63 protein-coding genes, 3 other RNA genes and 1 riboswitch (1 of these 67 running past the window's edge) are annotated in these 57,478 nt (G+C 36.2%); of the genes, 55 read left to right on the top strand and 11 right to left on the bottom strand.

What is annotated here, in order from left to right; translation table 11 throughout:
* The 9 genes from Y7E_RS0117180 to Y7E_RS0117140 all read left to right on the top strand — a co-directional run.
* Positions 1-285, top strand: partial view of a YpiF family protein gene (locus Y7E_RS0117180; RefSeq protein WP_017152507.1) — the 3' portion only. 180 nt of this gene lie to the left of the window's left edge; 285 of the gene's 465 nt are visible here — the last part of the coding sequence; its start codon lies beyond the left edge, outside the window; it ends in the stop codon at positions 283-285.
* Between the two features lie 139 nt (positions 286-424).
* A complete protein-coding gene (locus Y7E_RS0117175) occupies positions 425-937 on the top strand; it encodes a QcrA and Rieske domain-containing protein (RefSeq protein ID WP_017152506.1) in 513 nt (170 codons plus the stop codon).
* Positions 938-1,612, top strand: coding sequence for a menaquinol-cytochrome c reductase cytochrome b subunit (gene qcrB / locus Y7E_RS0117170; protein WP_000932700.1), 675 nt, complete (start codon positions 938-940; stop codon positions 1,610-1,612).
* A 53-nt stretch (positions 1,613-1,665) separates the two neighbouring features.
* Positions 1,666-2,433 (top strand): menaquinol-cytochrome c reductase cytochrome b/c subunit, encoded by a 768-nt coding sequence (gene qcrC, locus Y7E_RS0117165; protein WP_017152505.1) that lies wholly within the window; start codon positions 1,666-1,668, stop codon positions 2,431-2,433.
* Positions 2,434-2,667: 234 nt separating this feature from the next.
* Positions 2,668-3,258, top strand: coding sequence for a lipoprotein heptaprenylglyceryl N-acetyltransferase LhaT (lhaT, locus tag Y7E_RS0117160; protein ID WP_017152504.1), 591 nt, complete (start codon positions 2,668-2,670; stop codon positions 3,256-3,258).
* A gap of 27 nt (positions 3,259-3,285) precedes the next feature.
* Entirely contained in the window at positions 3,286-3,972 is a 687-nt protein-coding gene (gene lit / locus Y7E_RS0117155; RefSeq protein ID WP_017152503.1) for a lipoprotein intramolecular transacylase Lit, read from the top strand.
* A 227-nt stretch (positions 3,973-4,199) separates the two neighbouring features.
* Positions 4,200-4,988, top strand: a complete 789-nt coding sequence (ypjB, locus tag Y7E_RS0117150; RefSeq protein WP_017152502.1) for a sporulation protein YpjB — start codon at positions 4,200-4,202, stop codon at positions 4,986-4,988.
* Positions 4,989-5,092: 104 nt separating this feature from the next.
* A complete protein-coding gene (locus Y7E_RS0117145) occupies positions 5,093-5,776 on the top strand; it encodes a zinc metallopeptidase (RefSeq protein WP_017152501.1) in 684 nt (227 codons plus the stop codon).
* A 185-nt stretch (positions 5,777-5,961) separates the two neighbouring features.
* On the top strand, positions 5,962-6,615 hold the full coding sequence (locus tag Y7E_RS0117140) for a uracil-DNA glycosylase (protein WP_017152500.1): 654 nt from the start codon (positions 5,962-5,964) through the stop codon (positions 6,613-6,615).
* Between the two features lie 335 nt (positions 6,616-6,950).
* On the opposite strand, the gene Y7E_RS0117135 is transcribed toward Y7E_RS0117140, so the two are convergent.
* Complete coding sequence (locus Y7E_RS0117135) at positions 6,951-7,832, bottom strand: YitT family protein (RefSeq protein WP_017152499.1); 882 nt, start codon at positions 7,830-7,832, stop codon at positions 6,951-6,953.
* Between the two features lie 383 nt (positions 7,833-8,215).
* Between Y7E_RS0117135 and Y7E_RS0117130 the strand changes: the two genes are divergently transcribed.
* The 17 genes from Y7E_RS0117130 (at position 8,216) to Y7E_RS0117050 (ending at position 23,344) form a co-directional block, all read left to right on the top strand.
* The gene (locus tag Y7E_RS0117130; protein WP_051128673.1) at positions 8,216-8,557 is read left to right on the top strand and encodes a nucleotide pyrophosphohydrolase; all 342 of its coding nucleotides are present in this window, start codon (positions 8,216-8,218) and stop codon (positions 8,555-8,557) included.
* Positions 8,557-9,357: a 4-hydroxy-tetrahydrodipicolinate reductase gene (gene dapB, locus Y7E_RS0117125; RefSeq protein WP_017152497.1), complete on the top strand. Its 801-nt coding sequence runs from the start codon at positions 8,557-8,559 to the stop codon at positions 9,355-9,357. Before Y7E_RS0117130 ends, dapB begins: the two co-directional genes overlap by 1 nt.
* Before the next feature lie 14 nt (positions 9,358-9,371).
* Entirely contained in the window at positions 9,372-9,767 is a 396-nt protein-coding gene (mgsA, locus tag Y7E_RS0117120) for a methylglyoxal synthase (protein WP_017152496.1), read from the top strand.
* A gap of 11 nt (positions 9,768-9,778) precedes the next feature.
* Entirely contained in the window at positions 9,779-10,483 is a 705-nt protein-coding gene (gene bshB1, locus Y7E_RS0117115; RefSeq protein ID WP_017152495.1) for a bacillithiol biosynthesis deacetylase BshB1, read from the top strand.
* The gene (bshA, locus tag Y7E_RS0117110) at positions 10,480-11,625 is read left to right on the top strand and encodes an N-acetyl-alpha-D-glucosaminyl L-malate synthase BshA (RefSeq protein ID WP_017152494.1); all 1,146 of its coding nucleotides are present in this window, start codon (positions 10,480-10,482) and stop codon (positions 11,623-11,625) included. Before bshB1 ends, bshA begins: the two co-directional genes overlap by 4 nt.
* Positions 11,612-12,805: a CCA tRNA nucleotidyltransferase gene (locus Y7E_RS0117105; protein ID WP_017152493.1), complete on the top strand. Its 1,194-nt coding sequence runs from the start codon at positions 11,612-11,614 to the stop codon at positions 12,803-12,805. The genes bshA and Y7E_RS0117105 overlap by 14 nt, the downstream gene beginning before the upstream one ends.
* Positions 12,790-13,770: a biotin--[acetyl-CoA-carboxylase] ligase gene (locus tag Y7E_RS0117100; protein WP_017152492.1), complete on the top strand. Its 981-nt coding sequence runs from the start codon at positions 12,790-12,792 to the stop codon at positions 13,768-13,770. Before Y7E_RS0117105 ends, Y7E_RS0117100 begins: the two co-directional genes overlap by 16 nt.
* 389 nt (positions 13,771-14,159) lie before the next feature.
* Positions 14,160-14,996 carry a 3-methyl-2-oxobutanoate hydroxymethyltransferase gene (gene panB / locus Y7E_RS0117095; RefSeq protein ID WP_017152491.1) on the top strand — a complete coding sequence of 279 codons (837 nt, stop codon included), beginning with the start codon at positions 14,160-14,162 and terminating at the stop codon, positions 14,994-14,996.
* On the top strand, positions 14,996-15,844 hold the full coding sequence (gene panC / locus Y7E_RS0117090) for a pantoate--beta-alanine ligase (protein ID WP_017152490.1): 849 nt from the start codon (positions 14,996-14,998) through the stop codon (positions 15,842-15,844). The genes panB and panC overlap by 1 nt, the downstream gene beginning before the upstream one ends.
* A 13-nt stretch (positions 15,845-15,857) precedes the next feature.
* Positions 15,858-16,241 (top strand): aspartate 1-decarboxylase, encoded by a 384-nt coding sequence (gene panD, locus Y7E_RS0117085; protein WP_017152489.1) that lies wholly within the window; start codon positions 15,858-15,860, stop codon positions 16,239-16,241.
* Between the two features lie 153 nt (positions 16,242-16,394).
* Positions 16,395-19,187 (top strand): ATP-dependent DNA helicase DinG, encoded by a 2,793-nt coding sequence (dinG, locus tag Y7E_RS0117080; RefSeq protein WP_017152488.1) that lies wholly within the window; start codon positions 16,395-16,397, stop codon positions 19,185-19,187.
* A 256-nt stretch (positions 19,188-19,443) separates the two neighbouring features.
* On the top strand, positions 19,444-19,614 hold the full coding sequence (locus tag Y7E_RS31000; protein WP_000412180.1) for a YpmA family protein: 171 nt from the start codon (positions 19,444-19,446) through the stop codon (positions 19,612-19,614).
* A gap of 7 nt (positions 19,615-19,621) precedes the next feature.
* Positions 19,622-20,098, top strand: a complete 477-nt coding sequence (locus tag Y7E_RS0117070) for a cell wall elongation regulator TseB-like domain-containing protein (protein ID WP_017152487.1) — start codon at positions 19,622-19,624, stop codon at positions 20,096-20,098.
* Positions 20,099-20,117: 19 nt separating this feature from the next.
* Complete coding sequence (aspB, locus tag Y7E_RS0117065) at positions 20,118-21,305, top strand: aspartate transaminase AspB (protein ID WP_017152486.1); 1,188 nt, start codon at positions 20,118-20,120, stop codon at positions 21,303-21,305.
* A 144-nt stretch (positions 21,306-21,449) separates the two neighbouring features.
* Complete coding sequence (gene dnaD / locus Y7E_RS0117060; protein WP_017152485.1) at positions 21,450-22,157, top strand: DNA replication protein DnaD; 708 nt, start codon at positions 21,450-21,452, stop codon at positions 22,155-22,157.
* Between the two features lie 15 nt (positions 22,158-22,172).
* Positions 22,173-22,820, top strand: coding sequence for an endonuclease III (nth, locus tag Y7E_RS0117055; protein ID WP_017152484.1), 648 nt, complete (start codon positions 22,173-22,175; stop codon positions 22,818-22,820).
* Between the two features lie 5 nt (positions 22,821-22,825).
* Positions 22,826-23,344 (top strand): YpoC family protein, encoded by a 519-nt coding sequence (locus Y7E_RS0117050; protein ID WP_017152483.1) that lies wholly within the window; start codon positions 22,826-22,828, stop codon positions 23,342-23,344.
* Between the two features lie 23 nt (positions 23,345-23,367).
* Here the strand turns inward: Y7E_RS0117050 and Y7E_RS0117045 are convergent, their stop codons facing one another.
* Positions 23,368-26,064: a PBP1A family penicillin-binding protein gene (locus Y7E_RS0117045; RefSeq protein WP_017152482.1), complete on the bottom strand. Its 2,697-nt coding sequence runs from the start codon at positions 26,062-26,064 to the stop codon at positions 23,368-23,370.
* A gap of 65 nt (positions 26,065-26,129) precedes the next feature.
* Positions 26,130-26,732, bottom strand: coding sequence for a Holliday junction resolvase RecU (gene recU / locus Y7E_RS0117040; protein ID WP_017152481.1), 603 nt, complete (start codon positions 26,730-26,732; stop codon positions 26,130-26,132).
* Positions 26,733-26,835: 103 nt separating this feature from the next.
* Here recU and Y7E_RS0117035 point away from each other — a divergent pair, with 103 nt between their 5' ends.
* The 3 genes from Y7E_RS0117035 to Y7E_RS0117020 all read left to right on the top strand — a co-directional run bounded on the left by Y7E_RS0117035 (position 26,836) and on the right by Y7E_RS0117020 (position 28,876).
* Entirely contained in the window at positions 26,836-27,861 is a 1,026-nt protein-coding gene (locus Y7E_RS0117035; protein WP_017152480.1) for a DUF2515 domain-containing protein, read from the top strand.
* A gap of 412 nt (positions 27,862-28,273) precedes the next feature.
* Positions 28,274-28,516, top strand: a complete 243-nt coding sequence (locus Y7E_RS0117025) for a hypothetical protein (RefSeq protein ID WP_017152479.1) — start codon at positions 28,274-28,276, stop codon at positions 28,514-28,516.
* Positions 28,517-28,549: 33 nt separating this feature from the next.
* The gene (locus Y7E_RS0117020; protein WP_371388868.1) at positions 28,550-28,876 is read left to right on the top strand and encodes a YppE family protein; all 327 of its coding nucleotides are present in this window, start codon (positions 28,550-28,552) and stop codon (positions 28,874-28,876) included.
* A gap of 23 nt (positions 28,877-28,899) precedes the next feature.
* Here the strand turns inward: Y7E_RS0117020 and Y7E_RS0117015 are convergent, their stop codons facing one another.
* Complete coding sequence (locus Y7E_RS0117015; RefSeq protein ID WP_017152477.1) at positions 28,900-29,091, bottom strand: YppF family protein; 192 nt, start codon at positions 29,089-29,091, stop codon at positions 28,900-28,902.
* 176 nt (positions 29,092-29,267) lie between these two features.
* Between Y7E_RS0117015 and Y7E_RS0117010 the strand changes: the two genes are divergently transcribed.
* The 11 genes from Y7E_RS0117010 to Y7E_RS0116965 all read left to right on the top strand — a co-directional run bounded on the left by Y7E_RS0117010 (position 29,268) and on the right by Y7E_RS0116965 (position 38,699).
* Positions 29,268-29,768: a YppG family protein gene (locus tag Y7E_RS0117010; protein WP_017152476.1), complete on the top strand. Its 501-nt coding sequence runs from the start codon at positions 29,268-29,270 to the stop codon at positions 29,766-29,768.
* 152 nt (positions 29,769-29,920) lie between these two features.
* On the top strand, positions 29,921-30,400 hold the full coding sequence (locus Y7E_RS0117005; RefSeq protein WP_017152475.1) for a CotD family spore coat protein: 480 nt from the start codon (positions 29,921-29,923) through the stop codon (positions 30,398-30,400).
* A 61-nt stretch (positions 30,401-30,461) separates the two neighbouring features.
* A complete protein-coding gene (locus Y7E_RS0117000; RefSeq protein WP_017152474.1) occupies positions 30,462-31,016 on the top strand; it encodes an SLOG family protein in 555 nt (184 codons plus the stop codon).
* A 97-nt stretch (positions 31,017-31,113) separates the two neighbouring features.
* Positions 31,114-31,449 carry a cell division regulator GpsB gene (gene gpsB, locus Y7E_RS0116995; RefSeq protein ID WP_017152473.1) on the top strand — a complete coding sequence of 112 codons (336 nt, stop codon included), beginning with the start codon at positions 31,114-31,116 and terminating at the stop codon, positions 31,447-31,449.
* Between the two features lie 87 nt (positions 31,450-31,536).
* Positions 31,537-31,927: RNase P RNA component class B (rnpB, locus tag Y7E_RS30995), an RNA gene on the top strand.
* Between the two features lie 180 nt (positions 31,928-32,107).
* Positions 32,108-33,247: a THUMP domain-containing class I SAM-dependent RNA methyltransferase gene (locus Y7E_RS0116990; RefSeq protein WP_017152472.1), complete on the top strand. Its 1,140-nt coding sequence runs from the start codon at positions 32,108-32,110 to the stop codon at positions 33,245-33,247.
* 62 nt (positions 33,248-33,309) lie between these two features.
* Positions 33,310-33,495, top strand: coding sequence for a DUF3921 family protein (locus tag Y7E_RS0116985; protein ID WP_017152471.1), 186 nt, complete (start codon positions 33,310-33,312; stop codon positions 33,493-33,495).
* A gap of 134 nt (positions 33,496-33,629) precedes the next feature.
* Positions 33,630-35,567 (top strand): ATP-dependent DNA helicase, encoded by a 1,938-nt coding sequence (locus tag Y7E_RS0116980; protein ID WP_017152470.1) that lies wholly within the window; start codon positions 33,630-33,632, stop codon positions 35,565-35,567.
* 100 nt (positions 35,568-35,667) lie between these two features.
* A complete protein-coding gene (locus Y7E_RS0116975) occupies positions 35,668-37,185 on the top strand; it encodes a carboxypeptidase M32 (protein ID WP_017152469.1) in 1,518 nt (505 codons plus the stop codon).
* A gap of 85 nt (positions 37,186-37,270) precedes the next feature.
* A complete protein-coding gene (locus Y7E_RS0116970) occupies positions 37,271-37,747 on the top strand; it encodes a GNAT family N-acetyltransferase (protein ID WP_017152468.1) in 477 nt (158 codons plus the stop codon).
* Positions 37,748-37,886: 139 nt separating this feature from the next.
* Positions 37,887-38,699 (top strand): DUF2262 domain-containing protein, encoded by an 813-nt coding sequence (locus tag Y7E_RS0116965; protein ID WP_017152467.1) that lies wholly within the window; start codon positions 37,887-37,889, stop codon positions 38,697-38,699.
* A 73-nt stretch (positions 38,700-38,772) separates the two neighbouring features.
* Here the strand turns inward: Y7E_RS0116965 and Y7E_RS0116960 are convergent, their stop codons facing one another.
* From Y7E_RS0116960 to Y7E_RS32760, 3 genes are read right to left on the bottom strand one after another with little or no spacing between them, the layout of a single operon-like run.
* The gene (locus tag Y7E_RS0116960) at positions 38,773-40,422 is read right to left on the bottom strand and encodes a b(o/a)3-type cytochrome-c oxidase subunit 1 (protein ID WP_017152466.1); all 1,650 of its coding nucleotides are present in this window, start codon (positions 40,420-40,422) and stop codon (positions 38,773-38,775) included.
* On the bottom strand, positions 40,419-40,892 hold the full coding sequence (locus Y7E_RS0116955; protein WP_017152465.1) for a cytochrome c oxidase subunit II: 474 nt from the start codon (positions 40,890-40,892) through the stop codon (positions 40,419-40,421). Before Y7E_RS0116955 ends, Y7E_RS0116960 begins: the two co-directional genes overlap by 4 nt.
* A gap of 29 nt (positions 40,893-40,921) precedes the next feature.
* On the bottom strand, positions 40,922-41,068 hold the full coding sequence (locus Y7E_RS32760) for a hypothetical protein (protein WP_017152464.1): 147 nt from the start codon (positions 41,066-41,068) through the stop codon (positions 40,922-40,924).
* Positions 41,069-41,326: 258 nt separating this feature from the next.
* Here Y7E_RS32760 and Y7E_RS0116945 point away from each other — a divergent pair, with 258 nt between their 5' ends.
* The 3 genes from Y7E_RS0116945 (at position 41,327) to pbuX (ending at position 44,324) form a co-directional block, all read left to right on the top strand.
* The gene (locus Y7E_RS0116945; protein ID WP_017152463.1) at positions 41,327-42,073 is read left to right on the top strand and encodes a type I methionyl aminopeptidase; all 747 of its coding nucleotides are present in this window, start codon (positions 41,327-41,329) and stop codon (positions 42,071-42,073) included.
* Positions 42,074-42,197: 124 nt separating this feature from the next.
* A riboswitch (purine riboswitch) is annotated at positions 42,198-42,299 on the top strand.
* Between the two features lie 106 nt (positions 42,300-42,405).
* Positions 42,406-42,999, top strand: a complete 594-nt coding sequence (locus Y7E_RS0116940) for a xanthine phosphoribosyltransferase (RefSeq protein WP_017152462.1) — start codon at positions 42,406-42,408, stop codon at positions 42,997-42,999.
* Between the two features lie 2 nt (positions 43,000-43,001).
* On the top strand, positions 43,002-44,324 hold the full coding sequence (pbuX, locus tag Y7E_RS0116935) for a xanthine permease PbuX (RefSeq protein ID WP_017152461.1): 1,323 nt from the start codon (positions 43,002-43,004) through the stop codon (positions 44,322-44,324).
* A gap of 17 nt (positions 44,325-44,341) precedes the next feature.
* On the opposite strand, the gene Y7E_RS0116930 is transcribed toward pbuX, so the two are convergent.
* Complete coding sequence (locus Y7E_RS0116930; RefSeq protein WP_017152460.1) at positions 44,342-45,508, bottom strand: DUF418 domain-containing protein; 1,167 nt, start codon at positions 45,506-45,508, stop codon at positions 44,342-44,344.
* Between the two features lie 237 nt (positions 45,509-45,745).
* Here Y7E_RS0116930 and Y7E_RS34790 point away from each other — a divergent pair, with 237 nt between their 5' ends.
* Together Y7E_RS34790 and Y7E_RS0116915 are read left to right on the top strand one after the other, a co-directional pair.
* Positions 45,746-45,868 carry a hypothetical protein gene (locus Y7E_RS34790; RefSeq protein ID WP_272942958.1) on the top strand — a complete coding sequence of 41 codons (123 nt, stop codon included), beginning with the start codon at positions 45,746-45,748 and terminating at the stop codon, positions 45,866-45,868.
* A 129-nt stretch (positions 45,869-45,997) separates the two neighbouring features.
* Positions 45,998-49,654 (top strand): dynamin family protein, encoded by a 3,657-nt coding sequence (locus Y7E_RS0116915; protein ID WP_017152457.1) that lies wholly within the window; start codon positions 45,998-46,000, stop codon positions 49,652-49,654.
* A 6-nt stretch (positions 49,655-49,660) separates the two neighbouring features.
* Here Y7E_RS0116915 and Y7E_RS0116910 read toward each other — a convergent pair whose 3' ends face one another.
* The gene (locus Y7E_RS0116910) at positions 49,661-49,915 is read right to left on the bottom strand and encodes a DUF3931 domain-containing protein (RefSeq protein ID WP_017152456.1); all 255 of its coding nucleotides are present in this window, start codon (positions 49,913-49,915) and stop codon (positions 49,661-49,663) included.
* 71 nt (positions 49,916-49,986) lie between these two features.
* Between Y7E_RS0116910 and Y7E_RS0116905 the strand changes: the two genes are divergently transcribed.
* The 5 genes from Y7E_RS0116905 to ssrS (Y7E_RS30985) all read left to right on the top strand — a co-directional run bounded on the left by Y7E_RS0116905 (position 49,987) and on the right by ssrS (Y7E_RS30985) (position 52,112).
* Positions 49,987-50,442: a GNAT family N-acetyltransferase gene (locus Y7E_RS0116905; RefSeq protein ID WP_017152455.1), complete on the top strand. Its 456-nt coding sequence runs from the start codon at positions 49,987-49,989 to the stop codon at positions 50,440-50,442.
* Positions 50,443-50,500: 58 nt separating this feature from the next.
* Entirely contained in the window at positions 50,501-50,773 is a 273-nt protein-coding gene (locus Y7E_RS0116900; protein ID WP_017152454.1) for a DUF2533 family protein, read from the top strand.
* A 2-nt stretch (positions 50,774-50,775) separates the two neighbouring features.
* Positions 50,776-51,609: a sulfurtransferase gene (locus Y7E_RS0116895; RefSeq protein WP_017152453.1), complete on the top strand. Its 834-nt coding sequence runs from the start codon at positions 50,776-50,778 to the stop codon at positions 51,607-51,609.
* 115 nt (positions 51,610-51,724) lie between these two features.
* Positions 51,725-51,907: non-coding RNA, 6S RNA (gene ssrS, locus Y7E_RS30990), on the top strand.
* A gap of 21 nt (positions 51,908-51,928) precedes the next feature.
* Positions 51,929-52,112, top strand: a non-coding RNA gene (gene ssrS / locus Y7E_RS30985) — 6S RNA.
* Positions 52,113-52,413: 301 nt separating this feature from the next.
* Here the strand turns inward: ssrS (Y7E_RS30985) and Y7E_RS0116890 are convergent.
* Entirely contained in the window at positions 52,414-52,863 is a 450-nt protein-coding gene (locus tag Y7E_RS0116890; RefSeq protein WP_017152452.1) for a hypothetical protein, read from the bottom strand.
* 82 nt (positions 52,864-52,945) lie between these two features.
* On the opposite strand from Y7E_RS0116890, the gene Y7E_RS0116885 reads away from it, so the two are divergent.
* From Y7E_RS0116885 to Y7E_RS0116875, 3 genes are read left to right on the top strand one after another with little or no spacing between them, the layout of a single operon-like run.
* Positions 52,946-53,257 carry a hypothetical protein gene (locus Y7E_RS0116885; protein WP_017152451.1) on the top strand — a complete coding sequence of 104 codons (312 nt, stop codon included), beginning with the start codon at positions 52,946-52,948 and terminating at the stop codon, positions 53,255-53,257.
* Positions 53,258-53,260: 3 nt separating this feature from the next.
* Entirely contained in the window at positions 53,261-54,487 is a 1,227-nt protein-coding gene (locus Y7E_RS0116880) for a glutathionylspermidine synthase family protein (protein ID WP_017152450.1), read from the top strand.
* A 2-nt stretch (positions 54,488-54,489) separates the two neighbouring features.
* On the top strand, positions 54,490-54,876 hold the full coding sequence (locus Y7E_RS0116875) for a DUF350 domain-containing protein (protein ID WP_017152449.1): 387 nt from the start codon (positions 54,490-54,492) through the stop codon (positions 54,874-54,876).
* A 28-nt stretch (positions 54,877-54,904) separates the two neighbouring features.
* Here the strand turns inward: Y7E_RS0116875 and Y7E_RS0116870 are convergent, their stop codons facing one another.
* A complete protein-coding gene (locus Y7E_RS0116870) occupies positions 54,905-55,501 on the bottom strand; it encodes a TetR/AcrR family transcriptional regulator (protein ID WP_017152448.1) in 597 nt (198 codons plus the stop codon).
* A gap of 327 nt (positions 55,502-55,828) precedes the next feature.
* Between Y7E_RS0116870 and Y7E_RS30800 the strand changes: the two genes are divergently transcribed.
* Entirely contained in the window at positions 55,829-56,626 is a 798-nt protein-coding gene (locus Y7E_RS30800) for an alpha/beta fold hydrolase (RefSeq protein WP_017152447.1), read from the top strand.
* A gap of 16 nt (positions 56,627-56,642) precedes the next feature.
* A complete protein-coding gene (locus tag Y7E_RS0116860) occupies positions 56,643-57,434 on the top strand; it encodes a tyrosine-protein phosphatase (RefSeq protein WP_017152446.1) in 792 nt (263 codons plus the stop codon).
* Positions 57,435-57,478 lie beyond the last annotated feature (44 nt).

Here is a 57,478-nt window from a genome sequence, read left to right as displayed (position 1 = left end):
TTTCTACTACCTCCGTTTACTTATTTAGCTGAACAACAAAAGGGGGAGCAAGGGCGTTTGCAAGATTGGACAAGCCACTTGCAAAAGCAAGGGTTGAAACATATTGCTTATGTTACAAGTGATTTCGCATGGAAAGAGGGTGTGGATACGTTACCAGGTCATTTATTTTGGTTACCCGCTTTATCGTTAGAGGAATTTAGCGATCAAGCAAAAAGAGAAGTGATTCATGCGCATGTAAAAAATATAATGATTTCATTGACAGAAAAGTGGGAAAATGAAAAATAAGCAGATAGTTCTTATGATTATGAGTAGTATGATATTGACCTGCGCATGTGGGTATTATATCATGATAGTGTCCTAGTTTTTATTTTTTTATACTGTTTTGTCACGAGGGGACAATTTCTGATAGAGGGGGGAAATTTTCGTGAGCGAGAAAGAACATCGTGTGTCGAGAAGACAATTTTTAAACTACACGCTTACAGGTGTAGGAGGTTTTATGGCAGCTGGAGTTTTAATGCCAATGACGCGCTTTGCACTTGATCCAGTTTTAAAGAAAGAAGCAGGGGGAGATATGGTTGCTGTTGCACAAGTAAAAGATGTTACACAGGAACCGAAACGCTTTGACTTTAAAGTGAAGCAAGTGGACGGTTGGTATAAGTCAGAAGAGCCAAAATCAGCGTGGGTATATAAAAATGAAAGCGGCGACATTATAGCCTTATCTCCAGTGTGCAAGCACTTAGGGTGTACAGTAAACTGGAATTCGGACAAGGCTCATCCAAATCAATTCTTTTGCCCTTGTCATGCGGGACGTTATACGAAAGATGGTACGAATGTAAAGGGAACTCCGCCGCTTGCTCCACTTGATGTGTACGAATCTAAAGTGAAGGATGGAACGCTTTATTTAGGAAAAGCAAAGCCAAGAGGGGGTGCGAAATAGATGTTAAATAAAATTTATGATTGGGTGGACGAACGGTTAGATATTACACCGATATGGAGAGATATTGCCGACCATGAAGTACCCGAACATGTAAACCCAGCGCATCATTTTTCTGCATTCGTCTACTGCTTTGGAGGACTTACGTTTTTTGTTACTGTCATTCAAATTTTGTCAGGAATGTTTTTAACAATGTATTATGTACCCGATATTAAAAACGCTTGGGAATCGGTTTATTATTTACAAAATGAAGTTGCGTATGGACAAATTGTTCGTGGCATGCATCATTGGGGTGCTAGTCTTGTAATTGTAATGATGTTTTTACATACACTTAGGGTTTTCTTCCAAGGTGCATATAAGAAACCTCGTGAATTAAACTGGATTGTTGGTGTTCTTATTTTCTTTGTTATGCTAGGTCTTGGTTTTACCGGATATTTATTACCATGGGATATGAAAGCATTATTTGCAACAAAAGTAGGGATTCAAATCGCGGAACAAACGCCGCTTATCGGCCCTTATATTAAAACATTACTTGCTGGTCACTCCGAAATTGTCGGAGCTCAAACATTAACTCGCTTCTTTGCTATTCACGTCTTCTTCTTACCAGCAGCACTTCTAGGCTTAATGGCCTTCCACTTCATCATGATTCGCAAACAAGGTATTTCTGGTCCGCTATAAGAGATTGCTAATTTGAAAGAATAGGAGAAAAACTGAATTGAAGGAGGGAGATTATGCATCGCGGCAAAGGGATGAAGTTTGTGGGAGATTCACGAGTACCTGTAGCACGTAAACCGAATATCCCGAAAGATTATTCTGAATACCCAGGGAAAACAGAAGCGTTTTGGCCGAACTTCTTATTAAAAGAATGGATGGTTGGTGCGGTTTTTTTAATCGGTTATTTATGTTTAACGGTGGCACACCCGTCACCACTTGAGAGAATGGCGGATCCTACAGATGCAGGATATATACCACTTCCAGACTGGTATTTCTTATTTCTGTATCAGCTTTTAAAGTACTCATATGCATCAGGCTCATTTACTGTAATCGGTGCGTTTATTATGCCTGGGATTGCATTTGGAGCATTGTTATTGGCTCCATTTCTCGATCGAGGTCCTGAAAGGCGTCCATTGAAACGTCCAGTCGCAACTGGATTTATGCTTTTAGCAATTGCGTCTATCATCTTTTTAACATGGGAATCTGTGGCACATCATGACTGGGAAGCCGCTAAAAAACAAGGGGCAATCGTAAAAACGACACCGGTTGATAAAAATGATGAAGGTTATAAATTGATGGAAAAAAGTACATGTTTAACATGTCATGGTGATAACTTACAAGGTGGTGCAGCAGCACCAGCGTTGCAAAACTTAACGTTAAAACCAGAGGAAATTGCAAAGATTGCGAAAGATGGAAAAGGTGCAATGCCTAAAGGGATATTTAAAGGTACGGATGAAGAACTAAAAAAACTTTCAGAGTTCATTGCGAAATATAATAAAAAATAAGAGAGAGCTGACTGCAATTTTGTAGTCAGCTTTTCTATTTGGAAGAAGAAGTTTGTTATAATATATAAATACATTTTGATTTTTCAACATATAATTGGCTGCTACGAAGAACAAAAGGTGATCTGCATTCGTTTTCTCTCTCCCACCTAGAAAGAAAGGTTTTATATTCTTTTTTTAATTTGTATGTTGATGTAATAAAGAATGACTATATTTGAAAGGTGTTGTACATATAGATTGGCTTATTTGTATGCGTTATTAAGACAGCGTTCAGTTTTATTATTTTTGCTCATCATTAACATTTTAGGAACAATATATGGTTTTATTTGGTATGGAGAGCAACTGATGGAAACTTCAGTGATATTCTGGCCATTTGTACCTGATAGTCCTATTGCAAGTTTCTTTTTTGTTTTTGTATTACTGGCCTTTTTGCGCAATAAAAATTGGGGGCTAATAGAAACTTTAGCAATCGTTTCCTTAATGAAATACGGTATTTGGGCTGTTGTTGTAAATGGAATTATGTTTATGGTTAAGGGCGATCTTGGATTTATAAGTTATATGTTGGTGTTTTCTCATTTTGCAATGGCAGTACAAGGTTTATTGTATGCCCCATTTTACCGTATAAAAAAGTGGCATTTTATTGTAGCGGCTATATGGACATTACATAATGATGTAATCGACTATTTGTTTTGGCAAATGCCGAGATATGGTATTATGCATTTGTTTGTAGAACAGATTGGTTACTTTACATTTTGGTTAAGTATAGTTGTACTAGCTATTACGTATTATTATTGTTTGAGCAAGAATCGAAAGCAGTTTTCGTTATAAAATTAAATGAAGAATTGGGGAAAGTAAATGAATGAAAATAAGATTGGTGTAAGAGTATTGGATCGCTTAATCACTGTTATTGTCTCATACTGTATAGCATTTTCTATTTTTGCTATTGCAACTACAATTGTTGTATATGGAAAATGGCTATACTATGCAGATATACATTTTTTAAATATACCAGATTTAGCGAATATGACAGAGTCAGAAATTAAGAAGAACTATGATGTACTAATTACATACCTTTCTCCTTTTTATCATGGATCATTACAATTTCCTACATTGGATATGTCAACAAACGGAAGAATTCATTTTGTTGATGTGAAAAATATTTTAGTGAACATTCAATACGGAATGTGTATAGTGCTTGGGATTGCTTTATTGGGCGGGTGGTATTTATTACGTAAACGAAAGGTGAAGTTTTTATTACATGGTGCAATTTTGACCATTATATTCCCGATTGTGCTTACTTTACCAATTGTAATTGATTTTGAAAAGAGTTTTGTTCTATTTCATAAACTTCTTTTTAGCAATGATTATTGGCAATTTGATAGCGAAAAAGATCCTGTTATTCTCATGTTACCAGAACAATTTTTCATGCATGCAGCATGTGCAATTTTGTTATTCATTTTATGTGGTAGTGCGGTTTGTTATTTTATATATCGCTATTTACGAAAAAAGAGAAGAGCTTCCACGAACAATCTTAGTTCATAAAGAGAAACTTTAATTAGTGGGGAGTCTTCATCCCCCGCTGATGGTTAGTTGAACGAATCGGGCTTTTATGGGCAGTTACTCCCTATCTATTTTCCGCGTTTCTCTCTGAACCTTGAGGTGGGGTCTTACTGCCCGTTAATGCGGGATAAAATATTTTTCAGCTTCGTTCTGTTCTATTCTTGTCCACCTTAACATATTTTGTACTAGTAGTTATAGGGGGGACCGGAATGAAGAGAGTCTTAATTGGAATGATAGCATTTCTAATTATATTGTTTCCAGTACGTATATATGCTGAAAAATGGAATGAGTTAACGGGGCTATTAGATGATTCATTGCAACTTGTAAAACAAGAAGAATATGAGAAAGCAACGCAAGTATTACAGCATTTCTCAGAGCAATTTGTATTACGGGAGAATGAAAAAGAGAATAAACTAGCACCTATGCATTTTCGGGTAATTTCTTTAGCATATGATAGGGCACAGCAATCACTTGGGGAAGAAAGTGTAGATCGGCAAATAAAAATAGATGATGTATTGGCATTACAACTGGTGGTAGATGCGGAGGTGTCTAAGTATCAACCGCTTTGGGTAGAACGAGAAGGTCGTGTTATGGGGGCTTTTGCTAAAGTTGAAAAGGCACTTCAAATAGAAGATGATGAAAGCTTCCAACAATCGTTAAATACATTTTTACATGAATTTGATGTGATTTATCCAAGTTTAATGATTGCATTGCCAGAAAGTCAATCACAGCGTGTAAATGCTCATTTATCGTATTTAGATGAATTTCGTAATGTTATGTTAAAAAATAAAAGTGGGCAAACGCAATTAAGTATTATAAAAGGAGATTTACAAAAAATATTTCAAACAGCAAAGAAAGATGAAGTGGACTCTTCCCTCATATGGTTTATGACAATTACAGGTGGGCTCATTTTGTTCACATTAACATACGTCGGTTGGAGAAAATATAAGGGAGAGAAAGCAAAACGTACTAGCGGGATACATTCTAAAAATCGATAAGTTTCCTAATACAGACAAGGATTGTAAGGTTTCTTTATTGACAATATATAAAGAAGAAAATAGAATGGATAGTACTACGATTAAGACTTCAATGGAGGTTCATGATGGCTTTTTATTTAGTATATTTCGCGATCATTATGATCATACCGTTGTATGCACAGTCAAAAGTACGCAGTGCTTATAGTAAGTATTCACAAGTGTATTCAACATCGGGTATGACAGGAGCGGAAGTAGCTCGGAAAATTTTAGATGAAAATGGCTTATATAACGTAGCTGTAGAAGAAACGCCAGGGCATTTGTCAGATCACTATGATCCAACAGCAAAAACGGTTCGCTTGTCAACTGATAACTATTATGGTCATTCAGTTGCTGGAACAGCTGTAGCAGCTCATGAAGTAGGGCATGCGATTCAGGATGCGAAAGATTATAAATTTATGCGCGTTCGTCATTCATTAGTGCCTGTTGCAAACTTCGGATCGAATATGTCATGGGTGTTTATTATGATTGGTATATTTGCAACGATGTCAAAATTGTTGTTATTAGGAATTGTTTTAATGGCAGCGGGAGTACTTTTCCAACTCGTTACATTACCGGTTGAGTTTGATGCTTCAAAACGCGCGATGCAGCAAATTGAAGCACTTGGAATTGTATCGACAGATGAATATGGGCAAGCTCGTAAAGTATTGAATGCAGCGGCTTTAACATATGTTGCAGCTGCAGCCGTAGCAGTATTTGAATTGCTTCGTCTTGTATTAGTTTACACAGGCATGCAGCGTAGCGATGACTAAAGACTATCGATTCTGATAGTCTTTTTTGCTTATAAAAATATGAACCCGTGCTCTTTTTGAAATAAATAATATGTCTTTTTGTTTTGGAATCTATTTAGGATTGTAAATGAGGAAAGAGAGCGTAATGAATTTTAGGGAGAAAGTTATAATAAAAAGTATAGGTAAAGTGACTATGAGTGAAGGTGATGAAAATGCAATATCCAGATTCATTAGTGAAGCATGTGAAAGAGCGTAGTGCTAACTATGCATTAGAGGGTTTTTTATGTGGACAAGGTCCCGAAAAACCGAAACTGATGCTTGTTGGAGAAGCACCTGGAGAAACTGAAATTCATAATGGAATTCCGTTTAGTGGGAGAGCAGGGAAGCAGTTGATGGGTTTTTTAGAGCGTATCGGTCTTACAAGAGAAGAAGTATATATTACGAGCGCTGTCCGTAGCCGGCCTTATAAATGGAGAGAGAAAAGAGAGCAGAGCGGACAAGTTGTTCAGAAGAAATATAACCGAACACCAAACCAAGGAGAAATACTTGTGCATGCTCCTCTGCTAGATTATGAACTGGAACAGATTCAGACACCGGTTATTGTAACTCTTGGAAACATCGCATTAAAACGTTTGACAGGAAATGATAAAAAAATTACGGATGTTCACGGCCAATTATTACAGCAATCGGTGCGGAAATTGAAAAATAATCAAAGTACAGATTTTATATGGACTGAGAAAGTGTATAATATTTTTCCAACATTTCATCCGGCTTCTATTTTTTACAATAGAAGTTTGTTGGATTTGATTCATGAGGATTTAGAACAGTTGAGGAAGTACATATATATAAACCAAAATTAAAAAACGATATAAAGTGAAACTTTAATCAGTGGGGACTCCATTCCCCGCTGATTATTAACCCTCAACATTCGGGATAAATCTTTTCTTTTTAGGCGAGAGAGAGCATCTGGTCATGCATAGAAGCGGTCAAATCCTCTTCCTGTCTCATGCATGCTAATAAGTTAAAATAGATAGAGAAAACGAGTGCAAGTTACTTTTTGTTCTTCGGAGCAGCGATTATATGTCGAAAAATCAAAATAGATTTATGTAGTAGGCCTCTTTCTGGAATTATGTAAAAAACTAGAAAAGGTTATCAGGTACAATCGCTTTTCTAGTTTTATGCAGTTAATACTTTTTTAATTATGCAACGGATTCTTATTCTCATCTAACGTGAATCCTTCACCAACGACATCATGTACATCACTCACTGCAACAAATGCATGGGGATCTACAGAAGTAATAATGTTTTTTAGTTTTACGATTTCATTTTTTGCTACAACACAATAAAGCACATTTCGTTCAATCTTTGTATAGGAACCAACTGCTTTTAAAAAAGTAGCTCCGCGCTCCATTTCGGATAAAATTTTGGCTGCAATTTCGTCATTTTTGTCAGAAATAATGGTTGCGCCTTTTGCTGCATATGCTCCCTCTTGCATAAAGTCAATTACTTTTGCGCCAATAAAGACAGCAACTAACGTATACATGCCTTCGCGATACGATAAGTATGTAAGAATTGAAACGACAATGACAACAGCATCAAACATAAACATTGTTTTTCCCATACTCCAGCCAATATACTTATGTGCTAATCGTGCGATAATATCGACACCACCAGTTGTCCCCCCATACTTGAATATAATTCCGAGCCCAATTCCAATAAATGCTCCGGCGAACAACGCTGCTAATGTCATATCATTTTGTAAGTTCAAATGTAGATTTAGTGATTCGTAACGCTGGAAAATCCATAGAAATAAGGAGACGCTAAAAGTTCCAATTAATGTATATAGGAAAGTTGTTCGACCAAGTAATTTCCAGCCGACGAAAAAGAGAGGGATGTTTAAAATCAAGTTTGTATAAGAAGGATCGAGTGAAAATAGAAAATATAATAATAGCGTAATGCCTGTAAATCCGCCTTCTGCCAAGTGGTTTTCAATATTAATATTAACGATTCCAAAAGAGAAGATAGCGGAACCAATCAAAATAAATATAATGTTTTGAATCTTTAAGTTGATTTTCATGTAGCAAGCCTCCTAATATGTAATGGTTACTTCGCTCCGCTGAAATGGCTCATGAGGAAGAAACACAATAAGAATAGTAAGTCACTTGTATGGTTGTAATTGGTGAGAAGGAACCTTTTACAGGAAGAACGTTTGCAAAAGAAAGTTTCACTTTACCCCGCTCAAACGGCTGGTAGAAGATAAAGCCAAGAAGAAAGGGCGGACCAGCCGTAAGAGCCCGATTGGTTCAACTAATCTTTTGCAAAAAAACAATGCAAAAGAAAGTTTCACTTTATTATAGTCTATCCAAAAAAACGTGGCAAATAGGGATGAAAGTGGAATAATATTTGTCAAATCGCGATGAATTGGCTAACATGAAAGAGGAAGGATTAGAGGTGAACAACATGGAACAAAAAACGATGAAAGATATGCAGAAAGAAGTAGATGCATATATTAGTCAATTTAAAGAAGGTTATTTCAGTCCACTTGCAATGATGGCTCGTTTAACAGAAGAGATGGGTGAACTTGCAAGGGAAGTGAATCACTACTATGGTGAGAAGCCGAAGAAAACGACTGAAAAAGAACGAACAATTGAAGAAGAACTTGGAGATGTATTATTTGTTATGATTTGCATGGCAAATAGCTTACATATTGATTTAGAAACAGCGCATAACATTGTGATGAATAAATTTAATACACGTGATAAAGATCGCTGGACACGTATTGACGAGGGAGAGAAAAAATAATGAAAAATATTAAAGTAATTATTGCAGGGCCAAGAGGACGTATGGGGCATGAGGCAGTCCTTCTTATGGAAAGAACACCACATTTTAAATTAGTAGCAGCAGTGGATTATAAGCATGGTGGTGAAAAAATTTCCAATCTTCCTGGAATGCCTGCATTAGATGCTCCAATCTATGCGGATTTACATACTTGTTTAAATGAAGTAGATGCGGATGTATTGTTAGATTTAACGACACCAGAAATCGGAAAAAAACATGTTACACTTGCTGTTGAACATGGTCTTCGTTCTGTTATTGGTACGACAGGGTTTACAGAAGAAGAACTTCAGCATTTAACAGACACTGCGAAAAATAAACAGGTAGGTACCATTATTGCTCCAAACTTTGCAATTGGTGCAGTACTTATGATGAAGTTTTCTCAAATGGCAGCGAAATATTTCCAAGATGTTGAAGTGATCGAATTACATCACGATCAAAAATTAGATGCACCATCAGGTACAGCTGTAAAAACAGTAGATTTAATTCGTCAAAACCGTGAACCAAAACAACAAGGCCATCCGAACGAAACGGAACAATTAAAAGGAGCACGTGGTGCAAATGTAGATGGTATTCATATTCATAGTGTGCGTTTACCAGGGCTTATCGCGCATCAAGAAGTATTGTTTGGTGGAGATGGACAAATGTTAACAGTTCGTCATGACTCATTCAATCGAGCTTCATTTATGTCTGGAGTAAAATTATCTATCGAAACAGTAATGAATCTTGATCATCTTGTATACGGTTTAGAGAATATCATTGACTAAGGGAGAGACAACGGATGAAAATTGCCTTAATCGCACATGACAAAAAGAAAGATGATATGGTTTCGTTTGCATACGCATATAAACCAATTTTTGAACAACATGAACTTTTTGCAACGGGAACAACAGGGCTTCGTATTATGGAAGCGACAGGTTTAGCGGTTACAAGATATCAATCTGGTCCTCTTGGTGGTGACCAAGAGATTGGTGCAATGATTGCAAAAAATGATTTAGACATGGTAATTTTCTTCCGTGATCCGTTAACAGCACAACCGCATGAACCAGATGTAAATGCATTGCTTCGTTTATGTGATGTGTATGCGATTCCGCTTGCAACGAACATGGCAAGTGCTGAAATGTTAATGCATGCATTAAATCGGGGAGATTTAGACTACCGAAAGTTAAGAAAATGAGGGGAACAATTATGAGCGGATTACATATATTAGCGTTTGGTGCTCATGCCGATGATGTTGAAATCGGCATGGCAGGCACCATTGTAAAATATACGAACCAAGGATATAAAGTTAGCATTTGTGATTTGACAGAAGCTGATTTATCTTCAAACGGAACGGTGGAATTAAGAAAAGAAGAAGCGCAGGAAGCTGCTCGTATTATGGGAGTTGAAAAGCGAATTAATTTAGCAATGCCGGACCGTGGTTTGTATATGAAAGAAGAATATATACGTGAAATCGTAAAGATTATTCGTACATATAAGCCAACGCTAATTTTTGCACCATATTATGAAGATCGTCACCCAGATCATGCGAATTGTGCAAAACTTGTGGAAGAAGCTATATTTTCAGCAGGTGTTCGTAAATATATGCCAGAAATTCCACCGCATCGTGTACAATCTTTTTATTATTATATGATTAATGGTTTTCATAAACCGGATTTCTGTATAGATATTAGTGAACAGCTTTCTGAAAAGGTGGCAGCACTAGAAGCGTATGAAAGTCAGTTTACAACTGGAAGTGATGGCGTGAAGACACCTTTAACGGAAGGGTATGTTGAAACGGTAATCGCTCGTGAGAAAATGTTTGGAAAAGAAGTTGGGGTTACGTATGCCGAAGGATTTATGAGTAAGAAGCCAGTTTTATTACATGCTGATTTAATAGGAGGATGTAAATGAAATTGAAAATAGGTATTACATGTTATCCTTCTGTGGGTGGTTCTGGAGTTGTGGGAACGGAACTTGGAAAGCAACTAGCTGAACGAGGTCATGAAATCCACTTTATTACATCGGGCGTTCCATTCCGATTAAATAAAGTATATCCAAACATTTATTTTCATGAAGTAACAGTAAATCAATATTCTGTCTTTCAATATCCACCTTACGATTTAGCATTAGCAAGTAAAATGGCAGAGGTGGCACAGAGAGAAAACCTTGATATTTTACATGTGCATTATGCAATACCGCATGCAATTTGTGCATATTTAGCGAAACAAATGATTGGAGACAATATTAAGATAGTTACAACGTTACATGGAACGGACATTACTGTACTTGGATCAGATCCTTCTCTAAATAATTTAATACGATTTGGTATTGAACAATCAGATGTTGTTACGGCTGTATCTCATTCGTTAATTCAAGAAACGAATGAACTTGTAAAGCCAAATAAAGAAATTCAGACAGTATATAATTTTATCGATGAGCGTGTCTATTTTAAGAGAGATATGTCACAACTAAAGAAAGAATATGGCATATGTGAAAATGAAAAAATACTGATTCATATTTCGAACTTCCGCAAGGTCAAGCGTGTACAGGATGTTGTCCAGGCATTTTCTAAAATTGTAAAGGAAGTGGATGCGAAATTACTACTTGTTGGTGATGGGCCAGAGTTCTGTACAATTTTACAACTGGTGAAGGGTTTACATATTGAAGAACATGTTTTGTTTTTAGGAAAACAGGATAATGTTGCAGAGCTTCTTGCCATGAGTGATTTAATGTTGCTTTTATCAGAAAAAGAAAGCTTTGGTCTTGTTTTACTAGAAGCAATGGCTTGTGGTGTGCCATGCATTGGAACACGGGTTGGGGGCATTCCAGAGGTTATTAAACATGGTGAAACAGGCTATATATGCGAAGTCGGTGATACGCTAGGGATAGCAAAACAAGCGATACAACTGCTTAAGAATGAAGAGATTCATCGAAATATGGCAGAGCAAGCGATGGAAGCTGTATATGAGCAATTTCGTTCAGAAAAAATCGTTTCGCAATATGAGGCGATTTATTATGACATACTAAGGGATGACAAAGATGAAACGATTTAAACAAGCTGGAGCAATTATTGAGACATTAAAACAACATGGGCATGAGGCATATTTTGTTGGCGGAAGTGTGCGTGATTTCATTATTAATAGACCAATTGGTGATATTGATATTGCAACATCAGCTCTTCCAGAAGAGGTGATGCATTTATTCCCAAGACATGTCCCTGTTGGTCTTGAACACGGTACGGTTATTGTTGTCCAAGAAGGCGTTCCGTATGAAGTGACAACATTTCGAACAGAGAGTGATTATGAAGATTTTCGCAGACCAAGTAGTGTTCAGTTTGTTCGTTCATTAGAGGAAGATTTAAAACGACGAGATTTTACTATGAATGCGATTGCGATGAATGAAGAAGGAGAAATCATTGATTTATTTGCGGGGCAAGAGGCAATTCGTAAACAAGAAATTGCAACAGTTGGGAATGCCGCGGATCGCTTTCAAGAAGATGCACTACGTATGATGCGTGGTATTCGCTTTGTTAGCACATTAGGATTTTCTTTAGAGGAAAAAACGAAGTATGCGATCGGAAAATATGGACATTTACTAGAACATATAGCGATTGAAAGAATTACAGTTGAGTTTGAAAAGCTGTTAACAGGTACATATTGTGTAAAGGGGCTTCAAAAGTTAGTAGAGACGAAACTATTTACGCACTTACCATATTTACAAATGTCGGAAGAGAGAATTTTAAAAGCTGCGCAATATAACTGGGATTATTTTGAAACGGATATCGAGGCATGGGCATTTTTCCTATATTGTATCGGAGAAGAACATCCATCAGTTTTCTTACGTCAATGGAAATTTTCAAATAAAAAAATAAAAGATATTGTCGCTGTTATATTAGCAATTCGTTCTAGAAAAACAAAGTCATGGGATGCAGTTTTTCTATATAAAACAGGTATTCAAGTTGCCCTAATGGCAGAAAGAGTATATCAAACAATTATAGAGAATTATAATATGTCTTCAGTAGATCAAGTGCAGACGTTATTTCACTCATTACCCATTCAGAATCGTCAAGAAATGAATGTAAGCGGTAATGATTTATTAAGTTGGACAGAAAAAACGCCAGGACCGTGGGTGGCAGAAGTGTTGCAAAGGATTGAAGAAGAAATTTTACAAGAACAATTAGAAAATGAGAAAGAGAAAATAAGGGAGTGGCTACAGGGATGCAATCTACTATAAGAAAACAATTATTACAAGTTTTTTCTGAAGCAGATGGCGAATTTGTATCTGGTCAAATAATTAGTGATAAGCTCGGCTGTTCAAGAACAGCTGTTTGGAAACATATGGAAGACCTGCGGAGTGAAGGATACGAACTTGAAGCTGTGCGTCGCCTAGGGTACCGAATTGCGAGTAAGCCAGATAAAGTAACGGCGAATGAAATTCAGTTAGGCTTACAAACAGAATTTATAGGAAGAACTGTGTATTTTGAGGAATCTGTTGAATCTACGCAGCATATTGCGGCAAAACTTGCGTATGAAGGGGCAGCTGAAGGAACAATTGTAGTTGCAGAAGAACAAACAGCGGGGCGCGGGCGTTTAAGTAGAAAATGGCATTCGCCAAAAGGGACAGGAATTTGGATGAGTATTATTTTACGTCCATCTATTCCAGTTCATCATGCACCTCAGCTTACATTATTAGCAGCTGTTAGTGTAGCGCAAGCAATTGAGAAATGTACAGGTGTAAACGTTGGAATTAAATGGCCCAATGATATTTTAATTGAGGGGAAAAAGGCTGTTGGTATTTTAACAGAGATGCAGGCTGATCCTGATAAAATTAACGCTGTTATTATGGGAATTGGAATTAACGCTAACCAAGGACAAGAACATTTTGCGGATGAGATTAAACAAATTGCTACATCTTTAGCAATTGAATCAGGAAAACCAATTGTTCGAGCGGAGCTTATGCAACAGATCTTTTTACAAATGGAAAAGCTATATCAAGAATATGTAAAGAATGGCTTTTCAGTTATTAAGCTTTTATGGGAAAGTTATGCGATAAGTATCGGGAAAGAAATTACAGCTCGAACGATGAAAGATACGATTACAGGTATAGCAAAAGGAATTACAGCAGATGGTGTACTTATGTTAGAAGACCATAAAGGCCAAATTCATCATATTCATTCTGCTGATATAGAAATTAAGTAAAGGGAAGTTCCTATTTGGGAGCTTCTTTTTATTTGTACATTGGATGATAGCTAGAATAGAAATGTTGATATTACAGAGTTATATTCGTTGCTATATTTAAAATTTCACATACTGTAATGGAATAGAAAATTATTTTTTCAAAAAAATGTAGCAATTTTATTTCTTAGTTTGCTATAATTAGTTCGAATATGGGCAGTATCAGAGCGAACTGCACCATCATTTCAAGCAATGAAGAAAAATAATTTGGATTCTGCCTTGATCCAACAACGGACTGGGACAGAGGGATGAATTTTGCCGACTAACACAACCCATCTGCCCTTTTTTGGTCAGATGGGTTTTTTATATGATTTCGGCCATCTCCTCTCTCCTGAATAAAGGAGGAGTAGTTTTTGAAAACGACAACAGATTTTTTGAAAATGAAAGAGAAAGGTGAGCCAATTACGATGCTTACTGCGTATGATTATCCATCTGCTAAGTTAGCAGAAGAAGCTGAAGTCGATATGATTTTAGTTGGGGATTCTCTTGGGATGGTTGTACTTGGATATAATTCCACAGTTCCTGTAACGGTAGAGGATATGATTCATCATACGAAAGCAGTGCGCCGCGGAGCGAAGGAAACTTTTATTGTAACAGATATGCCGTTTATGTCTTATCATGTATCACTGTCAGAGACGATGCATAATGCACGCCGCATTGTACAAGAGAGCGGAGCGCACGCAGTGAAAGTAGAAGGAGCGGATGAGGTAGTATCAATCATTCACTTCTTAACGAATGCAGGAATTCCTGTTGTATCCCATCTTGGTTTAACACCTCAATCTGTAGGCGTATTAGGTGGCTATAAAGTGCAAGGAAAAGATGCTGAAAGTGCAAAGAAACTGTTAGAAGATGCTAAGAAATGTGAAGAGGCTGGTGCAATGGCAATCGTTTTAGAATGCGTACCAATGCAACTAGCAGAGCTTGTATCACAGCAGCTGACAATCCCTACAATCGGTATTGGTGCAGGTCGTAAAGTAGATGGTCAAGTACTTGTTTATCATGATCTCATTTCGTATGGAGTGAAGCGTGTTCCAAAATTTGTGAAACAATATACGTCAATTCAAGAAGAAATTGTACGCGGAATTTCACAATATGTTGCTGAAGTAAAAGCAGGACAATTTCCAGAAGAGAAACATTCATTCACAATGAAAGAAGAAGAGTGCCTCGCATTATACGGAGGGAAACAGTGATGAAAATTGTAACAACAGTGCAAGAGATGCAGCAAATCGCTAAAGAAATTCGTGCAAGTGATAAAAAAATCGGTTTTGTTCCAACGATGGGATACTTACATGAGGGGCATGCAACTTTATTACGTCAAGCAAGGGAAGAAAATGAAGTCGTTATTTTAAGCGTATTTGTAAATCCATTACAATTTGGACCAAATGAAGATTTAGATCGCTATCCCCGAGACATTGAGAGGGATGAGAAAGTAGCAAAAGAAGCCGGTGTTGATTATTTATTTTATCCGAGCGTAGAAGAAATGTATCCTGCAGAGCAGACAACAAAGGTTGAAGTTGTAAAGCGTACAGACGTATTATGCGGCAAGCAACGACCAGTTCATTTTGCAGGTGTTGCGACTGTATTGATGAAGCTATTTAATATTACAATGCCAACTCGTGCTTACTTTGGTATGAAAGATGCACAGCAAGTAGCTGTTATAGAAGGATTTGTAAGTGATTTTAATATACCGATTACAATTGTACCCGTCGATATCGTAAGGGAAGAGGATGGAGTAGCAAGAAGCTCTCGCAATGTATACTTGTCAGAACAAGAACGTGAGGAAGCACCGCATTTATATCGTAGTTTATGTATAGCGAAAAAACAAATTGAAGAGGGAGAACGTAATCCACAAGTTGTTACAAGCCTAGTGAAAGAATACATTGAAAAACATACAAATGGCATTGTTGACTATGCAGACATATATGCGTATCCAACTTTAACAGAATTAGAAACAATTCGAGGGAGAATTATTCTTGCGATTGCGGTTAAATTTGAGAATGCGCGATTAATTGACAATATAACATTAACGGTTAAATAAGGGGGAGACATCTATGTTTCGCACAATGATGAGAGCAAAGTTACACCGCGCGACCGTAACGGAAGCAAATTTAAATTATGTAGGTAGTATTACTATTGATGAAGATTTAATGGACGCAGTGGAGATTGTAGAAAATGAAAAAGTACAAATTGTAAATAATAATAATGGAGCACGCTTAGAAACGTACGTGATTAAAGGAGAACGTGGTAGCGGCGTTGTTTGTTTAAATGGTGCAGCTGCAAGGCTTGTGCAACCTGGAGATAAAGTGATTATTATTTGTTACGGTCTCGTAGCGGCAGAAGAAGTATATAAACAAGTACCAAAAATTGCGGTGTTAGATGATAACAATCAAATTATTGAAATGTTAGGTGCTGAAAAAGCAGGTACAGTTTTATAAGCAGAAAGGCTATTCCTTATGGGATAGCTTTTTTATTTTGGAACGAAATCATTTCATTTTGTACATCTTTTCATTAAGATGATATAAAACGTGGTATAGTAACAATATATGAATTTTTGTTGTTTGAAAGGGTAAGAAATTGAGGTGTTACATATGAGTAAGCGTTATGTCGTTGTTGATTTAGAAACGACAGGGAACTCCTGGAAAGATGGGAAGGACAGAATTACACAAATTGCAGCTGTTGTAGTAGAAGATGGAGAGATATTGGAAATTTTTTCGTCTTTTGTTAACCCGAAGAGAGAGATTCCCCCATTTATTACAGAACTAACAGGGATTGATGAAAATCTCGTGAAACAAGCCCCGCTATTTTGCGATGTAGCGCCGATGGTAGCCGAACTATTACATGGTGCTTATTTTGTTGCACATAACGTTCACTTTGATTGGAATTTTTTGAAAGAAGAATTAAAACAGGCTGGATATGGAGAAGTAAACTGTCCAAAAATTGATACGGTTGAATTGGCACAAATTTTATTGCCGACAGCTGATAGCTATAAATTGCGTGATTTAGCAAAAAAACATGAATTGGAACATGATCAACCGCATCGTGCGGATAGCGATGCTCTTGTGACAGCAGAATTATTTTTACAATTTCTAAATCAATTAGAAAAACTACCGCTTGTCACATTACAATCTTTATATGAGCTAAGCGATGTATTCCAAAGTGATATAGCGAATATCATTTCAGAAAATATTTTAAATAAAGTGATGCTTGGTACAGAAGGTGCAGAGGAATATGAAGTATATCGAAATATTGCGCTTCGAAAACGAAATTATTCATTAGTAATTGGTGATGATTGTTCATCTAAATTTGATGCATTTTTACACAAGTCAATGGAGCAACTTGAGCTAAAGATGCCAACTTTTGAAAAAAGAGAAAGTCAACAGCGAATGATGAAGGAAATATATACAGCGTTAAGAGATTCTCGTTTTTCATTAATTGAAGCAGGAACAGGTACAGGGAAGACACTGGCTTATTTGCTTCCAAGTATTTATTTTGCAAAGAAAAAAGAAGAGACGGTTGTTATTAGTACGCAAACAGTACAGCTACAACAACAAATGATTGAAAATGAAATTCCTTTATTGCAAAGTATATTACCATTTCCATTCGAAGTGGCTCTCTTAAAAGGAAGAAAACACTACCTTTGCTTACATAAATTTGAATATGCATTGCAAGAAGAAGAGAAGAACTATGATGCTGCGCTTACGAAAGCAAAAATTTTAGTATGGTTACTGCAAACGGAGACTGGCGATCGTGACGAGCTGAATATTCCAGAAGGCGGGAAGTTACTGTGGGATCGTATTTGTAGTGATACATATAGCCCAGGTGGCATGCAAAGCAACTGGTTTAGCCGCTGTTTTTATCAACGGGCAAAAAATAAAGCGTTATTTGCAGATATTGTTATTACAAATCATGCATTACTATTTCAAGACTTTGTTAGTGAAGATCCACTTTTAGCATCATGTGAACATATTATTTTTGATGAAGCTCATCACATTGAAGAAACAGCGACTAGGACACTTGGAGAGCAGTTTTCATGCATGTACTTTCAATTGATTTTATCGCGCTTTGGTACGTTAGAAACGGATGATCTGCTATCGAAGGTGTATGAATTAATGAAAAAATCACAAATTTCATCGCGTTCAACTTTTCGAATGGTGAGTCATAGGCTGAAGGAAATCAAATTCGATGCGGATGAATTATTTCAAATGTTACGTACATTTATATTTCAGCAAACAAAGCAAGAACAAGGGGCAAATAATATGCCGCTTATTTATCGATATAACGCGGATCAAGAGGATGGAAAGCTATGGAGAAGTATAGTCGAGTTAACAAATCGCTTTGTATACGAATTGAGAAAAATACTTACTGTGCTAGAGCAACAGGGGGATTTATTACAAAGTAAAATCGAATGGGAGATGCATGTTGTTACAGGTGAATTTTTGCATCTGATTGAATTATTGCGCAAAATGGTCGATTCATTGCAGCTGCTTATATTAGAAAAAACAGCGTATGTGACATGGATGGAAACGGAAACGAAAGGTACAATTCATTCTACTGTGCTATATGCACAACCTGTCCATATAGGAGAAAGATTTGCGGATGAGTTTTTAACAAAAAAGCGAAGCGTTATTTTTACTTCGGCGACGTTAACTGTTAATAATACATTTGATTATATGCAGGAACAACTTGGATTACATGACTTTGCACCAGATACATTAACAGTTCCATCGCCGTTTCGTTATGAGGAACAAGTAAAGTTAATGGTTCCTACTGATGTTCCGCTTATTAAGCAAGTAAGCGAGGATGTGTATATAAGGGAAATATCACATCATATTATGAAGATTGCTAAAGCAACAAATGGGCGAATGCTCGTTTTATTTACATCCTATGAAATGTTAAAGGAAACATATACACACTTAAAACAAGCAGATGAATTAGAGGGATTTGTATTACTAACACAAAGTGTTCATAATCGTAGTCGGAGTCGTTTAGTTCGGAAATTTCAAGAGTTTGATAAAGCTATTTTGTTAGGAACAAGTAGTTTCTGGGAAGGTATTGATATTCCTGGAGATGCATTAAGCTGTCTCGTTATTGTTCGGTTACCATTTACACCGCCTCATCAGCCGATGCTGGAAGCCAAAAGTGAATGGCTGAAAAATAAAGGAGAAGATGTATTTACAAAGCTGGCACTTCCGCAAGCGATTCTTCGCTTTAAGCAAGGGTTTGGTCGATTAATTCGTACAATGACGGATACTGGAACGGTGTTTGTGTTAGATCGTCGTTTAACCAACTCTTTCTACGGAAAAAGATTTATGCAGTCTATTCCAAATGTTCCTCTTTATGAAGGACCGTTAGAAGAACTGTTGGATCACTTAGAAGAATAAAACGGAAAAAGTGAGTGAGAAAAAATATGCCTGAAGTACGACGTACTTCAGGCATGAAATGTGGGTAGGAGGAAATTTATTTTTTCTTACTTCTTGTATACAAATGTTTCGGTTTTCAATTTGAAACCTTTTTTTGCTGAACATGTCCTGCTATAATAGATGGGTGATGAAGCAGGGGTTGTAAAGAATGTACTCTTATTGTAACCGCATTGCGTTCTTCTATAATTAGAAATTTTTGTGTAACGGAGGAGTTTTCATGGAGAAGAAAATCGAAGTGCTATCAACGACGCGTATTAAATATTCGTCTGACTTATATAAAATTGTTGATAGTTTGAACCGCACTTTAAAAGAACAGGACCTCATGTTCGGGTTGGCATTAGACGAAAACGAAAAAGAAACAGCAGTATTTACGATATACAGAACGTAGTGATACAATGAAAAAGTGGATCTTTGCCATCATTATCGTTATCGTTGCCATTGTATTATATGGGGTGCATGTTTATAATGCGACAATGGAAAAGAAAATTCCGAAAGAGTCAAAAGTTGTAGAAATTGCAAAAGAAAAAGCAAAGCTTACAAAGGTAAAAACTGTTGATTATTATAACGGAAAATCTTCATATGCAGTCGTACAAGGTGTAGATGAAAAAGGAGAACAAATCATTGTTTGGGTACCTGAGAAAAAAGGGAATGTTCTAGTACGTAAAAAGAACGAGGGCATTTCTGAAAAGAAAGCCTTACAAATTGTGGCTGGGGAACGCAAGCCAAAAGAATTGGTAAAGGTAAAATTAGGTGCTGAAAACGATGTTCCGTTGTGGGAAATTACATATATTGATCAAGAAGATCGTTATACGTATTATTATCTAGAATTTCAAGATGGGAAATATGCTGGATATTACAGCATTGAAAAATAGATACAGGGGGAAACCACAAATGAAATTAGCAAAGCGAGTAGCTGCTTTAACACCGTCTTCAACTTTAGAAATTACAGCAAAGGCACAAGCATTAAAAGCTGAAGGCCATGATGTAATTGGATTAGGGGCAGGAGAGCCTGACTTTAATACGCCAGAGCATATTATGGATGCTGCACATCAAGCAATGTTAGAAGGACATACGAAATATACACCAACTGGTGGATTAGCAACATTAAAACAAGAAATTGCGAAGAAATTTACTCGCGATCAAGGATTAGCGTATGATGGGGCTGAAATTATTGTATGTAATGGTGCGAAGCATGCACTTTATACATTATTCCAAGTGTTACTTGATGAAGGAGATGAAGTTATTATTCCAACTCCTTATTGGGTAAGTTATCCTGAGCAAGTAAAGCTTGCTGGTGGTAAGCCAGTTTATGTAGAAGGCTTAGAAGACAACCAGTATAAAATTACGCCAGAGCAGCTACGCGGAGCAATTACGGAGAACACGAAAGCTGTTATTATTAATTCACCGAGCAATCCAACAGGGATGATTTACAGCAAAGAAGAATTACAACAGCTTGGGGAAGTATGTCTAGAACACGACATTTTAATCGTTTCTGATGAAATTTATGAGAAATTAGTTTATGGTGGCGTGGAATATACTTCAATTGCTCAGCTTTCTAATGCATTAAAAGAACAAACTCTTATTATTAATGGTGTATCTAAATCACATTCTATGACAGGATGGCGCATTGGCTATGCAGCAGGAAATAAGCAGCTTATTAAAGCGATGACGAACTTAGCGAGTCATAGTACGTCAAACCCTACTTCAATTGCTCAATACGGTGCAATTGCTGCATATGCGGGGTCACAAGAGCCTGTAGAAATGATGCGTCAAGCATTCGAAGAACGATTAAACATTATTTATGATAAATTAATTCAAATTCCTGGTTTCACTTGTATTAAACCACAAGGTGCGTTTTATTTATTCCCGAACGTAAAAGAAGCTGTAGCATTAGCCGGATACGAAACAGTTGATGAATGGGCAAAAGCGTTGTTAGAAGAAGAGAAAGTAGCTCTTGTTCCAGGAACAGGATTTGGTGCTCCAAACAATGCTCGTTTATCCTATGCGACATCTCTTGAACAATTAGAGAAAGCGTTAGAGCGAATTAATACGTTTATGAGAAGTAAAGTACAGGCTTAAAAAGCTAATTGCTTTCATTTTTACCACGTAAGTTACTTTGAACAAATGAAGATGACCTCCCTATCTATAGGGAGGTTTTTTGACGAATTGTGGTAAAAGGAAATCATAATAGGTGTGTTATACTAGAGAGCGAGGTGTATGGTCATGAAGAAAAAAATGATGTTACAATGGTTTGAACAAGGCAGCATCGCAATTCCAAAATTGCTTATGATGCATTATAAAAAATTAGGCTTAAATGAGATGGAATTTATGGTTGTACTCCATGTGCATACTTTTCTAGAATCGGGCAATTCTTTTCCAACTCCTTCAGAAATTGCAGAACGAATGACAATATCAGAAATGAAATGTATGGAGATCATTCAAGTTTTAATTCAAAAAGGCTTTTTAGCATTAGAAGGTAGTCAAAAATCTGAAGCGATGATGTGCGAAAGTTATTCATTACAACCACTTTGGGAAAAAATCTTGCATTTTTTAATGAATGAAACAATAGAAGAAGAGAAAGAAGAACAAAAGAAACTTCAAGTAAATTTATATACAATTTTTGAACGGGAATTTGGGAGACCATTATCGCCTTTTGAATGTGAAACATTAGCGATGTGGCAAGATCAAGATCAACATCATCCGAATTTAATTCAAGCAGCTCTTCGAGAATCTGTAATGAGTGGGAAACTTAATTTTCGATATATTGATCGTATTCTCTTTGAGTGGAAAAAGAATGGAATTAAGACGGTTGATCAAGCGCAAGATCAAGGACGGAAATTTAGGGCAAATCAACAACGCTCGCAGCAGATAACAAAACAAGAGACAAAATATACAGGGAAAGTGCCCTTTTATAATTGGTTAGAGCAGTGATATAGGAGGAAAGGTATGTTAAACAAGACACAAATTCGTTATTGTTTAGATACAATGGCAGAAATGTATCCAGAAGCACATTGTGAATTAAATCATGACAATCCATTTGAACTTGTAATTGCGGTTGCATTATCTGCACAATGTACAGATGTCCTTGTAAATAAAGTAACGAAAAGTTTATTTCAAAAATATAAGACACCTGAAGATTATTTAAATGTGTCTTTAGAAGAGTTGCAACAAGATATTCGTTCAATTGGATTGTACCGAAACAAAGCGAAAAATATTCAAAAGTTATGTCGAATGTTGCTTGAAGACTATAATGGAGAGGTACCACAAGATCGTGATGAATTAACAAAACTACCAGGAGTCGGTAGAAAAACTGCAAATGTAGTTGTTTCTGTAGCATTTGGCATCCCAGCTATCGCTGTTGATACACATGTGGAACGGGTAAGTAAACGCTTGGCTTTTTGCCGTTGGAAAGATTCCGTTCTAGAGGTAGAGAAAACATTAATGAAGAAAGTGCCAATGGAAGAGTGGGGAGTTACGCATCACCGGCTGATTTTCTTTGGACGTTATCATTGTAAAGCACAGCGGCCGCAATGTGAAGAATGTCGGCTACTAGAAGTGTGCCGCGAAGGCAAGAAGAGAATGAAGGGGAAGTAAAAAAGATGGAACAAGTCGTACAAATACCGGATGAGTTTCGATGTATTCCCTTTTTTGAAGGGGATATAGACAAGATTATATATCATACAGATCAATCTTTTGTACAATTGTTAGAAGGCCATTATTTCTTATTTGATATAGAAAAACAATATGAGCCATGGAATGAAATAGAAATGAGTATTCCGGCTGTATTAGATATATGGAAAGACAAAAAAGAGGATATCTCGATATTTTTTCGGAATCGAAAGCGAAAAGAAGCAAGAAAGCCAATGATTCACTTTGCAGCTCATTTATTATCGATTTTATATTGGTTAAATGGACAACCAGTATCAGGGTTAAAGGATATTAAAAACAATATTGATGAGCTACAGATAAAACCGATTAACTTTATGGAACGTTATTCATTTATTATAGAGCAACCAAATCATTATCATTCCTATATTCAATTGGCACAGTTGTATGTAGAAATAGAAAAGCTGTATGCAAAAAAAATTATCATAAAAAAGAAGTCACCGTCTCGATAGAGAAAGGTGACTTCTTTTTTATATTATGATATTGGATTAACATTTTCTGTTGGAGGAACATCTCCACCTGCTGGCTGGTCTGGTTGATCTGGTTTTTGTTTGTTGGCTTCTTCCTCAGCCTCTTTCTTAGCTTCTTCTTCAGCCTTTTTCTTAGCTTCTTCTTCAGCCTTTTTCTTAGCTTCTTCTTCAGCTTTTTTCTGGGCCTCTTCTAATTTTTTCTGTTCATCTTGTTGCTTTTTAGCTTCGTCCTCAGCTTTCTTCTGGGCTTCTTCTAATTTTTTCTGTTCATCTTGCTGCTTTTTAGCTTCGTCCTCAGCTTTTTTCTGGGCTTCTTCTAATTTTTTCTGTTCATCTTGTTTTTTCTTAGCCTCTTCTTCAGCCTTTTTCTTCGCTTCGTCCTCAGCTTTCTTCTTCGCTTCTTCGCTCTCACCAGGAACAGTGAAGGATACGCCAGCCGCATTACTTGTACCTGTTCCTTTTTTCGCTACTACTGAGAAGCTGTAAGTTACACCTGGTTTCACACCGCCTAGTGTAGCACTTGTACCGCTCACGGATAGGCTACCACTAGAACCATCGTTTGCTTTATAACTTGCAGTGTAGGCGGAAGCATCTGAAGGACCAGACCAGCTTAGTGTAATCGTATTAGAGGCCGCATCATAGGATGGTGTTACACCAGTTGGTGGATCTACTTTGATTTGCTTAACAGCATCCTTTTTCGTACCTTTTACATAGAGTTCTTCATTTAAACGTTCTACAGAAGAAGGCTGTTCAAAACGAGATCTATCTGTAGCAAATTTACTCATCATTACTTTAAACATTTGTTGAGCGATTCTTGTTGATTTATCGCCTATATAGTTTTCGGAGCTATCTTTTTCATAACCTGTCCATACAGCCATTGTATATTGTGGTGTATATCCTGCAAACCAACTATCTCTGTTGGCATCCGCTGGGATATCGTATTTTTTTATTACTGACGCATCGTAGTTTTGGGTTCCTGTTTTACCAGCAACATCGAATCCTGGAACATATGCTGTTGGACCTGTTCCACCAGAACCTGGTTTTACAACATCACGAAGAATATCAGTAATCATGTATGCTGTGTAATCTTTCATTACTCGCTTTTCTTTTGGTTTAAAGTCTTTCTCTTTTCCATCAGGAAAGACAACTTTTGTTACGAAATGAGGTTTATTGTAAACACCATCATTACCAAATGCTGCATATGCGCCGGCTACATCTAATGGAGAACTGTCATTACTACCAATTGCAGTTGACTCATATACTTCACCATTCTTGAATGTCATACCAAGTCCTTCGGCAAATTCTTTTGATTTATTTAAGCCGACTGCTTGAGCGGTTTTTAAAGCAGGAATATTTAAAGATTTCTTCAATGCTTCACGCATGGAAACGTCACCTTTATAACTGTTTGTAGCGTTTCGAATCTTTTTACCGTTTGAGTATGTATATTCTGAGTCGTTTAACTGATGATATGTTGACCACTGCATATACTCAATAGCTGGACCGTAATCAAAAATTGGCTTCATTGTAGAACCAACTTGTCGTTTTAAATCAATGGCCATATTATGTCCTTTAAATGTTGTTTTGCTTTCTTTACGTCCTGCACCAATTGCACGGACTTCACCATTTGTTGTATCCATAAATACGAAAGAGCCTTGGAATTGATCGTTTGGATAGCTAATAATGTCACCATCCATTATATTTTCAGCATATTCTTGCGCTTTTGTATCAAGTGTTGTATAAATCTGTAATCCGTCAGATCCAATATTTACATCTGGCATTTCTTTCTCGATTTCTTTTACAACTGCGTCTAAAAAGGCTTGATAAGGCATTTCGGTTACTTCTTTAGATGGAAGAAGTCCTTCTGTTACAGGGATTTTTATTGCTTCATCCATTTCTTGTTTTGAAATAAAGCCATGTCGATTCATTAATGTTAATACAACGTTACGACGTTTTGTTGCTCGATCAATATTTTCTTTTTTTGTCGGATCGTAAATATTTGGACCTTGTGGTAAGCCCGCGAGCATTGCTGCTTCGTGTAATTTTAGATCCTTTAACTCTTTTCCATAATAGTTGCTTGCTGCTGTTGCAACCCCATAAGAGCGATTACCAAGGTTGATTTTGTTTAAGTACATTTCTAAAATTTCATGTTTGGAATATTGTTGCTCCAATTTATAAGCTAAATACCATTCCTGTACTTTACGTTTTGATGTTTTTTCCATCGTTAGAAAATAGTTTTTAATTACCTGTTGGGTAATTGTACTACCACCTTGAGAACCAAAACCATCTGTAACATTTTCAAGAATTGCTTTTCCTGTACGTTTAAAGTCGATTCCATTATGTTGATAGAATCGAGCATCTTCGGTCGCTAGGAATGCACTTTCTACCACTTTTGGAACTTGATCGTAAGTGATATTCGTTCGCTTTTCGGCACCATATTCATAAAAGAAGTTCTTGTCTTTATCATAAAATTTAGTTGATAGCGGATTGACAAGTTTTGCTTTATCTAGCTTTGGAGCATCTTTTACCATTACAAAAAAAGCGGAAACCCCAGCTATAAGACCAACAGTGCCAAGAAGTAGGCAACCAATTAAAAATTTCTTGAAAAAGGAACCTTTTTTCTTTGGTTTCTCCGTTTGTTTTTTTTCTTGTTGTTGATGTTGTGCATGTTTTCGTTCTGTACGAGAACGATAATTTTCTGACATTATACTTTCTCCTACCTTTCATTTTCTCCCCAAAAGTCGAAAAAAGAGCCTTATTGTTGACTCTATCACGAAAAATAAGCCATGTCTAGTACACGAATATAATCAATTCGAGGGTGATAACCGCATGATAACAAGTATCCATGCTCTTCGATTTCTTGTTTCTTAATCGATTTGCGTCCACCAGCATCTTGGCGATTCCAAAATGAAATGACATGTTTTGCATCGAGTAAATAAAATTCATCATAAAGCGTAAATTTAATAATAACAAATGCAATTCCATTATGAGCTATTACTTGTTCCATATGCTTAATTTGATGAAGATGAAAATTTTGCAGTGGAAAACTTGTTTTATTTTTTGTTTCTTTCGCTTCGAAGTCAATGTATTTTCCTTTGTATACACCGTTGTAGTCCGTTGTAGAAGGCTGTTTAAAATAAGCTTCTTTCACAACTGCAGCACTTCGAGCGGGGTAATCCACTTTTACAATTTGAAGAGGGGTGGGTTTTTTATGTACGCATGCAATATTATGGGCTAAATAATATTGATTTGTTTCATTTAGTTCCTCTTCAAGAGACATACCTCTATTGCCATAAGTATGTTTTTTAAATTGTGTTTTTTGAGGTTGTAATGCTTGATTATACCTTTTTCCGTTTGGATAACGAATGGTCATAGTTTGTCCACTCCAACTTATCTAGAATTACTTACAAAGGTGATTATATCAAAAAAAACAAAAAAGATGCGATTTTTTTCAAGAGAGATGTGGTGATTCATGTATGCTTATGCAGAATGAGTACGAGGAAATAAATAGAGAGCGCAGTGGGGTTTCTTGTACAATAGAAGAGAAACACTTAATAGCGCATATTAAACAGCAGACAGCTCTAGCAAATATAGATAATATTTCACGTACACATACTTATCAAGAATATTACTTGAGAAATAAAGAAATCCAGTGGTCATTTTTGGCGAGTATGGTTTCGAGAAATTCTGGGTGGAATATGACAGATTTAGCAGGAAGATACTATCAGAATATTTTATCTGAAAGAATGAGAAAGCAACTCTTCCTTACTTATGAAAGTGCAAATTGGCTTATTTTTTCAGATGCATACCCACAATTGTTGTTATACGAGTACAGTAAGAAAATGACTAGACCCCTTTTTCATTTATTACAGTTTTTTAACGTATCTATTTTTATGGAGAAGGAATGGAAAGATTTTTGGAATAAAAGAGATCTCACACGTCTTATTACAGCACTTATTATTAATGAACAAAATAAGATTCAAAAACCGATTATTGAACACCCATATTTTCAAAAACACGTATTTCAAACCTTACCGTTTAAATTTCAAGAACTCTTTCATTTTAATGCTGTAATTTTCCCGACAACAAAAGGGAACCTGTATGGCTTTTCGGTTTATCAATTTGAAAAGCTACAAAAACGTATAGAACTGGGGAAAAATTTGGCGTGGTTATTATTTCATCCTGAATATGAAGGGTTATTTTATGATTTTTCCTTGCGAACATTCCCTACAGGGTCAAGAATGGATTACGAGCAGTATTTTACAATTCCAAAAGAGAAAGATACACCGCGGTTAAGGGATGCTTTTTCAATTGTTCTGCATCAAAATAGCTTAGAGAAAGATTGGTTTCATAAAAAAACGGATACTGAGGCGTTGTTTTTGTTCGAGGAACCGAAAGAAGAAGTTGATATTACAGAATGGTTTCTACAAAAACAACATCAAGTGCATATTTATTCCACATTGAATCGCTTTTTTCAAAAGAGTAATGACTTCATGATATAATAAGAAAATGTCCCGCCCTTTTATAGGAAGGCGGGACTAATTGATTACATGAATGAATCGACGTTTTTTATACAGTTTCAATTGAAATGTAAGAGAAATTAAGGAAGCTAGGTGAGAAGGGAAGACCTCCACCGATTAAAGTTTCACTTTATGTAGCAGGAAAATTCGGACCATCTAGCTTCGGATTTCCAGTTTCAGGTTTATTTTGTTGTTTGTTTTGTTTTTTCTTTTTCTCGTTTTTATTTTTAGCCATGGTAAACACCTCCCTTTTGTATTGTTACCATTTCTATAAAACTCATACAAACCGATTTCTTTGCCGAATATCAACTAGTTTTGTCAGTCATGCAGGAGTGATAAGTGAATCGTCGAAATAACATGACAAAGGAAAAGCAAAGAAGGAGGCGTTTTATAAATGGCGATGGTTCAGAAGGAAAATGTAATGAAAAAAATGGATCAAATGTTAAGTGCTCTTGATTTGCTGGAAATGAATGTTTCACTTAGAGTTAATCATTCTTTAAAAGATAAACGTGAAAATATATGCAATAAAGTAGAAATAACAGAAATGTACATTCAACATATGGAGGATAAATTATTACATCACGAAGAAAAAGGAAGTTGGCTCCAAACGTTTCAAAACGTCATAGTAAGCGCGTAAGAGGGTGGAAATAAATTGGATTATGGAACATTAATGCAGTCTTCAATAAAATTAATACAGTACAATGATGAAACAATTATAAAAAAAAGAGAAGAGAAAGAGTTTGATTTTTATCAAGATATGAAGCCTTTTGTGGATATGGTTGATCAGGAGTTAGAAGTGTGGAAAGAATTAGCTTATCAATGGATAAAGCATGAGAAACCTAAGTATATACATGTGCAACAAATTGACCAAGTATATGAAAATTTACAAAATAATGCACTGCAATGTTTTGTAAATAAGGGAAAAGGTAAGCGATTTTATGAAACACATCAGGCGATTTTATATACGTTGCAAAATATAGTAGAACAATGTAAGTGACAAGAGGGGAAACCCTCTTGTTTTTATGATTCTACAGTTGTATGTGTGGGTTTTGCCCCATTTATTTCTAATTCACGTATTAATACCCGATATTCTGAGAGGCAGATTTTCCCTTCTAAATAGTGATGTCTAGCAAAGTCAAGCAACTCATTCATATCCTTTGTAGAGTAACCCTTTTTTTGAGCGAAAGCTTGTTTTAAATCCCCTAATATCATGTTGATTCCTCCCCCATGAGAATCTTCTTCTCTACTATCGTAACATGAAAAGGTTTACTTTCTAATTTTTTTAAAAATTTAAACTTCCGACAAAAACAGACATTTATAAGGTTACACATTTTATTTTATAGGTACATATTCTATATGTAGAAACTTAGTTAGAGGGGGGAGAATGCATGTTTCAGCAATCTAATGTATATCAGCACATAAACTCTTACACACAACCAGATTTTTATCAATATAATGAAGATCCGTATTTACGCTATAATATGCACCCATTTACACCTTATTATGGAAATCAAATGAATTATTATCAGCCATTTGAAGTATCCTTTATGAATCAGCAACCACAGTCTTATATGAATCAACAATCTTATGCACCACAGCAACCACAGTCTTATATGAATCAACAATCTTATGCACCACAGCAACCACAATCCTTTATGAATCAGCCGTCAATGTTTTACCCACCGAAACAGCCTTTTCAACCGTATCCAACGATGAACAAACAAAAGCAACAGCCAAGTCAATTTTCTAGTTTCGTATCTCAATTTAAGACGGCAGATGGTAACTACGATGTGAATAAAATGATGAATACAGCTGGTCAAATGATGAATGCGATGAATCAAGTCACTGGGATTGTAAAACAAGTTGGAGGCTTTTTTGCTAAAGGATGATAGTTGTGTGTCCAAGTTATCATATTTAAGTGGCTATCATATAGACGAATTTCCATTAAATAAATAGGTATATATAACAAGCGGCTTTTACTCCTTTCTCATATTGTAAAGTGTAGTCAGATTTTTTTAATGAGAGAGGAGAGAAAAAAACTATGCATCCTTGTCATCCTTGTTTTGGGGGACATAAGCCTGTTGGACCTGTTTGCACAACGCCTCCTGTCGTTCATCCGACAAAGCAATGTGTAACACATACTTTTTCCACAACGGTGGTACCGCATATTCACCCAACTCATACAACGCATGTTCACCATCAACAAATTAAAAATCAACATTTATTCCCACAAACGACTTCAAATGTGAATGTTGTAGACCCTGTTGATCCAGGATTCGGCGGACCTGGTGGACCTGGTGGAGTCGGTGGAGTTGGCGGATTCGGCGGACCTGGCGGACCTGGTGGATTCGGTGGATTCGGTGGACCTGGCGGAGTCGGTGGATTTGGCGGATTTGGCGGAGCTTGTGGACCATGTGGCCATGGCCCGCAAGTATCTCCATTCGGACCAAATGTAGGACCAAATGTGAGCCCATTCGGACCAAATGTAGGACCAAACGTTGGTGGAATGTTTAAAAAGTAAATGTTATGTTAGAACTAGCAAATTGCTAGTTCTTTTCTTTTGAAAAAAATGGAGTGTTGATATGAAAGTTGTAGCTATAACAGGTTATAAACCATTTGAACTTGGGATTTTCAAAAATGATCACCCGGGTGTTTCGTGTATAAAAAAAGCAGTGCGTCGTAAATTACTTTCTTTTATTGAGGAAGGATTAGAATGGGTTATCATAAGTGGACAACTTGGGGTAGAGTTGTGGGCAGCTGAAGTAGTTTTTGATTTGCAGCTAGAATACCCTGATTTAAAACTTGCTGTGTTTACTCCTTTTCTAGAACAAGAGGAAAATTGGAAAGAAGGAAATCGAGAACTGTATGAGTTTATTCTAGGACAAGCAGATCATGTTGATAGCATTACAAAAAGAAAATATGAAAGTCCAGAACAGTTTCGATTAAAAAATCAATTTTTTATTGAAAAAAGTGATGCACTTTTAGCTGTATATGATGAAGAAAAACCAGGAAGTCCTAAATACATAGTAGAAGTAGCAAAGAAAAAAGGAGAAATAGAAAATTATCACAGTTATTTCATTCTTTTTTCTGATTTACAAGATATAATAGAAGAGGAACAGTGGAATAATGCTGAGTAATATGTAATATAGCTCACGTATATATGATTGACAAAAGACAATGTTTCTGAAAAAATTTAGTTAATGAAAGTTTTGGTAAAAATTTGAGGTGAAGAAAATGATTTCGGAAAAAATTAAATTAACAGCGAAAGATATTTTGGAAAAAGAATTTAAAACGGGTATGAGAGGTTATCAGCAAGAAGAAGTAGATAAGTTTCTTGACATGATTATTAAAGATTATGAAGCATTTCATAAGGAACTTGAGCAATTACAACAACAAAACGCTCGTTTGAAACGTGAATTAGAAGAACAGAAGTTAGTTAAAGCACAAGCTCCGCAACAACCAGCTCCAACACCGGTTGCACAACCTGTATACAACAATACGAATACGGATATTTTAAAACGTTTATCTAATCTAGAAAAAGCTGTATTTGGAAGTAAGTTATACGAGTAATTTAGGGATAGAAAAAGATTGAAGCATTTTATATATAAAAAAGCATTGCAAAATCTTTTTGTTTCCACTATACTAATGTTTGTCATAACGTTTGGGTAATCGCTGCAACGCCAACGTTGTAGAGGAAAGTCCATGCTCGCACGACCTGAGATGGTTGTAGTGTTCGTGCCTAGCCAATTCATAAGCTAGGGTATTCTGGCTGTAAGGCTGGATTAACGGCAGGGAAAAAACCTAAGTCCTTTTGGATATGGTTTGACTACCTTTAAAGTGCCACAGTGACGAAGTCCTTGAAGAAATGATAGGAGTGGAACGAGGTAAACCCCACGAGCGAGAAACCCAAATAATGGTAGGGGAATCTTTTCCAAGGAAATGAACGATGGAAAAGGACGGGCATTTTGCCCTGTAGATAGATGATTACCACCGGAGTACGAGGCGTGGGCCGTTTGCAGTACAAAGGAACAGAACATGGCTTACAGAACGTTATGAACCAATTATGGAATGACTCAGCTCTCCTTTGTAAGAGGAGGGCTTTTTATTTGTATGAAGTTATAACTTGTGAGTTAAAATGGTAAATAAGAAAATTCTTCGTAATATTTAATAACTAATAGAAGGAAAAGCTATTAATTATTGTTTGATTATACATAAGAGGTGAATGCAAATGGGAAAAGTTACTTTAATTGCAACAGCGGCAATGGGAATTGAAGCTTTAGTTGCAAGAGAAGTTCGCGATCTTGGTTATGAATGCCAAGTAGAAAACGGAAAAGTAACGTTTGAAGCGGATGCAAAAGCGATTTGTCGTACCAATTTATGGTTACGTACTGCAGATCGTGTGAAAATTAAAGTTGGCGAATTCAAGGCAACAACATTTGATGAGCTATTTGAAAAGACAAAGGCGTTAAATTGGGGAGATTATATTCCTGAAAATGGTGAGTTTCCTGTTATCGGAAAATCGATAAAGTCGACATTATTTAGTGTTCCAGATTGTCAACGTATTGTAAAAAAGGCTGTTGTTGAAAAATTAAAATCAACGTATAAACGTACAACTTGGTTTGAAGAAAACGGTCCTTTATTCCGCATTGAGATTGCAATGTTAAAAGATATTGCAACATTAACAATTGATGCAAGTGGTGTTGGACTTCATAAACGTGGATACCGCGTCGATCAAGGGGAAGCACCTTTGAAAGAAACACTAGCTGCATCTTTAATTAAACTTACAAATTGGAAGCCAGATCGTCCGTTTGTTGATCCATTTTGTGGTTCGGGAACGATTCCGATTGAAGCGGCACTAATTGGACAAAATATTGCTCCAGGTTTTAACCGTGAGTTTGCATCTGATGACTGGGGCTGGGTTGGTAAGCAAAATTGGAAAGAAGCACGTCAAGAAGTAGAAGATTTAGCGAATTATGATCAACCATTACAAATTATCGGATCAGATATTGACCACCGCATGATAAGAGTTGCGCAAGATAATGCGGATGAAGTTGGACTTGGGGACTTAATTTCATTTAAACAAATGCAAGTAAAAGATTTCACAACAAAAGAGGAATATGGTTATGTTGTAACGAATCCTCCATACGGAGAACGTTTAAGTGAAAAAGCACTTGTTGAAAAGTTATATAAAGAAATGGGAGAAGTGTTCCGTCCATTAGATACGTGGTCTCTGTATTTATTAACTAGCTATGAAGCGTTTGAAAAATGTTATGGAAAAGAAGCATCGAAAAAGCGTAAACTATTTAACGGCTTTATTCGTACAGACTACTACCAATACTTTGGAAAGCGCCCACCACGTAATTCATAGTATAAAACCTCTTTTACGCGCATATACTGGCTATTATGTAATGTGCAAAAGGAGGACTCAATATGGATGGTTTCCAATTGTCAATGATTCAAAAGGCCATTCATCGTACGTATGATGAGCTTGGAAAAGAAATTGATCTTCAAGGTGTAGCGATAGATGAGATTCAAAAGGCACAGGAAGAATATTTATCTGCATTATCACATGAAACATTAATTGATAAGCGTTACTTAAAGTCATTAATAGAGTAAAAAAGTTTTCCTTTATATAAAGGAAAACTTTTTTCGCGCATTTCTATGCATTACAACAGGGGAAAGCAACTGCTATTTAGAAATAGCAGTTGCTATATCTTTTTATAGAAAAACTTTTTGGTTGGAGGCTGAGGATGTTTACTGAGAAGAGATTACCATTTGAAGTAGGGAAACAAGATAATTTTTATGATAAGTTGAATGAGTGGATTGGAGATGTGTTTTACGATATCCTCCCAGAAAAAGGTTTTGAAGAACGTGATGAACAAATTTTTATGGCGTTCCAATTAGAACGAGCGTTTCAAGAGAAGAAAGTTATGTTCGCAGAGGCAGGCGTAGGAACAGGGAAAACGATTGTGTATCTTTTATATGCAATTTGCTACGCACGTTATACCGGAAAACCAGCTATTATTGCTTGTGCAGATGAAACACTAATCGAGCAGCTTGTGAAAGAAGAAGGGGACATTGCTAAATTATCAGAAGCATTAGGGTTATCTGTTGATGTACGTCTAGCGAAATCAATGGATAATTATTTATGTTTACGTAAACTTGAAGACGTAATGAGTGGACGAGCTCCAGAAGTAATTGAAGATTTATATTACGAATTACCTCAATTTGTATTTGATCATGGAACAATGCAAAACTTTACGCATTATGGTGATCGAAAAGAGTTTCCATTATTAAATGATAAAGAATGGTCAAAGGTATCTTGGGATTATTTCCAAGACTGCTTCACATGTGATTCTCGTCACCGTTGTGGTCAAACACTTTCTCGTGAACATTACCGTAAAGCAGCAGACTTAATTATTTGCTCTCAAGATTTTTATATGGATCATATTTGGACATATGATGCTCGTAAACGTGAAGGACAGATGCCACTTTTACCAGAAAGTAGCTGTGTTGTTTTTGATGAAGGTCATCTTGTTGAGTATGCGGCACAAAAAGCGCTAACGTATCGATTAAAGCAAACAATGATGGAACAATTATTAACAAGATTATTACAAAATGATATTCGTGAAGAGTTTGCTCATTTAGTTGAAGAAACGATTTGGCAAACCGAGAGATTCTTTGATGTTCTACAAGAGAATAAAAAAGAAATTGCTGGTTCAGATCGTTTAGAAATTACTGTGACAGAAAAGGTAACTGCTGAGGCGAAACGACTGTATGCGAAAATTGCGGAAGTCGGTGACGCATTAGTATTTGAAAGTGAAATGTATACAGTAAACACATACGATTTAAATATCGTTGACGAGCATTTAGATGTATTGGAACATTCACTTCGTCTTTTCATGCATGAGAAAAATGTAATTACATGGGGAGAAGAAAGTGATGGTGCCTTCACATTAGTTATTATGCCACGTGCAGTAGAAGAGGTATTACAAGAGAAAGTATTCTCGAAAAAAATCCCGTATATTTTCTCTTCTGCTACACTATCTGAAAATGACTCGTTTGCATTTACAGCAAATAGTCTAGGTGTAAAAGATTATTTATCATTCTCAGTAGCTTCTCCATTTGATTATGAAGAGCAAATGAAAGTGTACTTGCCATCGTATAACCAAGAAAATGAATGGGAACGAAAATGTCAGTATACACTTGAGAACATTCAAAAAACAAATGGACGTACGCTTGTATTATTCCGTACAACAGGGGAGCTTGCGGCGTTCAAAGAATATGTGAATAAAGAACAAATGTCTGTTCCGTTTTTATATGAAGGGGACCAAGAGATTAGTCAGCTTGTTTCACGTTTCCAAAATGAAGAAGAGACTGTGCTTTGCGCTGTCCATTTATGGGAAGGTTTAGATATCCCAGGCTCCTCACTGTCACATGTTATTATTTGGTCACTTCCATTCCCTCCAAACGATCCTGTGTTTGAAGCGAAACGTAAACACGTAAATGACCCGTTTTGGGATGTAGATGTGCCGTATATGATTTTACGTCTTCGTCAAGGAATTGGACGCTTAATTCGTACAAGTGAAGATAAAGGTGCTATTTCGTTATTCTTATCAGAAAATGAAAATGAAAAGGTTATAGAAGCTGTAAAGAAAGTACTTCCAGTAGAAGGTAAGGCATTGTAAAAGCTTGGCGTTTGCTAAGCTTTTTTTCTTTCTATTGGAAAAGGAGTTTATATCTTTATGTCGAAATATAGGTGGGGTAGAAAAAGGAGGTTATATGAATATGACAATGGCTACATATAAAGTAGAAAAAGAGTTTTTAGCTCATGTGAAAAAGATAGAAAATTATGGAGAAGCATTGAGCCTTATATTTTGGGATTTACGAACAGGAGCGCCGAAGCGAGGAGTGGATCAACGCTCTGAAGTAATAGGAATGCTTTCATCAGAAGTTTTTTCATTATCGACTTCTGACGAGATGGGAAGATATTTAAAAGAATTAGAACAGTTAATTGCAGATAATAAAATTTCTGAAACAACGAAGAAAATTGTAGAAGAGTGCCGCAAAGAGTATGATCGAAATAAAAAAATTCCACAGGCTGAGTATGAAGAGTTTGTCAAATTACAAGCAAAATCAGAAAGTGTTTGGGGAGAAGCACGTGAAAAATCTGATTTTGAGATGTTCCGACCATACTTAGAAAAAATTGTAGAATATAAGAAGAAATTTATTGCATATTGGGGTTATGACACTTATAAATATAATACGCTTTTAGATCTGTATGAGCCGGGTATCACGGTAGAGGTGTTAGATCATGTATTTGGACAACTACGTGAGCGCATTGTTCCGCTTGTAAAAGAAATTTCGAAGTCCAATAAAGAATTAAAAACAAATGTTTTATTTGAACATTTTTCAAAAGAACAACAAAAGAATTTCACCTTAGAGTTACTAAAACAATTAAATTATAATTTCGAGGCTGGCCGTCTTGATGAAACTATACATCCATTTGAAATTACATTAAATAGAGGGGATGTTCGTATTACAACTCGTTATGATGAGAATGACTTCCGGATGGCAGTTTTCGGAACAATTCATGAATGTGGACATGCTGTATACGAACAAAATATTTCAGAAGAATTAGAAGGAACGCCGCTTTGCAGTGGTACATCGATGGGAATTCATGAATCGCAATCACTATTCTTTGAAAACTTTATTGGACGTAATAAATCATTTTGGAAGAAAAATTATGATGTATTGAAACAATTTAGTAATGGGCAGTTTGAAAACGTGTCTATAGATGAATTTTATGATGCTATTAATGAATCAAAGCCTTCCTTTATACGTATTGAAGCAGACGAACTTACATATCCGCTTCACGTTATGGTCCGTTATGAACTGGAGAAAGAATTGTTTGATGGAACATTGGAAGTGAAAGATTTGCCAACAGCGTGGAATGATAAAATGGAGAGTTATTTAGGTATACGTCCAGAAACGGATGCGCAGGGTGTACTGCAAGATGTACATTGGTCAGATGGGTCGTTTGGCTACTTCCCATCTTATGCACTTGGTTATATGTACGCAGCGCAATTTAAACATAAGATGCTAGAAGAAATTCCAAACTTCGATGCATTGCTTGAAGAAGGAAATGTGATACCAATTCGTGAATGGTTAACAAACAATGTTCATCAATATGGTAAAACGAAAAAGCCATTACAAATCTTAGAAGATGTAACAGGTGAAGGGTTAAATGCGAATTATTTAGCTGATTATTTAGAAGTAAAATATAAAGAGATTTATACATTATAAGAAAGAAAAGGAGCTGCAATATGTGGCTCCTTTTTATCAATAAAAGTTTGACTATATATGCGCTTTGGGTAAGGGGGGAGTAAGGATGAATTATACTTTTGAAGTGATGACACAAGAGCAAGCAGAAGAAATTGCGTATCATTGGCACAATGAGGGGAAGTATTCGTTTTATGATATGGAAGCTGATCAAGAAGATTTAGCGGAGTTTTTAAATCCTACAATACGCGGAGAAACGACTTTTGCTGTTAGTGAGAATAATCAGCTTGTTGGATTTTTTAGTTTTACTAAAGTAGATATTCATACAGTGGATATTGGGCTTGGAATGAAACCAAAACTGACTGGAAATGGCTTAGGATTGGCATTTATAAAGGCAGGTCTAGCTTTTGGTGAAAAGAAGTATCAGCCGAAGTATATAACGTTATCAGTGGCAACGTTTAATGAAAGAGCGATTAAAGTTTATAAGGAGGCAGGGTTTGATGGAGTTGGAACATTTATTCAACGAACAAATGGGAGTCAATTTGAGTTTTTAAAAATGATTTATCCCACTGTTTGTAGGCAATAAAACACCTAACTTGAAAACTGATAAAAGGAAAGAAGTTAGATGGGTACTGGCTAACTGTAAAAGCGTGATTGGTGAAGGGAAATAAAAGGTCCTTTAATCATATTTATACTTAAGCAATATAAAGGGGAGCGAAATTAAAGTGAGCAAGTTAAGTGAAATAAGTAGGTTTGAAAATAGATTTACAGAAGATATTATTGAGGTAACAGCTGTTACAGGGGCATCGGGTGTTGGTGCGGGAAGAGCAGGTGACGCTATTTTGTGGAATGCGTCAATTCCTTTGATTGCATGGAAAGATTTGTGTAAGAATGAAATTATTATAGAAGAAAAGCTCAGACTTGAATGGTTAGCTGATGATGCAGAATTGAGACAGCCAAGAGAAATTTTAAAAGAAAATACAGTTGTAAGGTTGCAGGTACGTAGAGCAGAAAATGCGATGATGCTTGTTAAGGTTTTGGATGAAACATATAGAGATGATGAATTAGAAAAGATATTACAAGAATCAATGAAGCCAATTTATTATCAGGATAAGATATTGGGTGAATTTTTACTTGATAAGAGAGTGGAACTATTTGAAAAGCAAATTTCTTGGGCTGGTGAAGAATGTAGTTTGTATTTTGATTGGAATAAAGACGAACATATTATGACATCGGCCTTAGAAACGGCATATGCACTTTTCAAGGGGCAAGATGAATGGAGCAGAAAAATTAAACTGTATGCAGCAGCAGAGTTAGTGGAGTTAGCAAATGAATGGTTACAGGATGATGATGAGGCAGAGATAGATGAGATTACACAGGAAATGTTCATTGATTTGATGAAGTTAGAAAGCATAAGTGTGTATTCAGACGGTGATTTTACGATATATTTTTCGGATGGAGATATGTTTTGGGGACATTGCATTATTGTAGATGGAAATATTAATGGGACTTTTAATTCGGCTGATATTGCAGGATAAATTTGTTTAGTGCGTGATGAGCTAAAGGATTTTAGCATAATAAAAAGCAGAGGGGCTTCCCTCTACTTTTTATTTACCACAATTTAAAGCCTTTCGAACCAGGTGGGGCATTTTGTATCATATCGATAAAAGGAATTGTATAGGCGAATAAGATAAGTAAAGCTGTAATACCAATCCATAGTTTCCAATTATCAAAAACCATTGGTGTACGCTCAGAGGCATTAGCTACTTCGCCAATTGGAAATTCTGTTTGTCCTTTTGGTGCAAAGAAGACAAGGTCTACATAGATAATGATTGCGATGATAATTCCGACAAATAAAATCGTTCCTCCGACTGCTTGCGCGATTTGATATGGAATCCATTCGAGCGCTTGCTGTGAATTGCCATATGTGGAAAAAGAAGAACGACGAGGTGCTCCGAGTAACCCGGCAAAGTGCATGCCAGCAGACATAAAGAACATGCCAAGCGCCCATATGAAAGTTTGAATTATGGCAAGGCGGTTCATTTCTTTTGTCATGACGCGGCCTGTTAAGTGTGGAATTAACCAATAGGCAATTCCGAAGAATGTTAACACAACAGATGTTGCCAATGTTAAATGGAAATGCCCAGTTACCCATACAGTATTATGAACGACCTGGTTTAGTTGGTTACTTGCATTAACAAGTCCACCAGCACCAGCTGGAATAAACATTAGCATACCGACGAATGGAGCAAAAAATCTAGCATCCCCCCATGGAAGCATACGAAGCCATCCGAATAGTCCAGTAGCTCCTTTTGAACGGCCAAACTGTTCAAAGGTTGCAAATAAAGAGAAGGCAGTCATTAAAGATGGAATAACAACCATAAATGTTAAGACGACTTGTAAGTATTTCCACCCTGGGTCAATACCTGGTTCGGTTAGTTGATGATGAAACCCTACCGGCATAGAAAATAATAAAAATAAGATGAATGATAAACGAGCTAGTGAGTCACTGAAAATTTTTCCTCCAATGATTTTCGGTATAATGACATACCAAGCCATATAAGCAGGGAGGAGCCAAAAATAAACGAGCGGATGACCGAAGTACCAAAATAATGTTCGGCTGACTAAGACATCGATTTTGTCAGTAAGCCCCAAGCTCCACGGGATAAATTGAATAAGTGCTGCAGCTGCAACGCCAAGTGTTGCAACCAGCCATAGTGCCATTGTTACAACAGCCATAAAGCTTAACAGAGGACCTATTTTTCCTTTGTTATGTTTTTTCCATGTACGATACTGGACAAACATTGCAAATCCGCTGAACCAACTCCCAACAATAACAAGGGTAAGTCCAATGTAAAATCCAGGATGTGCTTTTAATGGAGCATAGAACGTATAGAGTACAGTTGCTTTATTGAGTAGAATAAAGATAGCAGTAATTGTTGTTCCAATTGTCATAAGCCAAAAACCAATCCAGCCTGTTTTTCGGACACCTTTTGAGAGGACACCAGTTGTTTTACTCATACAAGCAAATAAGAAACCAATAATAAAGAACGTTGTTAATACAAGTCCGAGTAAAACACCATGTGTTGTTAACACCTGATAATAGCCAATACCAGCAGGTAAATTGAATTTTCCTGAACGAACGAGAACTTGTAGTAATCCGCATAACCCACCTAAAAATAGAGCAATAAATGCGATGTGAATATGAGCCATTGCTAATTTTGCATCTCGTTTACTTATTTTATCTTGGAGTGCAATCATTTTTCGGTCACCTCTACTTTCGCGCTCATCATATGATGGCCAGTACCACAATATTCATTACAGACAATTAAATACTCTCCAGCTTTTTGAAAAACTTGTGAAGCAGTGCTTACATATCCAGGTTCAACCATCATATTGACGTTTGTTCCTGCGATTTCAAAACCGTGTACAACATCTTTTGTCGCAACGACAAAATCTACTTTTGCACCTTTTGGTACTTTAATTGTATTTGGTGTAAAAGAAAAAGCTTGTGAGACAATTGTCACTTGATAATGATTTTTTCCAACTTGTTTAACGCCAGGTTGATCAAATGGTGCGATTGCCTGAACCTTTTCTGGGTCAATTGTCGTTAAACAACTCGGTGGTTTGTTTCCCATATAAAAAGCACTAATTCCTAAAATAGCTAAAAATACGAACAGTGAGCCGACACCGAAAATAAGCCAAATTTTTTCGTATTTATGTAAGTGCATATCCCCATCTCCCTTTTCAGAACTATATATTATAGTCGATTGACAAAAATTTGATAGACGCTAAACCACGTGAAAATAATGAAAAAACCAACAAAAAAAACAGAGATTAAAGTTCCTTTTAACGAACTTTTTTCATTGCTTTCGGTTTCTTGCTGATGTAATTTATGTTCGCCCATAATAACCCTCCTTGGATAAATGAAATCTTACATTTTTATAATACAAAAAATTTAGATAATTTTATCGCATCCGAATATGCTTTCAAAAAGTGTTCATTGATACAATAAAAACTATGTCTATGATGAGAACTTGTAAAATTACGACTTGTTACAAGTTTTGGAATGTGAAATTGTGAAAAAAATGTGAAATGATCGCTGTTTTGAAATTTTTGAGAGAGATGTGTATCATTAAATTTGATATAAACGAGGAGAGATTTCATGATTATGATAAAAAGCAAACGAGAAATAGATTTGATGCGTGAAGCCGGAAAGTTACTAGCTTTGTGTCATCAAGAAATTGAAAAAATGATAAAGCCGGGTATCACTACGCTGGAAATTGATACATTTGTTGAAGCATATTTAGAAAAGCATGGTGCGATACCTGAACAAAAAGGATATAACGATTATCCATATGCAATATGCGCATCAGTGAATGATGAAATGTGTCATGGTTTTCCAACTAATCAACCGTTAAATGAAGGTGATATTGTTACGATTGATATGGTAGTGAACTTAAATGGTGCTCTCTCTGACTCTGCATGGAGTTATAAATTAGGAGATATTTCTCATGAGGCAGAACAATTATTAGTAGTAACGGAAAAGGCTTTGTATAAAGGGATTGAGCAAGCGATAACAGGAAATCATATTGGAGATATTGGGCATGCAATTGAAAGTTATGTAGCTTCTGAAGGATTTTCTGTCGCAAGGGATTTTACGGGGCATGGAATTGGTAAAGTAATCCATGAGGAACCAGCCATTTTTCATTTTGGAAAGCCGGGCCAAGGACCAGAACTACAAGAAGGAATGGTAATAACGATTGAACCGATTGTAAATGGAGGTATGAGATATTCAAAAGTGGATTTAAACGGATGGACTGCAAGAACAATGGATGGAAAGCTGTCAGCGCAATACGAGCATACGATAGCAATTACAAAGGATGGGCCAGTTATTTTAACGAGCCTTTAGTAGAAAAATACAAAATGTAAGAGTTTTCAAAATGCGAACGAAAACGATGTTTTTATGAAATTTGTACGTGTTTTTTCTAGAAATACTTTTCAAAATAAAAAAAGTGCGTTATAATCCTTCTACAAATAAATAGGTTAGCTACACTCATATAATCGCGGGGATATGGCCTGCAAGTTTCTACCGAAGTACCGTAAATACTTTGACTATGAGTGAGGACGAATATATTGCTGGTTTAGCATTCTTTTTTGCGAAACTCCAAAAGCACGTCTCTCACTTGTAACGAGTGGTGGCTGCTTTTGGAGTTTTTTATTTGCATAAGAGGAGGAACAAACATGAAAGTATTACAAGAAAAGATTCTAAATGAAGGAAAGGTTTTATCTGGTGATGTATTAAAGGTAGATGCCTTTTTAAATCATCAAATTGATCCAGTACTTATGCAAGAAATCGGAAAAGAGTTTGCACAGCGTTTTAAAGAAGAGAACATTACAAAAATCGTGACGATTGAATCTTCGGGTATTGCACCAGCAGTTATGGCAGCTTTAGAGCTTGGTGTAAAAGTAATTTTTGCAAGAAAGCGTAAATCGTTAACGTTACAAGATAATATGTATGTAGCGAAAGTATACTCATTTACAAAACAAGAAACGAATGAAATTTCATTATCTAGAAATCATATCCATGAAAACGATCGTGTATTAATTATTGATGACTTTTTAGCAAATGGTCAGGCTGCTTTAGGTTTAATGAGTTTAGTAGAGCAAGCTGGAGCAAGTATTGCAGGAATTGGTATTGTAATTGAAAAAGCATTTCAAGATGGAGGAAAGAAACTACGTGAGAGCGGTGTTCGTGTAGAATCACTTGCAGAAATTGCATCACTTGATAACGGTATTGTTACATTTGTTCAGCATGAGACTGCGGAGGTGAAATAGTCATGAAGCAACACCCATTTAAAATCGCATCTCTTGGCGTGCAGCATATGCTTGCGATGTATGCAGGAGCAATAATTGTTCCGCTTATCGTTGGCGGGGGACTTGGCTTAAATCAACGAGAATTAACATACTTAGTATCCATCGATTTATTAATGTGTGGTGTCGCGACGATTTTACAAGCTTTATCGAATCGCTTTTTTGGAATTGGTCTTCCCGTTGTACTCGGTTGTACGTTTACAGCAGTTGGACCGATGATTGCCATCGGTAAACAGTACGGTGTTTCTTCCATATATGGAGCAATTATTGCTGCAGGACTGTTCGTTGTTATTTTTGCGAAACTATTTGGAAGGCTTGTGAAACTATTCCCGCCTGTTGTAACGGGTTCTGTTGTTACAGTTATTGGCGTTACATTAGTTCCGGCAGCAATAAATGATATGGCTGGGGGCGCAGGGAGTAAAGATTTTGGTAGTCTTGAAAACTTAGCGTTAGCATTTGGCGTATTATTATTTATTATAATTATGTATCGTTTCTTTGATGGTTTTATCCGTTCTATTTCTATTTTACTTGGTCTATTATTTGGTACAATTATGGCAGCATTTATGGGGAAAGTGAGCTTGCAAGCTGTTGGGGAAGCGGATTGGTTCCATGGGATTCAGCCGTTTTACTTCGGTACACCAACATTTGAGTTAACGCCGGTTATTACAATGATTCTTGTTGCTTGTGTTGGAATTGTGGAAGCGACTGGTGTGTATTTTGCCTTATCTGATATTTGTAATAAAAAGATTGGTGAAAAAGAGTTAACAAAAGGTTACCGTGCCGAAGGATTAGCGATGATCTTAGGCGGGATTTTTAATGCATTTCCATATACGACGTATTCTCAAAACGTAGGTCTTATTCAATTAACAGGTGTACGAAATCGTGTGATCATTTATACGTGTGGTGGTATGTTAATCGTACTTGGTTTTATTCCTAAAATTGCTGCTATCACAACGATTATTCCAAAGCCAGTACTTGGCGGTGCCATGTTAGCAATGTTTGGGATGGTTATGGCATATGGTATTAAAATGTTAAGCAGTGTAGACTTTGCAAAACAAGAAAATTTATTAATCGTAGCATGTTCTGTTGGAATCGGTCTTGGTGTAACAGTCGTTCCAACATTATTCTCTCAGCTTCCAGAAAGCATTCGTATTTTAACAGATAACGGAATTGTGCTTGGAAGTGCGTCAGCGGTGCTCCTGAATATCGTATTTAATATGGTGCCGCAGCGCAAAACGAAAACAAAAGAAGAACAGGTTCCAATGCAAAGTGTTGCATCGGAAGCGTAAGTAGAAAAGCAAGGTTCTCATTGAGAGACCTTGCTTTTCTTTTTTAATGGCATCAATTTTCCATACGTACCTAGGCGCCAAATATATTCAAGTGGACCGTATTGATAATGAGAAAGCCACCAGCGGCTAATAAAGATTTGTAGTGTATAAAAGCCGATGCAAAACAGTGGACCTACCCATAACGGTACTGGTAAGAAATTTTTGAAAAATAGACCAAATACGACCAGTGTGATAATTGTGTGTGAAATGTAATTTGTTAGAGCCATACGTCCTACAAATTGGAATGGCCGTAATATTTTTTGCCATCTTTCTTTCTGTAACAAACGCATGAGGGTGAAAATGTAAAAGATAAATAAAGTTTTACCACTAAACATTGTAAAACCACTCATATAGATTGGCTCATAAGGTTGTTTTGTTACAAAGTAACGAATCATAAAGAACCATATTGGAAGTGTTAAGATAAACATAATAATTTGCCATTTTTTTAGTTTTGCATCTAATTCTTTTGTACGGCGGAAAATGTCTTTTTTGCCAGCATACAAGCCGAGTAAGAACAATCCAACTGTTTCTGGGAGCATTGAAATGTTTAACCAAACTGATTCAGAATAAAAGGCATGAAAGCGATCTTGCACTTGTAATCCCCAGTTTTCCAACGGCATAATGGGTAGGGATGATATTAATTCTTCTATTGGTACAAAAGCAATTATGACACTGCTTAATAATATGAAAAGTTGGAAAAGAACTAATAGAATTAATGAACATACTAAAATGGTGTGAGTTTGTCTTTTATAAAATAACAATAAGAAAAATCCTGCGATTGCATAACTATGTAAAATATCCCCATCCCACAAAAGGACGTAATGCAAGAAGCCGAATAACAATAAAATAAGTAGGCGACGAACAAATAATGTTTTTGGATGATCTGTTTTCGCCTCAGCACGCTGCATGAAAATGAAAAAGCCTAATCCAAACAAAAATGAAAAAATAGTATAAAATTTTGTTTGAATAAACATGTCATAAAATAGACGAATATAACTATCTATTCCTTCATAGCTTCCTGTAATGTCGCGAGAATCAACACCAGCAATAATGGGCCAGTTAACAAGAAAAATACCGAATACAGCAATTCCCCTAATAATATCAATAGACTGAATCCTCTCGCCTTGTGAAATGTTTTGTGTCATTGGTTTCCTCCTTTAAGTAAATATCTTTTATTATACAGTAATGTAAAGAAAAGGAGATAAGGGTATTTCCAATTTTTGAAACTGTTAAGATGTTTGTTATGAGATATAATAAGGATGCACAGCAAGTTTTTCACTCCTTTAAAACAGGTAGTAAAGAAGCTCTTTATTTTCAAGGAGCTTCTTTTTTAGAAATTAATATTGATAATGATTCTCTTTAATGATAAAATATATGCAAAAGTGATAATCATTATCAAAAAGGTTGGTGTGATAAATATGGTATATGCATTAGTTGCAGGAACGGTTGCTGTGTATGCTCTCGTTACAAAATATGTGTTAAATGGAGTCGAAGCAACAAAATGAACAAACTTACATAGAATCCCTTTCATCTGTCAAAAGAATGAAAGGGATTTTTTATTTTTAATGAGAATATCCTGAAAATTTAGTATGATAATAGGGTATATACATCTTGGAATAAAGGGGAACAAGGGGATGACAAACATAGTACAGACAAACAGTATGAAAAAACTTGTTTGTTTTTATGAAGAATGGCAGAAGCATGGTGACGTGGAGAATAGTTTGAAGTTGTTTGAAGTGATTCAAAAATATAAGAAAGAACAGCTTATGATTGCTTTTTGTGGTCACTTTTCTGCTGGGAAATCGACAATGATGAATCACTTATATAAAGCACAATTATTACCAACAAGTCCGATTCCGACAAGCGCGAACGTTGTTAAAATTGAAAAGGGCCCGGACCGTGTTGTTGTGACGGTGAAATCTGGAGAGCAGTATGAGTATGATGGTACATACTCAGCTGAAGAATTGAAGCTGCTTTGTAAAAATGGTGATGAAATAATCGGCGTTCATATTTATCGAAATGATGCGCCAATTCCTGGTGACGTTATGCTCGTTGATACACCTGGAATTGATTCAACAGATGATGCGCATCAATTAGCGACAGAATCAACACTCCATCTTGCAGATGTTATTTTTTATATGATGGATTATAATCACGTTCAATCAGAAGTAAACTTGCAATTTGTGAAAGAATTAAAACAGCGTAATAAAACGGTTTATCTTGTTGTCAATCAAATTGATAAGCATAAAGAAAATGAGCTATCATTTGAAGATTATAGGAAAAGTGTGAGTCAATCTTTTTCTAACTGGGATATTGAAGTAGACGGCATTTTTTATACTTCGTTACGAATGATGAACCATCCGCATAATGAAATCCAAAGATTAGAGAAATTGCTTTCTTCTATTATGAAAGAGCGTGAGCAGTATGTGGAAAATGGTATGGAAAGAGAGACAGAATATTTATTACAAGAGCATTTTTCATTCGTTCTTTCAGAAAATGAAAAACAATTAATGCCTTATCAAAAAGAATTAGCATCACCGTTATCGCTTGCAGACGTAGTTGAAAAAAAGGAAGAGCTGATTGGAAATAAACAACGTGTGGCTAATAAAGAATCCGATGTGAGAAATGAGTTTATAAAAGGTTTGCAAGCGATATTAGATAATGCTTACTTAATGCCGTTTGAAATGAGAGAGCTAGCAAATCAATATTTAGAAACAAAATTAACGAAATTTAAAGTTGGTTTGTTATTTGCAAAAGGAAAAACAGAGCAAGAAAAACAGCGGCGTTTAGATGCATTTTATTCAGCGCTAGGGAAGACTGTTGAAACGCAGCTTGATTTTCATGTGAAAGAGTTTATTGTGGCTTTCTTAAAAGATAAAGGGATGTTTACAGAAGAAGTCGGAAAAGACATATACGCACTGCAAATTTCTTTTGGTCCTGAATTATTAGCAGAATCCATTAAACAAGGGGCAGGATTTACAGGAGATTATTTGCTCCTTTATACAGCGGATGTTGCGAATGAGCTGAAGAAACGATACTTTATGAGAGCGCAGCAAATTTTTGAGAAAAGTACGAGCGTTTTAAAGAAAAAGGTGCAGAAAGAGATTGCTCATATCGACCAAGAAATTGAGCAATACACTGTTTTACAAACAGCGAAAGAAACGAAATTACAATATATTGAGGCGTATGATAAATACGAGAATTATTTACAAGGTATTTGGGGTGATCATGTACCTGTACCAGATGGATTACAAGTAGAAAAAGTGTTACAAGGTAAGAAGCAGGTTGTAAATGAAAAGTTTACATTACAAGAACAAGAGATACAAAGCGATAGTATTCCTTATAATGAAGAAAATATAAAAACAACAGCAACATTAAATATGTATCGTATATTAGAACAAGTAAAAGGTGCGGAAAAGATATTAGAACCTCTTCCTACACTTAAACATTTGCATCAAGAAGTTGTAGGAAAAAGAAAGCGTGTTGAAACGAAGCAATTTACAGTAGCTTTATTTGGAGCTTTTAGTGCAGGTAAATCATCATTTGCAAATGCATTGCTTGGCGAAAATGTGCTCCCAGTATCACCAAATCCAACAACGGCGACGATTAATCAGATTTTACCGATTACAGAAGAAAAACCTCACGGTACAGTAGTTGTTCAGTTTAAATCAAAGCAAGCGCTATTAGAAGATATGAAAGCAGTTTATAAATTGTTTCATTATGAAATAGAGACATTTGAAGAAGCATTATCACAAATAGATACGATTCTGCAATATCCATCACCAAGTGGAAAACAGAAAACAACATTTAGTTTTTTACGCGCGGTACAGAGAGGGTATCAGGCAGTCGCAAATCATTTGGGAGAGCAAGTGCAAGTTACGTTAGAAGAATTCTCTGATTATGTAGCGAATGAAGAGAAATCATGTTTTGTTGAATATATGGAATTGTACTATGATTGTGCTCTAACAAGACAAGGAGTCGCTCTTGTTGATACACCGGGAGCAGATTCTATTAATGCTCGTCATACGGACGTTGCATTCCAATATATTAAAAATGCGGATGCAATTTTATTCGTAACGTATTACAACCATGTTTTTTCAAGAGCAGATCGGGAGTTTTTAATTCAGCTTGGCCGCGTGAAAGATACATTTGCGCTTGATAAAATGTTCTTCTTAATTAATGCGGCAGACTTAGCACAGTCCGAGGATGAGCTTGAAATGGTAAAAGGATATATTGCAGACCAGCTCCTGCAATACGGTATCCGAAATCCACGTCTCTTTGCAATTTCAAGTTTATGTGCACTTGAGGAGAAACAAGGAAAGAGTATAGCAAAAGAAAAGTATGGTATCTTGCAAAATTCGGGGATTGCAAAGTTTGAGGAATCATTTACATCCTTTATGATGCGCGATTTAATGCTCGTATCTGTTCATTCTTTATATAGCGCACTGCAAAGCGCAGATAAGCTTCTTACAAATATGATACAAGGAGCGAAGCAAGGGAATGATGAAAAAGAAAAGCAAATAAAAAAATATGAAGCAGAACGTGAGCAGCTACTTCATATTATTTCATCATATAGTGTACTTGCAGAAGAGCAAGCGATGCAAAATGAAGTGAAAGAACTGTTGTATTATGTAGAGCAACGTTTATTTTTACGTTATAACGATGTGTTTACTGAATTTATTAATCCAGCATCCCTTCGAACAGATGGAAATGTAAAAATGAAATTGCAAGAATGTCTCATGGAACTTGTAGCTTTCATTCAGCACGATTTATTACAAGAAATGCGAGCAACGTCACTGCGTCTTGAAAAATGGATCGATGAAGCGATGCAAAGAGCAAGGGATGAAATTACAGTAAAATGTAAGTTGGAAAATGAATCTATTTCTATGAATGGGACAGCTGATTATGAATACCAGGTTATTACGCATAAAGAGCCGTTTCCTTCTATAGAAATAAAGCATTTTAAAAAGGCATTGTCTCATTTTAAAAATGAGAAAAGCTTTTTTGAAAAAAATGATAAAGCAGCAATGCAGGAAGATACGAAGGAATCACTCGAGCCTTTCGTATCTCAATATGTAGCTGATGAAGAAAAGTTATTTATTCATCATTATAAAGAAGAATGGGAAGTAAAATGGGACTTGTTCCGAACAGTGATGCAGCAAGATATTGGGCAGTATTATGAAAGTGTCTTATTCGCTTTAGCAGAAACAATTGATGTGTCGCTATATGAACAAAGTAAGGAACAATTACAGAAACAGTTGGCAGCAATCGAACAAGAAATTCATATTTGATAATCTCTATGAAAAAAAGATTCGTTCAATTTTCTTTTGCAGTACAGCATCCAGTGATTTTACAAATCCTGCAAATTCATCTGTCGAAATCATATGAGTCAGAACTAACCGTCTGCCATCTGGTGTTTCACCGCATAAGACGAACGAGGAAAATTCGTATGTTTTTCCTTCTACAACTAATTTTGGATAGGAATATGTTCCATTTTTCTTTTTCTTTCCATCAATCGAGATGACGTTGCACTTTTTCTCATTGTTGTCCATGGTGAATCCCTCCTTTGTATTACTTATGGTAGACAAGGAGGGTTTAGAACAAGAGAGAAAGGGGAAATTTTATGGGAATTATAATAGAGCGTATTTCACAAGATAAGGCGCCGATGTCATTATTGTTGCTTGCTGATCCAAGTGAACGTCAAATCAATTCATATTTACGTCGTGGTCATACCTATGCTGCGAAAAAGGAAGAAAACGTAATAGGAGTGTATGTATTACTTGAGACAAGACCGCAGACAATGGAAATTATGAATCTTGCTGTTTTAGAAGAGCTGCAAGGAAAAGGAATCGGCAAACAGTTGTTACAACATGCAATTCAAACCGCGAAGGAATATCATATGCATACACTTGAAATAGGGACAGGAAATTCTAGTGTTTCACAGCTTGCATTGTATCAAAAATGTGGTTTTCGTATTTTTTCTATTGATTTTGATTACTTTTCGAAGCATTATGAAGAAGAGATTATTGAAAATGGAATTGTATGTCGTGATATGGTTCGGCTTACAATGGGAATCTAATCATTTTCTTATGAGGCTACTTGGCAAGAAAGTATAAATTATTTAGGGGGAAGAGAAGATGGAAGTACATAAAGCAATTACAGCACATTCTCGTAAACAAAATGAAATTGTGACAACATTTTTACAGTTAGAAGCGCAGCGTGAAGCAGCAATTGAAGCGGCAGTAGCACTTGCAGCAAATGGAAAACATTTCTCAGTAGATGCAATTAACATGGTAACGAAGCAAATCAATGATCTTGCTAAGCGGGGGGTTGCACCGCAGCGTAAAATTGTAACAGAAGATATGGTTATGGAGTATGTAGGTCGTCTGCAAGAGAAAGAAGGTCGTTAAGTATGATTGTTACAGTCGAATGGTTACGTGATCACATAGAAGATGAACATGTCCGCATCATCGATTGTCGTTTTGACTTAGCTAATCCAAATTGGGGAAGAGAACAGTATGAAAAAGACCATATTCCTCATGCGCTATATTTTGATTTGAATCTGGATTTATCAAGTCCTGTTACGGAGCATGGTGGCCGTCATCCACTTCCAAACCTTGAGAATTTTACTGAAATGCTTTCTCAAGCTGGTATTGATGAAAATACGACTGTAGTTGCATATGACAGTCAAGCTGGTGCAATGGCTTCGCGTCTATGGTGGCTACTAACATATGTAGGACATCAAAAAGTATGTGTATTAAATGGTGGATTTCCTGCTTGGAAAGAACAAAATTTATCTACAACAGCGGAAATTCCAACAATTGAAAGAAAAAAATTCATACCCAATATACAAGACCACATGCTTGTAACGATGGAAGGTGTGAAAGAAAGAATTCGTACAAATGCAGATATTACGTTAATTGATTCGAGAGAGCCGAAGCGTTATGCTGGCGTCGAAGAACTTGTTGATCCTCAGGCTGGTCACATTCCAACGGCAGAAAACTATTTCTGGAAAGATGGAATCACAGCGGTAGGTCAGTTCAAAGGTAAAGAGGAACAAGAGGAACGTTTCCGTCTCCTTAATAAAGAGAAAGAAACAATCGTCTATTGCGGATCTGGTGTAACAGCATGTCCGAATGTATTAGCGTTACAAACAGCTGGTTTTCGTAACGTGAAGTTATATGCTGGGAGCTGGAGTGATTGGATTTCTTATCCAGAAAACCAAATTGCAAAAGAAGGACATTAACCTCTTGCATGCAAAAATATTTTGTATTAAAATAAGGTCACAAGCAAGAAATTGCTTCAAAACATTACATTTTACACATTGCATGCAATGTGATAAGATAACGACAAGTAAATAAAACATCCTGCGGTGTACGTAACTTATTTATGTCTAAAACCGATGTTAGTTATACGGAAGCTCAACATTTAGCGACCATCATCAAGCCTTCCTTGTGGAGGAAGATGTACGGTAGCTGTGAGGGCATCCACCTGCGAGTAGCGGGTTTTTGGACATTTACGAGGGACGGCACGTGCGGGGGTCTTATTTCAACTAACATTATATAAAATTCCTACGGTGTACGTAGCTTATGTATGTCTTAAACCAATGAGTATAATACGGAAGTTCAATATCTAAATGTAAACAGCATGCCATCTTTTTAAGAAGGAAACTGAAAGCATTTATGAGAACATCCACCTGTGAGAGCAGGTTTATGGACATCTAGAGAGAACGGCATGTGTGGGGCTATATAAAAACCTTACGTTTTATACGTAAGGTTTTTTTGTTGTAGGCCCCTTTTTTCGGTACGCTAGAAATAATGAGAATTTCATTGTGTGGAAAGCATAAAAATATTAGAAATCAAATGAAACTCCCATTATTGGGAGTTTCATTTGAGTGTTACCCCGCTATTTGCGGACAGTAAGACTCCCACCTCAAAATTCTGCAAAAAACAAAGAAGTTAGGTGGGAGATTAACTGTCCGTAAAAGCCTGATTCGTTTAACTAATAATCAGTGGGGGATGAAGAAAACCCCCACTGATTAAAGTTCACTTTATCTGTGTTCACCTGTAAATTTTCCATAATAAACATAGCACTTTCGGTCTTCATCAATCTCTCTGGAATCTAAGGTGAATTCCATGAATGTTCCGTCTTTTTGAACGTACAAAATATCTGAATGGAGATACGTTAAAATCTCGTCATGGTTCCATACATCTTTATTTTCTATTAAAATAGAATTTGCTCCTTGGAGTTCTCTAATCTCAAAACCTATATGGGAATATATAGGTTCTGAAGGATCATCGAAGAACGTTTCTTTTTTGACGTATAATACTGCTGTTCCATCAGGGTCCATCGCGGTCGCTGTTACGACATATGTATCCCCTTCTTTAATAAAGTACTCACAAGTCATCCTTGCGACGGCTTCAGACACAGAAATATCGGCATAGTTCCATAGGGCGGGATATTGTTTCGTTTTATCATTGAGTCGATATTCTAACCGCAATTGTAATCCCTCTTTCTTTTTCTTCTACTTTATCATGAATTCTTTTATAATAAAAATATAATATATAAAGGGGCGTTGGAAAGTGACAAAAACCAAATGGTTAGTAACAGGTGTTCTTACATCTTTAGTGGCTGGTACTTTATCTGGCTGTACAGAAGATCTTCCTCCAAAACCAAAAGATAAGAGTTGTTCTGATTGGGATTGGGATGATGAACTTGGCGTGTGGCGATGCGATGACAGCCATTCAAGTTATCATGGTAGTTATTATTACGGTGGTAGATACTATCAAAATAAATCAACCTTCAAAAGTTCTTCTGAATTTAAGTCATATCAAGCTTCTTCTAATTTTAAAGGGGGAATTGGAAGCGGTTCAAAGGGTGGATTCGGAGGTTAAATTATGTCACTTTACATAAAGAAACGAAGTGAATTTTATTCAAGGTTCCCTCACTTTTGGTCCGACTTATACGGGAGTGAGTATAGCCTTTTTCATATCTTTGAAATAACAGAACAAACAATCCAAGATTTGCAGTTAGCAACAAAACGAATGGGAAAAGTATTTTTTAAGACTGCTAGGCTTCTTCGGACTTTATCTGACGCTCAGCTTCTTGAATTTGGTTTTCCATCTTCAAGTCTGCCTTTTATTAGAATGAAATCTCTGTTTCCTGAATCTGTTATTTCACGATTTGATTTTGCGATTACAGATAGTGGCGTCAAAATGCTTGAGTTTAATAGTGATACTCCGACTTTTATCATGGAATGCTTTCAAATGAATGGGGAGATTTGCGAAGAATTAGATTATCAGGATCCAAATGAGAATCAGGAATGTCTTCTCTCTTCTGGTATTACAAAAGCTGTGGTGGAAGCTGGTAAAGGAATAGAAAGACCAAACGTTGTCTTTACAGCCCATCCTGAACATAAAGAAGATTGGAATACGACTCGGTATTTGAGCCAGCTATGTCAAGTTAGCAACAAAGTGGTGTCAATGTCAGAACTCAGAATAACTGAAGATGCTTTACTTGATGCAGATGGTGTGCCAATTGATGTTTTGTATCGCCAGACATATCCTATTGAATACTTAGTTAAGGACCGGGATCCTAATACTGGAGATCTTGTAGGGATCGAATTACTACAACTTGTAAAGGAAGAAAAGCTTTTTATTATAAATCCGATTTCATCTTTTCTACTGCAGCCGAAATCGGTTCAATGTCTCATTTGGGGATTAGCAGAGGAAGGTGCTTTTTATACAAATGAGGAACACCAATGGATTAAACAATACATGCTTCCTACTTACTTAGAAGCAGATTTGTTTTTAGGAAAAAGTTCTTTTGTTCAAAAACCGTCGTTCGGTAGAGAAGGTGACACGATTACAATTCGTGATAAAGACACTAATATTGTTAATCAAAATTCATATGAAACGTATAAGAAAGAGCTTCCTGTATTTCAGAAATATATAAAGCTTCCAGTCGTTTCTCTTGAGACTGAAAAGGGGAATGAGGAGCTGTCATATGTGTTTGGATCATTTTTAATTGCTGGGAAGCCAAGTAGTATTGGTATACGTGCTGGTGAAAAAATTACAGGGAATGAATCTTATTATTTGCCTGTAGGAATTAAAAAGGGGGATTAGAAATGATAAATTTCTTACTTTATTTAGCAGTCTCAATTGGTCTTTTATGTATCGGTCTTTTTCTTATGGAAGTGACAACAAAAGTGAAGGAATTTTCGTTAATGGCAAAAGGGAATAAAGCAGCAAGCTATGCGCTTGGAGGAAGACTTCTTGGCCTTGCTATCGTCTTGTATTCAACTGCTGCCCATTCTGTTTCACTAATGGATATGGTTTTATGGGGAGCGATTGGAATATTAGCGCAAATTATTGTGTTTTATTTAGCTGAATGGCTCACACCACGCTTTAATATCAATCAAAGCATCGAAGAAGATAACCAGGCTGTTGGACTTTTCCTTATGTTTTTATCCATTTCCATTGGAATCGTGATTGCTGGGTGTTTAACATATTGAAAAACCTTACGTTTTATACGTAAGGTTTTTATTTTTCGTTCGTTAATCCTTCTGAGACATAATCGATAAGTTTGTCCATTACTTTAGGAAAGAGTTCTCCACCTATTTCATCTTTATGTAATCGTAGCATCATTACAGCTTGTATTACACCTGTAATGACTTGTGGATCATCTTTAGGTAATACTCCGCGGTCAATGAGAGTATTGATAGCAAGGGCACCTCTCTCCATATTATATTGAGAGAACTCCATCATTTCATTTGGTAATTTTCTCATAAGACGTTCATGCTCACCGTTTTGAAACACACGTTGTAGGAAAGGATTATCTTCAACAAATTGAAATGATGTGTGGAAGAAGGAAGAGAGTAGTTCTTTTGAAGATAGCTTTTCTTGAAACAACTGATTCAATACAGTTTCTCGAACCTCTTCTTCATTTTTTAAAATTTCGAAATAGAGTTCTTCTTTTGAGGAGAAGAACTTATAAAAGGATCCTTTTGCAATTCCGCATGCAAGTACAATATCATCGATGCTTGTTTTTGCTAAACCGTATTGAATGAATAGTTCCCTTCCTTTTTCTAAAAGGGATTGGCGAATTTGTTCTTTTTCTTGTTCTGTAAATTTAGGCATAGTAAAACTCCTATTTTATAAATTATGTGACTTTTTATAGAGTTTTAGTCACGTTATGTTTTATACTTATCATAACCGCTGTAATATATAAAGTAAACGTCAGACTGTTAGAGAAACAGTTTTTTCTTTTAACTTTTATATGACTATAAAAACCATTTTAGTCACATAAAACGTCGGCGGATTTCAAACAAGGGGATGGATAAGGTGAGATTGATTGTTATTCAAGATTTAAATTGAGAATTGGTATATTGTGTAAAAGACTTTCAAACATAACAAAGCAGTTTGTATATATTGAAGTTTTATAAAATAACTGAAGCGGGTGATGAAATGTTAGAATGTTTTTTTCATACAGGGGATGTAAGGTTACATTATGTAAAAAGTAATTCAAAAGGTGTACCAATATTATTACTTCATGGTGGAATCTCGAGATGGGAAGCATTTCAAACCATTATTCCAGAATTAGAAAATGAAGGGCATGTCTACGCAATAGATTTAAGAGGACATGGAAAATCAGGAAGAGTTACGAATGGCTATCATGTGAAAGACTATGTTCAGGATATTATCAGTTTTATTGAAGAGTGTATGACAGAACCACCAATTATATTTGGTCATTCACTTGGTGGAATGATAGGGATTCAAGTGACTGCAGAGTATCCAGAATTAGTAAAAGGGTTAATCATTGGTGATTCTCCGATGTCTCTAGAAGTATTAAAAGAGGGTTCTGAGAAGTTGAGGAAATGGAAAGGGATAGTGCAAAAAGGTGCAGCGACGAATCAGAATATGATGGCTAAAAAAGGAGAGAATCCACTGTTAGATTTTATGATAGAAAGTGTCATGCTAACAGATCCTCAAGTATTAGATGTAATGATTGACCATTGTGATGAAACGTATATGGGATATGATATGAATACGTTGCTACCTAAAATTCAATGTCCTGTGCTACTGTTACAAGGAAACCCTGAGCGTAATGGAGTAGTAAGAGATTCAGATGTAAAAAAAGCTTTAGGACTGTTACCTAATGCCAAACATGTAAAACTGGAGAATGCGGGACATACGTTGCATATTGAAGATAAAGCTGCCGTTTTAGATGCAATTGTTCCATTCATACAGTTAAATAATAAGTAAAAAATGGGGAAGAGTTATGGGGATTGTACAAAAAGAAAGAGTAAATCAGTTTGACGGATTATATAATTTTCGTGATATCGGAGGACAAGAAACAAAAGATGGAAGAAGAATGAAAAAAGGGGTTTTATTTCGTTCGGATGAATTGTCGCGTTTATCACAGCAAGACGTTGAAAACATGAAACAGTTACAAATAAAATTAATTTGTGATTTAAGAACGCCACGTGAACAAAAATCAAAACCAAGTCGAATGAAACATGAATACGGAGTAGAGCTAGTTAATATATCAATTCATGATAAGAGTCAAGAATTTACACACTTTGAATTTTTTAAGTTTTTAGTGAGCAAGTCTCACACAATTGATTTTGAAAAAATCATGAAGGAAATGTATAAAAACATAGCTTTTTCAAGTTGTCATGAAATTCGGAAGGTCATTCACTTACTTTCAGAAAAAAAGCATGTACCAGCACTGATTCACTGTACTGGTGGGAAGGATCGAACGGGTTATATCGCAGCCTTAATTCAATTACTTGTTGGAATACCATATGAAGTAGTGCGTGATGATTACTTATTTTCTAATGATTTAATTGGGCCAAGAATGAAGAAGGTTGAAAAATTTATTAGGTGGATGAGTTTATTTCAAGCATCACCAGAGCGGATAAGGCCTATGTTAGAAGTACGTCCTGAATATTTAGATGAAGTGTATTATAAAATTGTAGAAAAGTATGGTGATGTTGAAGCGTATCTTCTTCAAGCTTGTCATCTTGAGAAAAAGAGCATACAAAATCTTAAACAATTAGTCTTAGAATAAGAGTGTTCCTGGCCTGAATCATTTTCTAGGAAATACTTGTTGTA

Origin of the sequence: Bacillus bingmayongensis (assembly GCF_000299035.1) — a bacterium.
Classification (GTDB): domain Bacteria; phylum Bacillota; class Bacilli; order Bacillales; family Bacillaceae_G; genus Bacillus_A; species Bacillus_A bingmayongensis.
Note: the sequence above shows the minus strand (reverse complement) of the source record. Positions and strands in the feature narration are given on the sequence as shown.

Coding starts and splice junctions, on each gene's coding strand:
- qcrB (WP_000932700.1), top strand. CDS start 938: ATGTTAAATAAAATTTATGATTGGGTGGACGAACGGTTAGATATTACA.
- qcrC (WP_017152505.1), top strand. CDS start 1,666: ATGCATCGCGGCAAAGGGATGAAGTTTGTGGGAGATTCACGAGTACCT.
- lit (WP_017152503.1), top strand. CDS start 3,286: ATGAATGAAAATAAGATTGGTGTAAGAGTATTGGATCGCTTAATCACT.
- ypjB (WP_017152502.1), top strand. CDS start 4,200: ATGAAGAGAGTCTTAATTGGAATGATAGCATTTCTAATTATATTGTTT.
- Y7E_RS0117145 (WP_017152501.1), top strand. CDS start 5,093: ATGGCTTTTTATTTAGTATATTTCGCGATCATTATGATCATACCGTTG.
- Y7E_RS0117140 (WP_017152500.1), top strand. CDS start 5,962: ATGAAAATGCAATATCCAGATTCATTAGTGAAGCATGTGAAAGAGCGT.
- Y7E_RS0117135 (WP_017152499.1), bottom strand. CDS start 7,832: ATGAAAATCAACTTAAAGATTCAAAACATTATATTTATTTTGATTGGT.
- Y7E_RS0117130 (WP_051128673.1), top strand. CDS start 8,216: ATGGAACAAAAAACGATGAAAGATATGCAGAAAGAAGTAGATGCATAT.
- dapB (WP_017152497.1), top strand. CDS start 8,557: ATGAAAAATATTAAAGTAATTATTGCAGGGCCAAGAGGACGTATGGGG.
- mgsA (WP_017152496.1), top strand. CDS start 9,372: ATGAAAATTGCCTTAATCGCACATGACAAAAAGAAAGATGATATGGTT.
- bshB1 (WP_017152495.1), top strand. CDS start 9,779: ATGAGCGGATTACATATATTAGCGTTTGGTGCTCATGCCGATGATGTT.
- bshA (WP_017152494.1), top strand. CDS start 10,480: ATGAAATTGAAAATAGGTATTACATGTTATCCTTCTGTGGGTGGTTCT.
- Y7E_RS0117105 (WP_017152493.1), top strand. CDS start 11,612: ATGAAACGATTTAAACAAGCTGGAGCAATTATTGAGACATTAAAACAA.
- Y7E_RS0117100 (WP_017152492.1), top strand. CDS start 12,790: ATGCAATCTACTATAAGAAAACAATTATTACAAGTTTTTTCTGAAGCA.
- panC (WP_017152490.1), top strand. CDS start 14,996: ATGAAAATTGTAACAACAGTGCAAGAGATGCAGCAAATCGCTAAAGAA.
- panD (WP_017152489.1), top strand. CDS start 15,858: ATGTTTCGCACAATGATGAGAGCAAAGTTACACCGCGCGACCGTAACG.
- dinG (WP_017152488.1), top strand. CDS start 16,395: ATGAGTAAGCGTTATGTCGTTGTTGATTTAGAAACGACAGGGAACTCC.
- Y7E_RS31000 (WP_000412180.1), top strand. CDS start 19,444: ATGGAGAAGAAAATCGAAGTGCTATCAACGACGCGTATTAAATATTCG.
- Y7E_RS0117070 (WP_017152487.1), top strand. CDS start 19,622: ATGAAAAAGTGGATCTTTGCCATCATTATCGTTATCGTTGCCATTGTA.
- aspB (WP_017152486.1), top strand. CDS start 20,118: ATGAAATTAGCAAAGCGAGTAGCTGCTTTAACACCGTCTTCAACTTTA.
- dnaD (WP_017152485.1), top strand. CDS start 21,450: ATGAAGAAAAAAATGATGTTACAATGGTTTGAACAAGGCAGCATCGCA.
- nth (WP_017152484.1), top strand. CDS start 22,173: ATGTTAAACAAGACACAAATTCGTTATTGTTTAGATACAATGGCAGAA.
- Y7E_RS0117050 (WP_017152483.1), top strand. CDS start 22,826: ATGGAACAAGTCGTACAAATACCGGATGAGTTTCGATGTATTCCCTTT.
- Y7E_RS0117045 (WP_017152482.1), bottom strand. CDS start 26,064: ATGTCAGAAAATTATCGTTCTCGTACAGAACGAAAACATGCACAACAT.
- recU (WP_017152481.1), bottom strand. CDS start 26,732: ATGACCATTCGTTATCCAAACGGAAAAAGGTATAATCAAGCATTACAA.
- Y7E_RS0117035 (WP_017152480.1), top strand. CDS start 26,836: ATGCTTATGCAGAATGAGTACGAGGAAATAAATAGAGAGCGCAGTGGG.
- Y7E_RS0117025 (WP_017152479.1), top strand. CDS start 28,274: ATGGCGATGGTTCAGAAGGAAAATGTAATGAAAAAAATGGATCAAATG.
- Y7E_RS0117020 (WP_371388868.1), top strand. CDS start 28,550: ATGCAGTCTTCAATAAAATTAATACAGTACAATGATGAAACAATTATA.
- Y7E_RS0117015 (WP_017152477.1), bottom strand. CDS start 29,091: ATGATATTAGGGGATTTAAAACAAGCTTTCGCTCAAAAAAAGGGTTAC.
- Y7E_RS0117010 (WP_017152476.1), top strand. CDS start 29,268: ATGTTTCAGCAATCTAATGTATATCAGCACATAAACTCTTACACACAA.
- Y7E_RS0117005 (WP_017152475.1), top strand. CDS start 29,921: ATGCATCCTTGTCATCCTTGTTTTGGGGGACATAAGCCTGTTGGACCT.
- Y7E_RS0117000 (WP_017152474.1), top strand. CDS start 30,462: ATGAAAGTTGTAGCTATAACAGGTTATAAACCATTTGAACTTGGGATT.
- gpsB (WP_017152473.1), top strand. CDS start 31,114: ATGATTTCGGAAAAAATTAAATTAACAGCGAAAGATATTTTGGAAAAA.
- Y7E_RS0116990 (WP_017152472.1), top strand. CDS start 32,108: ATGGGAAAAGTTACTTTAATTGCAACAGCGGCAATGGGAATTGAAGCT.
- Y7E_RS0116985 (WP_017152471.1), top strand. CDS start 33,310: ATGGATGGTTTCCAATTGTCAATGATTCAAAAGGCCATTCATCGTACG.
- Y7E_RS0116980 (WP_017152470.1), top strand. CDS start 33,630: ATGTTTACTGAGAAGAGATTACCATTTGAAGTAGGGAAACAAGATAAT.
- Y7E_RS0116975 (WP_017152469.1), top strand. CDS start 35,668: ATGACAATGGCTACATATAAAGTAGAAAAAGAGTTTTTAGCTCATGTG.
- Y7E_RS0116970 (WP_017152468.1), top strand. CDS start 37,271: ATGAATTATACTTTTGAAGTGATGACACAAGAGCAAGCAGAAGAAATT.
- Y7E_RS0116960 (WP_017152466.1), bottom strand. CDS start 40,422: ATGATTGCACTCCAAGATAAAATAAGTAAACGAGATGCAAAATTAGCA.
- Y7E_RS0116955 (WP_017152465.1), bottom strand. CDS start 40,892: ATGCACTTACATAAATACGAAAAAATTTGGCTTATTTTCGGTGTCGGC.
- Y7E_RS32760 (WP_017152464.1), bottom strand. CDS start 41,068: ATGGGCGAACATAAATTACATCAGCAAGAAACCGAAAGCAATGAAAAA.
- Y7E_RS0116945 (WP_017152463.1), top strand. CDS start 41,327: ATGATTATGATAAAAAGCAAACGAGAAATAGATTTGATGCGTGAAGCC.
- Y7E_RS0116940 (WP_017152462.1), top strand. CDS start 42,406: ATGAAAGTATTACAAGAAAAGATTCTAAATGAAGGAAAGGTTTTATCT.
- pbuX (WP_017152461.1), top strand. CDS start 43,002: ATGAAGCAACACCCATTTAAAATCGCATCTCTTGGCGTGCAGCATATG.
- Y7E_RS0116930 (WP_017152460.1), bottom strand. CDS start 45,508: ATGACACAAAACATTTCACAAGGCGAGAGGATTCAGTCTATTGATATT.
- Y7E_RS0116915 (WP_017152457.1), top strand. CDS start 45,998: ATGACAAACATAGTACAGACAAACAGTATGAAAAAACTTGTTTGTTTT.
- Y7E_RS0116910 (WP_017152456.1), bottom strand. CDS start 49,915: ATGGACAACAATGAGAAAAAGTGCAACGTCATCTCGATTGATGGAAAG.
- Y7E_RS0116905 (WP_017152455.1), top strand. CDS start 49,987: ATGGGAATTATAATAGAGCGTATTTCACAAGATAAGGCGCCGATGTCA.
- Y7E_RS0116900 (WP_017152454.1), top strand. CDS start 50,501: ATGGAAGTACATAAAGCAATTACAGCACATTCTCGTAAACAAAATGAA.
- Y7E_RS0116895 (WP_017152453.1), top strand. CDS start 50,776: ATGATTGTTACAGTCGAATGGTTACGTGATCACATAGAAGATGAACAT.
- Y7E_RS0116880 (WP_017152450.1), top strand. CDS start 53,261: ATGTCACTTTACATAAAGAAACGAAGTGAATTTTATTCAAGGTTCCCT.
- Y7E_RS0116875 (WP_017152449.1), top strand. CDS start 54,490: ATGATAAATTTCTTACTTTATTTAGCAGTCTCAATTGGTCTTTTATGT.
- Y7E_RS0116870 (WP_017152448.1), bottom strand. CDS start 55,501: ATGCCTAAATTTACAGAACAAGAAAAAGAACAAATTCGCCAATCCCTT.
- Y7E_RS30800 (WP_017152447.1), top strand. CDS start 55,829: ATGTTAGAATGTTTTTTTCATACAGGGGATGTAAGGTTACATTATGTA.
- Y7E_RS0116860 (WP_017152446.1), top strand. CDS start 56,643: ATGGGGATTGTACAAAAAGAAAGAGTAAATCAGTTTGACGGATTATAT.